The organism is Butyrivibrio sp. INlla14 (assembly GCF_900102515.1).
GTDB lineage: Bacteria > Bacillota > Clostridia > Lachnospirales > Lachnospiraceae > Butyrivibrio.
Map to the genome: position 1 here is coordinate 1 of NZ_FMVS01000030.1, position 49,315 is coordinate 49,315.

Below are 49,315 nucleotides of genomic sequence, written 5' to 3' on the forward strand. Positions count from 1 at the left end.
TCCTGGATTCTCGGAAACGTGACGATGAAAACCTCGTCACAGATTTCTGAAATCCGCTAAAATACTGAATTTATTGCCATTTCTCTCTTGATTTTTGCATCGTCATGTTTTATAATAATTATAGAAAACATGACGAGGTGGGGCGATGGCAATCATTACACAAACTGACAAAAGATCCGGTATTACCTACGCTTACGAGACAACCTATTACTGGGACAAGGAGAAACAGCAGTCGAGGTCCAAGCGTGTCTGCATTGGAAAGGTTGACCCAGTCTCTGGGGAGATAATCCCTACCAGAGGACGCGCAAAGAAAGGCGAGTCCAAGACTCCTAAAGCTTTGCCTGCCAGAACAGGCCCGGTCACATATACTGAGACAAAGCACCTTTATTTTGGCGCCACATATCTTCTGGAGCAGTTTGCTGATCAGATAGGACTTACAGCTGATCTTAAGCAGTGCTTTCCGGATATGTACAAAAAGCTTTTGTCAGTAGCTTTTTACCTTGTACTTGAGGATAACAATCCTCTATACAGGTTTGAAAAATGGAATCTTACCCATAAGCATCCTTATGGACAAGATATAGCTTCACCCAGAAGCAGTGAGATGTTCGCATCCATCACTGATGATCAGATAGCCAAGTTCTTGCGGTTACAGGCCAAGAGACGTGTCGAGGATGAGTACTGGGCTTATGACAGCTCCAGCTTCTCAAGCTACTCAGAAACTCTTAAGCAGGCTCAGTGGGGCAAGAACAAGGAAAACGACAGGCTTCCTCAGATAAATCTCCTTCTTGTGTTCGGAGAGAAATCCGGTCTTCCGTTCTATTACCGCAAGCTTGCCGGCAACATCCCTGATTCAAAGACGGTCAAGCACCTTCTTGAGGATCTGGATATCCTGGGCTTTGGCAAGACCAAGTTTGTCATGGACAGAGGCTTTTACTCTGAGGACAACATCAATGGTCTGTACAGGGAGCACGTGAAATTCCTTGTAGGAGTCAAACTCTCCCTGAAGCTCATCAAGAAGAATCTTGATGAGGTTTATGATGATATCCGTATGTTCAACAACTTCGACGAAGGCCTTAATACATATGGGCTTACAGTCAGTGCTGAGTGGAATTATACTCAGGACAGGCCATATAAGGGCGATACTATCGAAGAGAAACGCCGGATCTACATCCACTATTTCTACAGCATCGAAAGAGGTGCTGATGAAGAGCAGGCTTTTGACAAGCGTATCATGGACTACTGCAATGAGCTTCTTTCCGGCAAACCGGTTGAGGACCACAAGAAAGCTTACGCCCGCTTCTTTGAAGTAAAGGATACTCCTGTCCGTGGAAGACAGGTCTACTACAAAGAAGATGAAATCAAAGCTGCTCGTAAGTACATAGGATACTTTGCCATTATCACTAACGAGAAGATGGATGCCTTTACCGCTCTTCATCTATACAGGATGAAGGATGTTGTAGAGAAAGCATTTGGCAATCTCAAGGAGAGGCTCAACATGAGAAGGCTTCTCACTAAGTCAGAGAAGAATCTCGATGGCAAAATATTCAACGAGTTTATAGCACTAATTCTGATTTCTCACCTTGATCACAAGATGAAGGAAACAGATTTATATAAAACTTACACAATGCAACAGCTGCTTGATAAGCTTGATGTCCTTGAGTGTTACGAGGACGAAAAGCGTGCGCTCAGGATTGGTGAGCTTTTGGACAAGCAGGCTGATATATACACGACTCTCGGAGTGGCATTACCAACCTCGTCATGTTAATCTGAGAATCCAGGTTTGCTGGAAAAAGCGCCGGCGATGGTATGGGAAATGCTGATGAGGATGTCAAATGCTGATATTTGTAATACTTGAAAAAATCTTTTGGATTTTTTTTGGATAACAATTGTATCTTACAGTTAGTTCGTGGAGGAAGGTATGAAAAATGAAAAGAAAAAGCGGGAGATTTCCCGAGGGAGGGCCATAAATAACAATATATATGCGACAAAGCTGCTGGTAAAGCTTTGCCCCTCAATGGTGGTGCACGGGGCCATAAGCAGGTTCCTGGGTTACTTTGAGTGGCTGTTTTATAGTGCGTTCTTTATGCGCTTTGTTATAAATTCACTTCAGTCAGGAGACAGCTTTGGACGAATAATGATATTCGTTGCCATTGTAACAGTTGTTGCCTGCGCAATGAGCTTTTACGACAAGTTTCTTGTTGGCTATCGTTTTCCAATCAATAACGTAATCGTCAACAAAGAGCTGTATAAGCTTCTGTTCAAAAAATCAAGAAACGTAGAGCTGGAGTGCTTTGAGAACAGCGAGTTCTACGATAAGTACACTCTTGCCATGGAGAAGGCTGACACTCGTCTTGTTGAGACGGTGCATGCTGTTTTTAACACTATTTTTGGAGCCATAGCAGGCGTATGCGCCTTTGTCTTTATGTTCCAGGTGGACAAGATTTCTGTCTTGTTCCTTATTTTCCCTGCCATCGGAAATTTCGTATTTAACAGGATGATCAGTCATATCGACTATGACAGAAACAAGGATATGAATCCTCATAACCGCCGGATAGCTTATATCAACCGAGTTATGTACCTTCCTGAATATGCAAAAGAGATGAGGCTTACGGATGTCTTTTCTCTTATGAGACGTCAGTATAAAGAGGCAATCACAGGCCTTGCTGATGTTACAAAGAAATACACCAAAAAGGCCATGGTTCTTCATTGGTTATATGTAATGTTCACCTTTACCTTTATCTTTGAGGGACTTCTTATTTACGGAGCTTTCTGCACTTTAGTGAGGGGGAGCATGTCCCTTGCGCAGCTTTCAGTTATTACCAGCATGATGGTATCTACCACCTGGATTCTCATTGGATTTACCGAGTCTTTGACAAGTCTTTTCAAGAACGGACTCTTTATCGAATATCTGAGAACCTTTCTTGAGTACAAGGAAAAGATTTCTGAGAATTATGAAGGAATCGATCCTGGAACAGAGATAAAGACCCTAGAATTTAGAGATGTTTCTTTTTCCTATAAGGACAAAAAAGTATTGTCACACTTAAACATGGAGTTCAGAGGCGGAAAGACCTATGCCCTTGTGGGCCATAACGGCGCAGGAAAGACCACGCTTATTAAGCTGCTTCTCAGGTTATATGATCCCACAGAAGGAGAGATTCTGCTAAACGGAAGGAACATTAAAGAGTACGACCTTAAGAAGTACCGAGCTCTTTTCGCAACAGCATTTCAGGACAACAGGATGTTTTCTATGTCCGTAACGGATAACGTTGTCATGGGAGAGAATATTCCTGAGGCAAAAAAGATAGAGCGAGTGGAAGAAGCTCTTAAGCTTTCCGGAGCTTATGACAAGGTAATGAGCCTTAAGCATGGAATGGGAACAACTCTGACCAACGAGTTTGATGATGAAGGAGCTGTGCTCTCTGGCGGTGAGAGCCAAAAGGTCGTTGTGGCAAGAGCCTTTGTAAAGCAGTGTCCGTTCAAAGTATTTGATGAGCCTTCAAGCGCCCTTGATCCAATCGCTGAGGCAACACTTTTTGACAATATCTATGAGACTTGTAAGGACAATACGCTTGTCTTTATTTCCCATAGGCTTTCTTCCGTGCAGAATGCGGACTGGGTATATCTTCTTTCTGACAAGACCGTTAAGGAAGAGGGAACTCACCGTATGCTTATGGAAAAACATGGTCTCTACGCGGATATGTATACCAAACAGGCTAAGAACTATTTAGCCATATCCGGAGGTGCCTGCTGATGAAACGAGTATTACAAAACCAGCTATTTTTATGGAGGCTGTGTTTTAAAACCTGCCCTGGATATATGATATATTTCCTTTACGACGGCTTCAGATATCAGGGAATCATTTTCCTTGAGCATGTTCTTGGAATAAGATATGTGCTTCACTGCGCGGAATTTCATGAACCTTTTTGGAAGGCTTTACTGTTTATCGGAGTGATACTTCTGATAAATATGATTCAGATAGTTCCTGACGGTTACTTTATTCATGGCTGGTCCTACAGGGCAAAGCCAAAGCTTTACAAGGCTCTCAAAGAGCAAATGTACCAAAAGGCCGCGGACATTGACCTGTCGTGCTACGATGATCCAAAGTACTATAACGACTTTGTACTTGCTGTGGCGGAGGCAGAAAGCTCCATCGACAGGTTCCTTACCATGTGCAACCTCATTGTTCAGGCAATTACGGTTATCGTAACCACTGGTGCGTTCTACATTGCAACGGATGCCATGGGTATCATGTTTGTACTTGCTTCTTTTGTTCTTAGATTCCTTATTTCAAGGGTGATCAACAAGCTGAACTACGAGGTTCGCCTTAAGGTTAATCCTTTGGAGAGGAAAAGAAATTATGTCAGCAGAGTCTTTTACCTTAATGACTATGCAAAAGAGCTCCGTCTTCACCCTGTGGTAGGAGAGGAACTGGAAAAAGAATTTGAAGAAGCCAATGATGCGATTATTGAAGAACAGAAAGCTGTGGGCATAAAGAGAATGTGGCTGAATTTCTTGAACAGCTACGTGGTGGGAGACTTTATCATGGATGGCCTCTACATCACATATCTTGTGTTTCAGGCTGCGGTTCTTCATACGGTGGCCTACAGTGATGCGGTAGTTCTTTTCAACAGAACTGGAAGCCTGCGCCGCGGATTCCAGAACATGGCTGACGTCTTCCCTATGGCTCAGGAAAACAGCCTCTATATAGAAAAGATCAGGGCATTCCTTGATTATGAGCCAAAGATGGATGTGACGAAAGGGGAGTCCGTACCAGAAGGCAATGCGGATTTAAGCCTTGAAAATATTAGTTTTGCATATAAAGAAGATGCCGGGGAAACCCTAAAGAACATCAGCTTAAAGGTTAAGCCTGGGGAGAAGGTGGCAATCGTTGGCTACAACGGAGCAGGAAAGACAACCCTTATCAAGCTCCTGATGCGCCTTTACGATCCAACGGAAGGAAAGATTCTTTATCATGGCCAGAACATAAAAGAGTTTAAGCCCTATGATTACAGAAGAAGGATTGGGGTAGTATTCCAGGATTATCAGATGTATGGCGCCAATCTTGAAGAGAATGTAATCATGGCAGATCCTGCTTTTGCAGCCGGTCAGTTAGAGAACATGGTACAGAGTGAGGATGGTGATGTAGATGCATCATTCTTCGAGAAGCTAAAGCTTGGGGCTGTCTGCGCTCTTGAAAGAGCAGGCTTTGGGGAAAGATACAAGAGCCTTGATAAGGGTCTGGATACCCAGGTTACAGCGGAGTTCGATAAAGAAGGCGTCAATTTCTCTGGTGGCGAAAGCCAGAAGATTGCCATATCAAGAGCTTTTTATAAGGATGCGGACATCCTGATCATGGATGAGCCTTCAAGCGCCCTTGATCCTATCGCGGAGTATGAGCTTAACAAGGCTATGGAGTCAGCGGCAAAGGGAAAGACTGTATTCTATATTTCCCACAGACTATCTACTACAAGAGATGCTGACAGAATTATCCTTCTTGAAAATGGACGAATCGCTGAGGAAGGAACCCATGAAAGCCTTCTTGCCATGAACGGTAAATATGCTGAGATGTGGCGGGTTCAGGCAGGACGCTATGAAACTGCGTGATTAAGAGGATACAAGAAAAAGAAAAACTTGGGAGGACGCTTAATGAAGAACAGGAAAGTAACAGCGCTCTATCTGGTTATAACGTTGGCGCTGACCTGGATATGTCAGTTTTTACCTATTTTGATGGGGCTGGATGTTGAAAATACATCAATATCATCTTTTGATTATGCTTCAGTATTTTTTGGAATTGGCGGCGTAATGCCAACTTTGATAGGTGTTATTTTTGTTTTTATATTCTATACAAAGGATGGCATAAGGGATTTTCTTAAAAGATGTTTCGTGCCAAATATGGAATGTGTCGCAGCAATTTTTATCTCGCTTGGTTTGGTTTGTCTCGAAGTAACTGTCACACAACTGATTTCGAGAGGGCTTGGGGCAGCTCCTTTGGGATTTGAAGGCCTGAAACTTATAGTTAAAAATCCTTTGTATTTGTTCTATTTTCTGTTCTGGGGAATTATATCAGGACCATTTTCTGAAGAGTTCGGATGGAGAGGATTCCTTACAGACCGCTTGTTTAACAAAGAAAAGCTTCTTCAGGTTTCCTTGTTCATAGGCTTTATTTGGGGCGTTTGGCATCTGCCACTATATTTTTATCCTGCTCAGATCCAGCACGACTGGTTTATGATCAATCCGATTTTGGGATTATCCTTTATTGTAAGCTGCATGAGCGCAGCCCTTGTGTATACTACAATTTACGTCATTGCCAAGAGAAAAGTTTTTCCAATCTTCTTTTTACATATGTTCAAAAACATTATTCTTACCGGAGCTATGATTTACCCATTCAGTGATACTTATAGCATCGTTGTAGTTCCTGTAGAGATTGTTATGGATATACTGTTTTATCTTGTTTTCATCCGGACAAGTTATTATAAAAGGGCATTAGAACAGGCATCTTAAGCCCTAGGGACGGAGTTAGTGGTTCATTTTGGAAAGGGGAGTGTGGTATGAAAAGAGTAATTTGTTGTTTGACAATAGTGATGCTTATGGCAGCTATGCTTGTAGGATGTAGCAATAATGCTACCTTCAGCGGCAGCAAAACTGGAGATGCTGATCATTTTGATATTGAGTTTGAAGTGCTAAATAGCTCTTTTACTCATTACCTTGAACTTAAAGAGGGCGAGAGTCTTGAGGTGACAGCAACAAAAGAGTCCGGAAAAATCTCGCTTCGCATTCAATGCGGAGAGTCAGAGCCTGTCTATCAGGGCGACAATTTGGAATCCACTAATTTCAAAGTGAATATAAATGAAAGCGGTACATACACCATCACTGTTTCAGGCCAGAAGGCAAAAGGACATGTGGTTGTGGAGCGAGTAATGCAGTAAATATATACATAATGGACCCAGATGGTCGTTAGTGGTTTATGCATAGCCGAATACTATTGGAGAACAGGAGATTTTTTATGAGATTAAAACAAGTTATCGTCAGTAGCCTGCTTGTAGGCACAATTGCCATATCCGGCTGCGGAGCTGATTCAGTTAAGGAAGAAAAAGAAATTAAATCTACCGGTAATGTAAATGAAGTTGATTGGGCTGATGCCTTTGATTACGAAGAACTTGGCGTCGAACCCTATACTTATGCACCTTCCTTTGATGTTTTTGAATTATCGGATGTTCAAAAAGATGCGATAGTCACACTTTATGAATACTCCCTGAATTGGAATCCATCGATGGCTGAAAATGATGACTGGCAAGAATACTATATCTCCAATTTCGTCAGAATGTATCGCGGGGGTGATTATTTGAAGGCCCTCTATGATAGGGATGGCAAAGCGTCAAAAGAAGAGGCTGAGTACATGCAATATTCATTAACCGGTCAAAAGATCTCTTTTAATCTGGATGATGGCGCTCTAATAGATATTGAAGATTATTCCGGCTTTTCACCAGAAAACACAATTCAGGATTATACCTATGAAGGCAATTCGGAAACAATCCTGGTTCACGCAACAATATATCATGAGCATGTGTCAGGGGAAGTTATAGCATCGGATGAATACAAGGTTGACGTTTGTTTAAAGAGAAATCCATTTAGCTGCTATGACGGATATTATATCTACTCAATAAAAGATGTGACTACATAATCTCCTTGTGAGCCATGGTGACGTGGTTCTTAGAAATGCCGATATTACTGATGCTGAGAACCTGAAGGAGGTTACGCTGACGCCTGGTGGATGATGAAGAAAATGTGAGGAGAACAACATGGGGAAGTATGAATACATCTTTTTTGACTTGGACGGAACTTTGAATGATTCAGGCCCTGGAATCCTGAACAGCTTTACCTACGCCATAGAGCAGATGGGCGGCAAGGTGGAGGATAGGTCCCAATTAAAGAAATTTGTGGGGCCACCACTTAGGACTTCTTTTGAGGAGTCTCTTGGCTACTCACCTGAGGATGCTGACAAGGCCATTGGGTTTTACAGAGAGTATTATCATGGCAAGGGCGGACGCTTTGAATGCGAGATATATCCTGGAATCAGGGAACTTCTTGCAAAGCTCAAAAATGAAGGCAAAAAGTTAATTGTAGTAACCTCCAAGAATGAGTATGGTGCAAAAGTCGTTCTGGAGCACTTTGAACTAGACCAGTATTTTGATTTTATCGCTGCCGCCAACGATGCTGACAGGCAGCACAAGACCGAAGTTCTTGCATACGCGGTTGAACAGGCTGGCGTAAAAGAACTATCTAAGGCGATAATGGTCGGTGATAGAGAAAACGACATCACAGCAGCCAGAGTTGTTGGAATGGATTCCATCGGTGTTCTCTTTGGTTACGGTGATGAGGAAGAGCTGACCACAGCTGGCGCAACTTTTCTTGCAAGGTCTGCTGAGTGTATTGGAAGACTCATAGATGGTAACGCAGGCGTACCTTCTTTGGAGGAGGCGAAAGCTCTTTTAACAGAGGGAGCTCAGATGAATCCAGGTCCCTGGGAGGCCCACAGCTACAATGTAGCCAAGGCGGCCAAGTTGATTGCATCAGAATGTGACGGCATGGATGCAGACAAGGCGTACGTGTTAGGTCTTTTGCATGATATTGGACGAAGGAACGGAGTAAGCTTCCTGGCTCATGTATACGATGGTTATCATTTTCTGAAAAGGCTTGGATATGAGGAAGCTGCAAGGATTGCCCTGACTCATTCCTTTAATACAGGTCATTTGGAGGACTACGTTGGTAAGTTTGATATAGACGAGGAGAAGCAGCAGGAGCTCCGGCAGCTTCTAAGCGCTACAGAGCAGAACGGCTACGACTATCTTATTCAGCTTTGCGATGCAGTTGCTATGCCAGAGGGTATCGTCTCTATCGAAAAGAGAATGACTGACGTCAAGACAAGACACGGTTATTACCCACAGGAGAAGTGGGATAGAAATATCTTTTTGAAGGAATACTTCGAGAAGAAAATGGGCAGGAATCTGGAAGAACTGCAGTAACCCTGAGGATTTTCAGGAATGTGGAAATATGACAATTTAGGAGGACAGCATGGGAAATTTCAACGTAAGAGACTATCAGAATTTAGACGAGGTAAAAGAGCTATTTAAGGAGTATTCTCAGATCAAAGGAGCGGAGGGCTGCTTTGTCTCTTTTGACAAGGAACTGGCTGATCTTGAGAATTTCTATAGTGGCGGTGCAATCTTAGTGGGGTATGATGCCGAAAAGCCAGTTGCCTGCATCGCTATCAAAAAGAAAGATGATGAAAACTGCGAAGCTAAGCGTCTTTTTATAAAGCCTGAGAGCCGCGGTAATGGATACGGAAGAGTAATGATGAATGCAATGCTTGGAAAGGCCAGGGAACTGGGATTTAGCGAAGTTTCTTTTACCACCAAGCCAGCTGTAATGCAGGTGGGATATGGCTTGTACCAGCGAATGGGCTTTGAAGAAGCGGCTGAAAATGACGGAATTGTGAGCATGAGGATGAAAATATGAGCTTAGACGAACTTAGAGTAGACATCGCAAAGAAACAAAAGAAGGGATTGCCTTTCATCGGGGCATCAGCAGTTATCTGGCTTTTGATATTGATAACCTGTTCCCTGAAACTTCCAATCAGACTGCAGAACATGATAGTTTTTTGCTGTTCATGCCCGCTGATGCCACTGGCCATGCTGATTGGCAAGATCATCAACGTGGATATATTCGATAAGAGCAACGAACTTGGCAACGTGGGATTTCTTTTTACCTTGAACTAGTTCCTGTACCTGCTGATTGTTATGTGGGCTTTCAGCGCAGTTCCGGCGAAAATGGTAATGGTATACGCCATGGTGTTCGGCGCCCACTTGCTGCCATATTCCTGGCTCTACAAGTCAGTTGGTTACAGGGCTTTCGCAATCATCATCCCTATAGCGGCGCTGGTGGTGGGATGCCTTTATCCCGCGCAGATTGTGGCTATTATGATGCTGATCTTTGAGGTGGTGTTTGTGGTAGTTCTAAACCTTGAAAACAAAGCCCTGAGCAGGGAGGCAAAGTGATGGCGGATATTATACAGATTGATGAGAATACCTGGAGATTTGAGGACGGCTTTGTCAGGTTTTTCCTGCTGGCTGGGGAAGATAAGGCTGTCATGATAGATAGCGGCGTGAACTGCCCTAATGCTGCGGATTTGGCAAAAGAGCTTACGGATAAGCCATTGTTTTTGCTTAATACCCACGGTGATGGAGATCATACCTCAGGAACCAGTTGCTTTTCTGAGATTTATCTTCATCCTGCAGATTTTACTGGCTGTGAAGTGAATACAAGATATCCAGGCGTAAGGCTCGTGGAGCTTTCTGATGGTGAGGTTTTGGACCTTGGAAACAGGCCTCTTAAGATAATCCATATTCCAGGTCACACAAGTGGAAGTGTTTGCGGGCAAGTATACTCTTTTGACATCTAAAGAGTATGGGGATGATCAGCTATGAAGAGATACCGACTTTGCTTCTACGGTCGAGTCCAAGGCGTGGGGTTTCGTTATACCGCATCCCACGCTGCAAATATGTACAGGCTCACCGGCTATGTCAAAAATGAATACGACGGTTCAGTAACCTGCGAAGTTCAGGGCAGAGAAGAGGACATCGAGCAATTCATCGCTACTTTCTACCGCGGCAGATTCATTGAAGTTGACCGCATAGATAAGACGCCTCTTGCTATCATCGAAGATGAACGCAGCTTTGATGTGAGATATTGAGATTAAGGATAGTTCATGGTAATAAGTCTGCTGAAATCCTAGAAAATGAGATTTCAGCAGGCTTATTTTAATGGTCTAGTCTGCCTAAATTTCAAAAATCGAGATTCCAGCAGGTAAAATTTGAGGTGTTCGTCTGCTGAAATTTCAGAAATCAGAATTCCAGCAGACGAAACAGACAGAAATAGTCTGCTGAAATTGCAGAAATCAGAATTCCAGCAGATAAAACAGGCAGAAATAGCCTGCTGAAATTTCAGAAATCAGAATTCCAGCAGATAAAACAGGCAGAAATAGCCTGCTGAAATTGCAAAAATCAGAATTCCAGCAGACGAAACAGACAGAAATAGTCTGCTGAAATTGCAGAAATCTGAATTCCAGCAGACGAAACAGGCAGAAATAGTCTGCCGAAATTGAAAAAACTAGAATTCCAGCAGACAAAACAAGCAGAAACATCCAACACCCTGCAAAAATCCCCAAGAGCAAGCAAGAGCAAGCAAAAAGGCCGCCTCCCAACCGGGAAGCGGCCTTAACTTTCGTCTATATTTCTACGAACCCAGTACCTAAGCGCCTAGCACTCAAGCACCTAAGCGCCTAAAACCAAGCGCCCATCAAGCCTTCTTGAGCTTACTTTCTCTATAGATGATATCTGTTCTGGCAGGGCCGTTACTTACCATAGTGATAGGATAGCCGATCTGTTCTTCGATGAACTCGATATAGTTGCGGCAGTTCTCTGGAAGATCTTCGTACTTCTTGATGCCGCGGATCTCGCACTTCCAGCCTGGAAGTGTCTTATAAACAGGCTTTGCCTTGTCAAGAAGGTGAGTTACAGGGAATTCTGTAGTAACCTCGCCATCAATATCGTAACCTACACAAACTGGAATCTCATCAAGGTAGCCCAGAACGTCAAGAACTGTGAAAGCTACATCTGTTGTGCCCTGGAGTCTGCAGCCGTACTTACTTGCTACGCAGTCATACCAGCCTACACGTCTTGGTCTTCCTGTTGTTGCGCCGTACTCACCACCGTCTCCGCCGCGTCTTCTAAGTTCCTCAGCCTCGTCTCCAAAGAGCTCAGAAACAAAAGCACCTGCGCCTACTGCAGAAGAATATGCCTTGGAAACAGTAACAATCTGCTTGATCTCATAAGGAGGAATACCAGCTCCAATTGCGCCATAAGCTGCAAGAGGAGATGAAGATGTAACCATAGGATAAATACCGTGGTCAGGATCCTTCATGGTTCCAAGCTGACCCTCAAGAAGAATTGTCTTTCCTTCCTTGATTGCCTTTTCAAGGTAAAGAGCTACATTACCAATGTAAGGTTTAACCTGCTCTCTCCAAGCTATGATCTGGTTGAAAAGAGCTTCCTGATCGATAGGATCTGCATGATATAGATTAACAAGGATTACGTCCTTGATCTCAGCAACTCTGGCAATCTTTTCTTTGATAGCCTCATCATCCTGGAAGAACTCGTTGATCTGCCAGCCAATCTTGGAATACTTGTCTGAATAGAAAGGAGCGATACCAGACTTGGTAGAACCAAAGCTCTTACCAGCAAGTCTAGCCTCTTCAAGAGTATCAAAGAGTACGTGATAAGGCATCATAACCTGTACTCTGTCAGAAATCATGATCTGTGGAGTAGGAACTCCCTTGGATGTGATCTCATCAAGCTCCTTCATGAACTTTGTAATATCGAAAGCTACTCCATTGCCGATGATATTCATGATGTTCTGGTGGAACACACCAGATGGCATTGTGTGGAGTGCAAATTTACCATAATCATTTACAATTGTGTGACCTGCATTGGCACCACCCTGAAAGCGGATAACAACGTCTGCCTGATCTGACAGAGTGTCTGTGATCTTACCCTTACCTTCGTCTCCCCAGTTAGCACCTACTACTGCTTTTACCATTATAATTCCCTCTCTTCATACTCTACTTGTGGATAGTTTTGCAAAAGAAATTTCTTTCTCTTGAAACCTATTCCATAATATCAATATTAAAAACATAAGTAAAATCAATATTTTTTATGCTAGCCATAAGCACAACTTATTTCTCGAAAATTTATATAAATTTATATATTTTTTCGACATTATCACAAATAATTACATAAAATATATAGTATAAGCTGACGATATTACATTTGCGAATGAACCATATTATTGTTTATTAAGAAGTATTGAGTAGGAGGTCGTTATGGCAGAAAAGGCTCAGAAGAAGGATTCTTTTAGTCAAAATGCTTTCAAAAAACTATCTGTAGGCGATAAATTTAAGAAAGTTTTCAACAGCTTCAGAAACAACCTTATAGCAATCTTTGTAGTTATCGTTTTGATTGACGTAGTAGCTCTTTTCAATTTGAATAATATCTACAATGTTTACTATGAGCAGAATACCCAGCAGGGAGAGGTGCGTATTACAATCCAGGCCCTTGCCAAGTATTATCTGTGGGCGCTGTCAGCTCAGGATGCTGATGACAGAAACGAGCAGATTTCAGGCGCTCAGGAGAAAATCCAGGAGCTAAATGACGGTCTAGATACGCTCAAGAAAGTGTATAAGGGAGATCTTTCTACTGCATATCAGCATATCGCAGACATAGATACTGCTGATGACAAGCTTATTGAGATGTTTAATAACGGTACTTCTAATGCGGAAATTTATGAATACTATGTCGGAACAGTTAATGAGGCTATCAAGGTTGTAGTTAAGGACTTTAAGCAGATTGGTATCTCTGCAAAAGAGCAGGCTCAGGCCGCATATATTATGGCCATTGTAATGGTCATTATAATGACAGCAGTATCTCTTGTAGTTGTTGTTTACGCAATCTTGTACCTTACAAAGGCAAGAAGAGCACTTACAAACAGCATTCTTGGACCAATCAATGCAATTTCAGAAGCAGCAGATGAAATGTCAAAAGGTAAGCTGGAACTTAGGATCGAAGCTGATTCTGAGGATGAGCTTGGTAAGTTGGCAAAAGACCTTACTTATTCAACAGATGTTATAGAAGATATTGTAAAAGATATAAATGAGACACTTAAGAGAATGTCCGGCGGAGATTTCTCTTCTGGAACCCAGAATCCAAATCTGTATATTGGAGATTATGTAGCAATTCGTGATGCATTAAATGATATTTCCGGTAACCTTAGCAGTACGCTTTTGGAAGTCAGAAATTCTTCTCAGCAGGTATCACAGGGCGCAATAAATATGTCACAGGGTGCCAATGACTTGGCAGAAGGCTCAACAGACCAGGCAGCAGCTGTTGAGGAGCTTACAGCTTCAGTTAATTCAGTTACTGAGCAGACCAGACAGCTTGCTGATGTTGCTGAAAAGAGTAAGGCAATGGCTACGGAAGTTAGAGATAATGCAGAAACAAGTGCCAGAAAGATGCATCTTGTTACAGACGCCATGACAAGGATCACAGAAGCTTCTGCAGAGATTGAGCAGGTAACAAATACTATAGAAGCAATAGCCAAGCAGACATCACTCCTTGCACTTAATGCTTCTATCGAGGCAGCAAGAGCAGGTGAAACAGGTAAAGGCTTTGCGGTTGTTGCAGATCAGATTGGTAAGCTTGCAGATCAGAGTACCGAAGCTGCCAAGAATACACATCAGCTCATTGCAGATACAATGGACGAGATCAACAATGGTAACTCCGTTGTTGCAGAAACCACAGAAGCTCTCGATGCTATGCAGCACAGTGTTGAGGAGATCACTTCGATGATCATCCAGACTGGAGATCTTGCAGAGCAGCAGGCCCAGAGCATGGATGAGATTGACAAGGGAATCGATATGATTTCCAACGTAGTTCAGAACAACTCCGCAACAGCTGAAGAATCCAGTGCTGTATCCCAGGAGCTTTCAGAACAGTCCGAGAGCCTTAACAACCTCATCGGCCAGTTCACAATAAGCGAATAACTGCCATCACTACATAGATGTGAAGCCCCTTTCGTAGGCATGCTCCTGCGGGAGGGGCTTCTGTATGCGCACTTGTCATCATCCCCATCATAGTCACATACGCCATCCCACCAAAAGAAAGCCGCTAGCGATATTCATGGAAGTTTTTTTCGTCTGTGTATAGGAGGGAAAATTCATGAAGCTCCTGACACTACATAAGAATTCTGCTTCGGTTCAACATGTTCGAGCGCCAAGGGGCAGCTTTTTACTCACGCCAGTTCCCGTAGTGCTCGTCACTGACAAATGCAGATTTTCTTAGATGTTTCCGCAGTTTTTCTTCTAATGCGCATGCTGCAGCGTAAACTTGCAGGACGGAAAAGAACATTACAATAGAAAATGCCATAGCCCGCAGAGCGGGCGTTACAAGAAATGGGGAATCAATCCTCTCAAGCTAGCTTGGAGAAGTTGATTTCCCATTTCTTTATGGCGCAAGCGCCAAATGGCATTTTCTTATTAAGATAACTAGCCCCGTCCTGCTTCAGACAACGCTTCGCACGCGCGGGAAAAACTGCTGTGGAAACATTAGAAAATCGCATTTGCCATCTAAGACTCGCATAGGAAACTGGACGCCTCGCAAGCGCTGCCTAGGCGCGAGTTTTGAACCGTAGAATTCTTATGTATCTGTCAGGAGCTCATGAATTCCCGAACTGGAGCCGACGAAAAAAACTTTCTGAATGAGCGAGGGTAGGCTTTCTTTTTGGTGGGGCGCAGGTGTAGTGAAGGGGGATGATAACAAGTTTCTTTTTATTTAATAATTTAGTGGACAAATATAACGTATAATTAATCTGTAATTATTTTTGCCAGGACCAGATCATATTCGTATAAATAGATATCTTAGATGTGCAAGGAACATCGGATATTGGAGGAAAAGAAAATGTTGAAACACTTAAATGACGATGAACTTATGAATGTTGCAGGCGGCAAGAACATGACTGGAAATGAATTGCAGGGCTTTACTACTAGAAAGGCCGAATTTGAGAATGCCTGGGATGCGCTTAAAATGGAGCAGAAGGGCTACACAGGAAATATGAGGGCAGAACTTTTTGATGAGTGGGAAGCTGCCGGATATACGCCAGATGCGGTAGCTTTTCTTGGCAGATTGAAGTAAATACTTCTGATCACTAAAAGCCCATGAAAGCGAGGTATTATCTATGATGAATATGGAAAATGCCATTAACGACAATGAACTTTTAAATGTGAATGGCGGAAGAAGCACCAGTCCATCAAAAGACAGTGCAGGGGAGAATAAAGTAAAAGTATTTTGTCCTGAGTGCAAGGAAACAACTACGTTTATTGTGTACTCTGGTGCGAGAGGTAAATGCACAAAATGTGGTCATCAGATGACCGTATAAATATAATCTTGGAATTAAGGCATAAAGGGAAGTTAGTGAAAAAAAGTGGCGTAAAAAAATCTATATCTATGAGTAGACGAGCGGTATCCATAACCACCATCTCCTCACTCATAATGACACTTGCATGTCTTTTAGTTGCAAGTGTCTTCTTCGAGCGGATTTCAATCGGAATATATGAGCAGATGGAAACCTCCATCACAGGTTCTGCGCTGCAAAATGCAGATCATGCCCTTCTTGAGAAGATCATCCTTGAAACAGAGGAAGCTCTTGATCAGATAGAAAATCCCGCAGCAGAATATAGTAGCCATGAGCAGGAATACCTTCTAAATTTTGCAAAGATCCAGGACAGCCAGGACTATAAAACACTCTGGAATTACTTTAACACTACCAGAAAGAGTACAGAGAGTACCTGCTTTGTCCTTGTAATGCTGCGCCCCAGGGAGAACTACTGGGTCTATGTAATGGATGCAAGTGACTACAACGTAATTCCCTGTGGAACTCTTTTGCTTGATGATTTCTCACAGTATGATGGCCATCCTGGAAAAGAGTTTGAGGGTTTTGTGACAATTTCACCAACCTATGGAAGAGTGAGAACGGACGGAGTACCGGCTTATATTGATGAGGAGAAAGATATATACGCCTACCTCCTTGCTGATATTCCAATTAGTGAAGTAAGGCAGAAGGGATATCTTTTTATCCTTAATACTGCTCTGCTTGCCATTATAATCACTGCACTTTCCTGTATCTTTGTGTATCTGGCAGTTAAAAAGACTGCTGTTGAGCCAATTAACAATATTGCTGAAAAGGCTGAAGACTTTGTGGACAGCTATGAAAAGAGATACGGGGAGCACCTGGAAACTCATATCTTTGAGGAACTCTATAATGGAGATGTAAGCGAACTTCAGAATCTTTCAAGGTCACTTTCCAGTATGGAGCTTGAGACCAACAGCTACATCAAGGATATAGACAGACTTGCAGGTGAGAAGGCAAGAACAAATACAGAACTTGAGATAGCCACAAGGATCCAGGCGGCTTCTATTCCTAGAAACTTTGATGATTATAAGCACATAAATGAGCTGGAACTATATGGCGATATGAAGCCGGCCAAGGCAGTTGGTGGCGACTTCTATGATTTCTTTTTACTTGATGATACCCATCTGTGCCTTGTTATGGCGGATGTATCCGGGAAGGGAATACCAGGAGCACTGTATATGATGGTTTCTATGGTAGCCATCAGGACTAGGGCAGAGCAGGGTGGAAATCCATCTGAAATACTAAGGTATGTAAATGAAAAGCTGTCAGCCAACAATTCTGTGGATATGTTTGTCACAGTGTGGCTTGGAATACTTGATATAAATACAGGACATGTAATAGCAGCAAACGCAGGCCATGAGTATCCTGCGGTAGCTGATGAAAATGGAACTTATACTCTTATGAAGGACAAACATGGATTTGTCTGCGGAGGTATGGAAGGAGTCAGATACAAGGACTACGAATTTGATATTCCAAGGAATGGAAGGCTCTTTATATATACAGATGGAGTGCCAGAGTCAGCTAATAACAATAATGAATTCTTTGGCACAGACAGGATGATAAGCGCGCTTAATCAGTGCTCAGACAAAAATCCAAAGCAGACAATCGAATACGTTCAGGAGGAAATCGAGAAGTTTACGGAAGGTGCAGAAAGATTTGATGATACTACACTTTTGTGCCTTTGGTATAAGGGATAAATTATGAGGGACTAATAATGGAAAGATTAGAAGTTCAGGCAACTAAAGAAAATCTCCTTGAAGTATCTGCCTTTGTTGAGGGCTATCTTGAAAAGCTTGATTGCCCTATGAAGACTATGATGCAGATAAGTGTTGCAGTTGAGGAAATCTATATCAACATTGCAAGCTATGCTTATGGAGATAGCATAGGAATGGCTGAGATCCTGATCGACCATGATCAGGCACTAAATTCGGTCAGCATAACCTTTAAGGATAGCGGAGTTTTTTATGATCCGCTTGCCAAGGAGGATCCAGACATCACTCTTTCTGCAGAGGAAAGAGCAATTGGTGGTCTTGGAATATTTATGGTTAAAAAGAGCATGGATGACATGAAATATAAATACGAAGATGGTAAAAACGTGCTTACCATAGTCAAGAAACTGTAGAAACGGATAACTTGAGGTTTAGTCCTATGAAAGTATCCTTTGACCTTGATGAAGTTTTGTTCGTAAATCCGGATGGATTTGAAACAGAGCCAGAACTTCGATTTCCCTTTAACAGAATGTTTCCTGAAAGACTTCGGAAAGGAACGGTTTACCTGATAAAAGAGCTTCAGAAAAGAGGCTTTGAAGTCTGGGTGTATACCTCCTCCTTTCGCACAGATGTCTATATCAAAGCGCTATTTAGACACTATAATATCCACTTTGACGATATAGTAAACGGATACAGGCACAAAACTGAGGTTCAGGGAGACAGAGCCATAACGCTTCCTCAGAAAATGCCAAGTCATTACAGAATATCCCTTCATATCGATGATGAGGATGCCATTATACAAAATGGTAAAAAATATGGTTTCAGAGTCATGAGAGTATGTGAACCGGATGATGAGTGGGCAGAAAAAATCCTTGCAGAAGCTGAGAGAATACGAAATCTTGAAGAAGCGCAGCAAGGTGGGAGATAGCTATGGATGAGAATGAGAACAAACTTGATATTGCAGAGAAACTATTCGAAAAATACGGAGCAAAGCCTCTGGAAATAAATAAAAAGAACCGCGAGAAATTTGGTGAGAGAAGGATTTTCTTTTACCAAGACAATTACTACAGAGTAGGAAAGCTATTGTCTGAGGAAGATGCAGAAAAGTACATGGTTGTAAGCTGTATCGATGACGAGAAGTATGCTGAAATCGGCATGTTGGAGGATATAGAAGCAATACCATTTTCAGCTGGTGAAGCTGAAATTGAGAAACAGATTCGCCTGATACTTGGGATTGACCAATATCCAGAAAATTTTTATCGGTGAACAAAACGTTTTCTGGGAAATAAAACTTGACAATATTAAGAAATAAACGGTTTTCAGAATAATGAAATTCGTTTATTATATATTAATAAGGCATAAATGCTATAGGAGGGAAAGCATATGTTAAACATTAACAAAACTTTGGCAGGAAATGATCTAAACATTAGTCTGGAGGGAAGACTTGATACTATGACAGCACCTGATCTTGAGGCGCTTCTTACAGCAAGCCTTGGTGGTGTAGAGAACCTTGTTTTTGATTTTGCCAAGCTTGAGTACATTTCATCAGCAGGACTTCGTGTTCTTTTATCTGCACAGAAGACTATGAACAAGCAGGGAACAATGGTTGTAAGAAACGCTACAGAGGAAGTTAAGGAGATTTTTGAAGTTACAGGCTTCTCAGACATTCTTACTATTGAATAAATAATTTTTGACGGGGAGATAATGATATGGAATCTGAAAAGATGCTTATAACTAACAAGAATTTCAAGATCTATGATGCACTTTCAAAGATAGACAACTATCTTGAAGATATGGAGCTTGGAAAGAAGGATACTCTTCACATGAGACTTCTCATGGAGGAAACCCTTGGTATGCTGGGAGCCATGACCGGGGATTATCAAGCACTTATATGGGTTGAAAAAGAAAACAATCAGTGCCAGGTTAAGTTGGTTGCCAAGACTGAAATGGACGTTGATAAGAAAAAAGAACTTCTGTCAGTTTCAAAGTCTGGTGAGAATACCCTTCACAAGGGATTCATGGGCAAGATTGGTGAGATCATCGAAAATGGTATCTTAAATTATGAAAATGTAATGAAGCTGCAGCAGGTTTATGGCGGAGGCTATGTTGATTATGCTGCACTTGGTGGTAATCCGTCAGACTCAATGTTTGTGTGGAGTCTTGACCAGTATAGAGGTGCTCTTGATGAAGTAAGAGGAAGCGATAATGCGGCCGGCTATGCTTGGGATGAGCTTGAGAAGTCAATTGTGGCAAGTCTTGCCAAGGATGTGACTGTTGGTGTAAAGATGGATCAGGTTGAATTAACTATTACAGCTGATCTGACCGGTAAATAATAAGATGAATGATAATATTTTTAGGGAAAAGAGCGTTAAAAGAATCTCTTCACCTGAGAATCTTTCTGAATATCTGCGAGTAACTACACCTGCCATGTGGATAATACTGACAGGTGTGGCTATTGTGCTTTTGGGGCTCTTTGTCTGGAGCAATTTCGTTGTCATAAATAGTTATGCATATGGCAAAGGTGTCGTCAAGGACGGCATTCTTACTGTAACCTACGAGGATCAGCGTGTAGCCAGGAACATTACTGGTGATATGCTGGTTTCAATTGGTGATGTCTACATGGAGATAGATACTGTGGGCAGAGACAAGAATGGCCATGTGGTAACAGTATCAGATACTAATTTCCCGGATGGAGATTATGAGGCCAAGGCCTGTTACAGGCAGACCAAGGTCATAAGTATGCTTTTTAATTAAGGGAAAAAGAGGTGGCGTGTATGAACGCCAGAAAAACTGTTGGGAAGCCTTCCAAAGGCAAAAAGGTAAGAGTCCCTGTTGTTATGCAGATGGAAGCCCTTGAATGCGGCGCTGCATGCCTTACTATGATTCTTGCTTACTATGGAAAGTGGATACCACTTGAACAGGTCAGATTTGACTGCGGGGTTTCCAGGGACGGCTCTAATGCAAAAAACATATTGTTAGCTGCAAGGAGTTATGGCCTTGAAGCAAAGGGATACCGCTTTGAACCAGAAGCACTAGTTAAAAGCGGTTTTTTTCCATGCATAATTCACTGGGAGTTTAACCACTTTGTGGTACTCAACGGCTTTAAGGGTGGATACGCCTATATTAACGACCCAGCCAGAGGAACAGTCAGACTATCAATGGATGAATTTGATGAGGGCTTTACCGGAATATGTCTCATGTTCAGCCCTACTGATAAATTTGAGACCGGGGGCAAGAAAAAGAGTACGCTGGAATTTGCAGCATCCCGCCTTAGCGGTGCATCTGCCGCAGTTGTCTTTGTTATCTTTTCTACTATTCTTGCATATATTTTTAATGCAGTAAATCCAGGCTTTACCAGGTTTTTTATTGACAGACTTCTATCTGGAGAAAATAAGGAACTGCTGGTGCCTTTTATCGTATTGCTCGCCCTTGTAGGCGGACTAAATATCATCACTTCTGCTATTTCTGATATCTATTCCCTTAAGATCGATGGAAAAATGGCTGTGCTGGGAAACAGTAACTACGTATGGAAAGTGCTACATCTTCCGATGAATTTTTTCAGTCAGAGACTATCAGGGGATATACTTCAAAGAAAAAGTGCAAATGCCACAGTTGCTGGTACCCTGGTAAACACATTTGCACCTCTTTTGCTGAATTTTGCCATGATGATCTTTTATCTCACTTTCATGCTAAGGTATAGCCCAGTCCTTACTCTTATAGGTCTTTTCTCCATTGCCTTTAATGGAATCCTTGCTAGGGTGATCTCTAATAAGAGGATAAATATAACAAGAAGGAGCCTCAGGGACACTGCTAAACTTCAGTCTGCAACTCTCTCCGGAGTCATGATGATAGAGACCATAAAAAGTAGTGGCGCTGAGATTGGCTTTTTCAAGAAATGGGCTGGCTATCAGGCAGCAGTCAACAGGGAAAAAATAGAGTATTCCCATATAAATATCTGGCTTGGCAGTATCCCTGCCGTTATAAACGACATTGCAAGTTTTCTGGTCCTGATAATAGGCGTAATGCTTGTTATGGACGGTAACTTCACAATTGGTATGGTATTGGGCTTCCAAATGTATTTAGCATTATTTACAACTCCTGCAATGAGCATAATTGGGGCATCACAGGAACTTCAGGAGATGCGCTCTAACATGGAGAGACTTGATGATGTTATGGAGTATCCCGATGATGAAATTTTTAGCAGCCCTCAGATCAAGGAGGGAGAGGAATACAAGAAGCTTACAGGAGATATTCATATAAAAAATGTTACCTTTGGCTATTCAAGACTGGCAGAGCCTGTTATCTCAGATTTTAGCCTTGATATAAGGCAGGGCAGCAAGGTTGCGATTGTAGGTGCGTCAGGCTGTGGAAAAAGTACACTTTCCAAACTGATTTCGGGGCTATATAAGCCATGGAGCGGAGAAATCCTTTTTGGAGATAAGAGTGCTTTTGAAATAGACAGAAATATTTTTACCGGCTCTGTTGCAGTTGTAGACCAGGACATAACCCTTTTTGAAGATCCGATAGATCAGAACATCAAGCTCTGGGATAACAGCATTGAAGACTTTGAAGTTATTCTTGCAGCCAGGGATGCAGGGATTCACGATGAGATCATGGAAAGACCTGAAGGCTACAAGTCCAGCGTTGGAGAAAATGGTAAAAATTTCTCAGGAGGCCAGAAACAGCGTCTTGAGATAGCAAGAGTACTTGCACAGGATCCTTCTATAATCATTCTGGATGAAGCCACCAGCGCTCTTGATGCTGTGACTGAAATGAAGGTAATTAATGCCATTAAAATGCGAGGGATCACCTGCATTGTGATCGCACACAGACTTTCAACTATAAGAGACTGCGATGAGATCGTTGTACTTGATAAAGGCAGGATCGTGGAGAGTGGAAGTCATGATTATCTGATGGAAAATGGCAAGTATTATAAAGAACTAGTAACTAACGAGTAAGAGGGGACTTAAGTGGGCTGGTTTGATGAACAGATCAGGCAGAGAATAAAAAGTGACCAGGATATATTTGAGGATTCCATATTTAATATGGCCTCCTCTGTCATCGGAAGAAAAGCTGCCAAGCAGATCAGTGATGACAGAATAGTCACAAAGGCTGCCTTGGATGAGATAATTAAATATTTTGGCTTCAAACCAAAAAACGACGTCTTTAATGATCTGCAGGAAGAAATTGACATGCAGAACATTCTAAGGCCTTATGGCATTGTGTATAGGGATGTGGAGCTGGATGATGAATGGATGAATGAAGGCTATGGTCCTGTAATAGGAAAGCTTGTCAGCAGAGACCTTGTGATAGCTCTTTTACCAGCCCCGTTTAAAGGCTACTACTACATTGACTATGAGAAGGGGAAAAAAGTTAAAGTCACCAAAAAGGTAATGGAAGACATAGACAAAGAAGCGGTGTGTTTCTACAAGCCACTTCCGGGTAAAGAACTTGGCATTAAGGATCTGATCCTTTATATGCAGAGCTGCCTAAACTTATCGGATATTGCCTTTTACGCGAGCCTTATGCTGATTTATACGCTTGCTGCCTATCTGGCTGCTCCACTTGTAGAGTTTATTACTAGTTTTGTACTTGATAGCGGCAACTATTCTATTTTAGCGGTAACAGGACTGTTTTTGATTTCTGTCAGTCTCTCTAAACTACTTATTAAAAGTAGCGCAGATATGGTTTTGGAGAGAATAGAGATAAAAACCGGAATCAGCGTAGAAGCGGCGGTTATGAACAGAGTATTGGGGCTTCCTGCCAGGTTTTTCAGAAATTATACCGCTGGTGAACTTTCATCAAGGATTAACTCAGTTACCAACTTGTGTGACCTTATAAGCACAAACCTTATATCTATGCCGACAACTCTTATTTTTTCATTTGTCTATCTGGCGCAGATAAAAAACTTTGCTCCTGAGCTTGTTCTTCCTGCAATTGTGATAACTTTTGTTTCGCTCTTGTTTTCTATTGTTTCTATAGTGATCCAGGCGGGAATAACAAGAAAGATCCTCCAGTACGATGCCCACGAGGATGGTATTACTTATGCTTTTATAAATGGCATTCAGAAGATAAGACTTGCAGGGGCAGAAAAAAGAGCTTTCGCAAAATGGGCCAATGACTATAATGACAGCGCCAATTTAAATTATAGTCCTCCAACTATCATAAAGCTCAATAAGACAATAAATATTGCAATTGGTTTTATAGGAACTATGGTCTTATATAATGTTGCGGCACGCAGCAATATTTCAGCTTCGGAGTACATGGCCTTTAACACTTCTTTTGGTCTTTTGACAGGTGCTATGGCTTCCATTTCAGGAGTGGCCCTTTCAACTGCCAATATCAAGCCTATTCTCACTCTGGCAGAACCTATACTCCATGCAGTTCCTGAAGTTACAGAGGGCAAAAGACAAATTGAGAGCCTGAGTGGAAGTATTGAAATAGCAAACGTTCATTTTAGATATGATGATGAAAGCCCTGAAGTGCTAAAGGGGATAAGCTTCAAGATAAAAGCCGGCGAGTACGTTGCTATTGTAGGTAAGACAGGCTGTGGAAAGAGTACTCTTATGAGACTTTTACTTGGCTTTGAAACTCCTGATAAAGGCGCGATTTATTATGATGGAAAAGAAACTTCGAAACTTGACATGACTTCTCTTCGCAGAAAGATTGGTTCTGTAACTCAGAATGGAAGCCTTTTCCAGGGTGATATTTATTCAAATATAGTTATCACGAACCCTCTTTTAACAGTTAATGATGCCTGGGAGGCAGCAGAAATAGCCGGGATTGCTGATGATATCAGAGAAATGCCAATGGGCATGAACACTATCATTGCTGAGGGGCAGGGAGGAATCTCCGGAGGGCAAAAGCAAAGGCTTATGATTGCAAGGGCTGTGGCACCAAAGCCCAGGATCCTGATGCTTGATGAAGCCACTAGTGCCCTGGATAATATCACTCAGAAGAAAGTCTCAAATGCTCTTGATGGGCTAAAATGCACCAGGATAGTGATTGCCCACAGACTATCCACAATCAGAAACTGCGACAGGATTCTTGTGATGGATGACGGCAAGATAGTTGAAGAGGGTAGTTACGATACGCTTATTGCAAAAGATGGCTTTTTTGCTGAACTTGTTAAGAGGCAGCAGCTGTAGAAGTTTATAATTACTTAATTTGTGTGAGTGCAAGGAGTTTTGGTAAAATACTAGTTGTGTAATTGTGAAAGCAGCGAAGTTATGTAGCAATTCGCAGGAATCACATAGACGGAGAGAAGAAGATGGGGAAGAGACTTACAAACGAAGAAATTTATCAGCAGTATCATGACAAGGTTTTTGCATATATCAGAAATCATGTAAATCAGATAGAGGATGCAGAGGATTTGTGCGAGGATGTCTTTGTGAAGATCTACAGCAAGATAGACACCTTTGATGAGAAGAAGGCCAGCATATCAACTTGGATTTATGCAATGACCAGTAATACTGTGATTGACTTCTACAGGACTAATCATATTCACTCTGAGATTCCAGAGGATCTTGCTGAAGATAAGAGCCTTATTGAGGACGAGATCCTGAACATGGAATCGCTTGATAACCTCGCAAAGGCCTTAAAGAGCCTGCCACAGGAGCAGATGGACATCATCGTACTCAGATACTACCGTGGACTTACACTTCAGGAAGTTTCACAGCAGGTAGGCCTCTCCTACGGCATCACTAAGCTCCGCCACAGAGAAGCCCTCGGCCGATTAAAAGATATACTAGGGGAGTAATATTTACAATAGAAAATGCCATAGCCTGCGATGCGGGCTATGGCATTTTCCTATATCAAAAAAGCGCATCCATATCTTATACCAAGAACAGATTGTGCCTCTTGGCGAAATTGGATTGCTAGTGTATGATACATGAAGCTAGATAAATACAGTGCACTATATTATTTGATCGAAGAAGAGGAAAGATTTCATGAACAATAATGAGAAGACACCAACATATAAAAGAGTTCTTGCCATGATCGGACTTATACTGATCGCTGGACTTGTCATAGCATTTCTGTGTGTGGCTTTATTTGGAGGTCCTGGTTCCAAGGATTTATTTATGGGACTTGCTGGAGCAATCGTTGCTGTTCCTATCATGCTCTGGCTCCTTCTGTGGGGGCTTAGCGCTATTACAGGAAGACATAATATTGCTTCCCTTGATGCAGGCTCATCCAACAAGCAGCATGACAAATTCGGCAATGTGATCCCTGATGGAGAAATTGATACTGTAGTATTTGATATAGGAAATGTTCTTACAGATTTTGCATGGGAAGGTTTCCTTAAGGCTAAGGGCTATGACGATGAGATGATAAAGCGCATAGCAAGAGCTACCGTTGAAAGTGATGACTGGGTTGAGTATGACAAGGGAAATCTCACTAATGATGAGATTGTTGAAAGATTTGTGGAAAACGATCCGGAAATCGGGGATGAATTAAAGAATGCATTTCAGAATATTGACGGCATTATCTTAAAGAGAGAAAAGACAATTCCCTGGATCAGGGCTCTTAAGGCAGCAGGCTACAAGGTTTTATACCTTTCTAACTTCTCAAAGCAGGCTCTTGAGGGATGCCCGGATGCCATGGCATTTCTTGAGGAAACAGATGGCGGTATCTTAAGCTATAGAGACCACGTGGTAAAGCCAGATCCAGCAATCTATCACCTTTTGGAGGAAAGATATGACCTTACTCCGGCAAAGACTGTGTTTATTGACGACACACCCGTTAATATAGAAACAGCAAGAAATCTTGGCTGGAAGGGAATCATTTACAAAGATTATAAGCAGACAGTAGAAGAACTTTCAGAAATGGGTGTACAGCTATAAGTAGCGTCAATGTCCACAATTTACAGATAATAGTAGAAAGAGGTTTCTGACAATGATCCAGAATCTTGAGTACTACAAAGTTTTTTACTATGTCGGAAAATTAAACAGTATTACTTCTGCAGCCAAAGAGCTGTCTATATCGCAGCCTGCTGTCAGCCAGTCCATTCACCAGCTGGAGAAAACTCTGGACTGTGCTCTTTTTCAGCGAACCTCAAGAGGCATGCGATTTACTTCAGAGGGCGAACTTTTATACAGGTATGTGGAAAGAGGATACGAGCAGATAGAACTGGGAGAACAGAGACTGCGCCAGATTCAGCATCTTGATGCAGGAGAAGTCAGGATTGGAGCCAGCGATATGACGCTTAGATTTTTTCTTTTGCCATACCTTGAGAAGTTCCATGAGCTCTATCCAGGGATCAAGGTTACTGTAACCAATGGCCCCACCCCTGAGACCCTTCAGTATCTCAACGAGGACAGGATTGACTTTGGCGTTATTTCTACGCCCTTCGAGGAAAAGGAGGGCTATAGCTATTTCCCTGTTTCAACTATAGAAGATACCTTTGTGGCAGGAAGACGCTTTATCCAGTACAAGAATAGAATGCTGGACTTTAGTGACCTTCAAAAGATTCCCCTTATTCTTCTTGAGGGCAACTCCAGCACCAGAAACTATATAGACACTTTTTTAAGTGACCATGGCGTGGACATCCAGCCGGAATTCGAACTCTCAACCAGTGATATGATAGTTCAATTTGCCCTTAGAAATCTGGGCGTGGGCTGTGTGGTTAAGGATTTTGCAGAGGAATACCTTGAAAGTGGAGTCCTCTTCGAACTTCGTTTTAACTCCGTAATCCCTAAGAGAAAGATCTGCGTGATCACAGATGAGTCAAGGCCGCTGTCTATTGCGGCGTCGAGGTTGATTGAACTGATAAAGAACTGAAAAAAATAAAAAAGAAATATTGAAGACTAAATACTTTCATGCTATTATTTATCAAGAACTGAAAAAGATAAGTGACACGCGAGTTTGAAAACGGCTACAAGCCAGAATAGGAGCGGCTTTCAATGAGTTTTGAAAATGACAATAATGTCAATGAGAACAGTGTTGAGGATATCGTTTCAAGATACAGACCCGAAGTTTCCAAGTTAGTTCCATATTTAAGATGGCTCAAGGATAATGCCAAATCAGAGGTGGCTCAGAGTTACAACTCTAGTGACCTCAAGTCAATGCCGTTTCCGGTATATGATTCTAATCTACTTGCCTTTGTTAAGGCAGCACAGTCTACTAATTTATTAGATCGCAATTATGTTTATGTTTATTCCAGGAATCGTTTGAATAGTGCCAAGGATGAGCTCTTGTTCATTGCTGATGCAGACATCAGGAACATGGAGGATCTGGCAGGAATTTTGTCCAAGTATATTTTGTCAGGTATGACAAAGGGTACAGTCTGGGCAGAGGGAGTTGCCAACGGTGTGCTCTACAATACGGTTTGGAAGATGGATGAGCTCTGCAGAGTCTGGGGACATGAGAGCGACAAGCCAATAGCGTAAGAGAACCTGATAGTTTGAATGCCTTACGCAAATCGATGAGAGAACGGAAGGCATTAGTGAAAATAATAAGGGAATGGGAGAAGTAAATGGGAGAGAAGTCCGCACAGAAGAAAAAGCATATTCTGGATAAGGCCAGAGTTGTTTTTTCCGAAAAAGGCTACAAAAACGTAACTATGAAGGACATTGTTGATGTCTGCGACATTAGTCGTGGGGGTCTTTATCTTTATTTTTCCAGTACAGAAGAACTGTTTCTGGCAGTTCTTGATAATGAATTTGATGAGGATGATGAAGAGGCAGTTGCAGCAGCACTGTCTGGCGAAGCATCTGCTGGTGATATGCTGGCTCTTTTCCTTAAGGAACAGAAAAAAAGCATTCTCAGAAAAAAGAACAACATCACTATCGCTACCTACGAATATTTTTTTAATCATAAAGTTTCTTCAAAAGATAATCCACTTAAAAAACAATTTAATACAGCTGTAACCATTGTCGAAAAGCTCGTAGAAAACGGAATTGAAAATGGTGAATTCTATTGCGAAAATCCACTTGGATTTGCCCGCAATTTAATGTACGTGGTGGAAGGTCTCAAGATCATGTCCAAGACTTGTTCTATTTCAGAGGAAGCTATCGATAATGAATTAATGTATATTTTAGAGGGATTAGTCCCGGAAGAGTAAAGTGCTTAATATTTTATTAAGCACTTTTTGTATGATATAGGCGTCATAAGTCACAATTGCGTACATGCTTGCATGTTAAGCGATTCGTATATCATACAAAAATTTACACCTACAAAACAGTATGTTTCTGGAGTAATATCCAGTTCATAGATATATAAGAAGGAAGAGGAGAAATTATGAGCAGTGTAAGACGAATCTACGTAGAAAAAAAGGAACCATTTGCTGGCAAGGCCAGAGAGCTTCGCCATGAAATCAAGGGCTACCTTGGCATTAATAGCGTCGAGAATGTAAGGATCTTTATCCGTTATGACGTTCAGAACGTTTCGGATGAAGTTTTTGAAAAGGCCTGCACAACAGTCTTTTCTGAGCCACCAGTAGATATTCTTTATAGAGAAAATATAGATATTCCTGAAAATGCAAGAGTATTCAGCATTGAGGCACTTCCAGGACAGTTTGATCAGAGAGCAGATTCTGCGGAGCAGTGCGTACGCTTTATTAAGGGCGACGAAGAACCTGTTATCAAAACAGCAGTAACTTACATGCTCATTGGAAATATATCAGATGCAGAACTTGAGAAAATCAAGGACTACACAATGAACCCTGTTGACTCAAGGATTGCAGATGGCAAAAAACCTGAGACACTTGTGGAAAACTATGAGGATCCTGAGGATGTAAAGATCCTCGACGGCTTTAAGGATATGGCTGAGACTGACCTGAAAGCTCTCTATGAGTCACTAGGTCTTGCTATGACCTTCAATGATTTCAAGTGGATCCAGCAGTATTTTAATGACGATGAGAAGCGTGATCCATCAATGACTGAGATAAGAGTTCTTGACACCTACTGGTCTGATCACTGCCGCCATACAACCTTTGGAACTGAGCTTAAAGATATCTCTTTTGAAGAGGGCTTCTATGCTGAGCCAATCAAGGCTTCATATGAAGACTACCTTGCAGCAAGGGATGCGCTTTATACAACAGATGACAAGAAAAAAGAGAAATTCATCTCCCTTATGGACATCGCTCTTATGGGCATGAAGAAACTTAAAAAAGATGGCAAGCTCACAGACATGGAAGAGTCTGAGGAGAACAATGCCTGCACAGTAGTTGTTCCAGTTGAGGTTGACTATGGAAATGGTCCTGTAGTTGAGAACTGGCTTGTGTTCTTTAAGAATGAAACTCACAACCACCCTACAGAGATTGAGCCATTTGGTGGAGCTGCTACATGTCTTGGTGGCGCTATAAGAGACCCGCTTTCAGGAAGAGGTTATGTATACCAGGCTATGCGTGTAACTGGCGCTGCAGATCCTACAGTTCCGGTAGCTGAGACCATGAAGGGCAAGCTTTCACAGAAAAAGCTGGTAAGAGGCGCAGCAAGTGGCTATTCATCCTATGGTAATCAGATCGGTCTTGCAACTGGTTATGTAAAAGAGGTATATCACCCAGGCTATGTAGCTAAGAGAATGGAGATTGGTGCTGTAATGGGCGCTGCTCCTCAGGAACACGTAATAAGAGAAAGTGCTGATCCAGGAGATATCATCATCCTTCTTGGTGGCAGAACAGGTAGAGATGGCTGCGGCGGAGCTACAGGCTCATCCAAGGCTCACGATTCCAAGTCACTTACAAGCTGCGGAGCAGAGGTTCAGAAGGGTAATGCGCCTACAGAGCGTAAACTCCAGAGACTCTTTAGAAGACCAGAAGTAAGCGAACTTATTAAAAAATGTAACGACTTTGGTGCCGGCGGTGTTTCTGTTGCAATCGGAGAACTTGCACCAGGTCTTGATATCAATCTTGACCTTGTTCCTAAAAAGTATGCAGGTCTTGATGGAACAGAACTTGCAATCTCAGAATCTCAGGAGAGAATGGCTGTTGTAGTTGCGCCAAAGGATGCAGACAAGTTCCTTGATTTTGCAGCACAGGAGAACCTTGAAGCCGTTAAGGTTGCAGTAGTAACAGAGGAACCAAGACTTGTTCTTAACTGGAGAGGCAAAAGAATCGTTGACATAAAGAGATCCTTCCTTGATACAAATGGAGCACACCAGGAAACTACAGTTAAAGTAGAAGCTCCTGTTCAGGCAGATAACTATTTTAACAAGATTGCAAGTAAGGATGTTGAGGCTGCTCTTACAAAGGGCGATGTTAAGGCAGCACTTGAGGCTGAGCTTTCGGACCTTAATGTATGCTCACAGAAAGGCCTTGTAGAAATGTTCGACTCCTCTATCGGAGCTGGTTCAGTTCTCATGCCTTATGGTGGTAAGTATCAGCTTACAGAGACACAGGCTATGGTAGCTAAGCTCCCTGTTCTTGGAGGCAAGACAGATACAGTAACCATGATGAGCTACGGCTTTGATCCATTCCTTTCAAGCTGGAGCCCATATCACGGTGCTGCTTATGCTGTAACTGAGTCTGTAGCAAGGATTGTGGCAAATGGTGGTGACTATAGAAACCTCCACTTCACATTCCAGGAGTATTTTAAGAGAATGACACAGGATCCACAGCGTTGGAGCCAGCCATTTACAGCGCTTCTTGGTGCCTTCGATGCCCAGATGAAGTTTGGCATTGCCTCAATCGGTGGTAAGGACTCAATGTCCGGATCCTTCAATGAGATAAACGTTCCTCCTACATTTGTTTCTTTTGCCGTAGATGTGGCAAATGGCAAGGATATCGTTACACCTGAGCTCAAGGCAGCAGGAAATAAGCTTGTTCAGTTCAAGATTGCCAAGGATAAGTATGACCTTCCTGATTATGAAAAGGTTATGAAGCTCTATGGAGAGATTACAGGCCTTATGAGAAAGGGCATCATCGTTTCAGCTTATGCTGAGGACTGCTACGGACTTGCAGCAGCTCTTTGCAAGATGGCATTTGGTAACGGTCTGGGCGTTAAGATTTCTGATGGTGTTGAGGCAAAAGAACTGTTTGCTAACGAGATAGCTGATATTGTTGCAGAGGTTTCAGCAAAAGATCTTGCAGAGGCACTTAAGGTAGACGGTGCTAGAGAAATCGGTGAAGTTACTGAAACAGCAGAGTTTGCGGCTTGCGGTGTAAAGGTTTCAATGGCTGAAGCACTAGATGCTTGGAAGAGTAAGCTTGAGAAGGTATTCCACTCAACTGTTAACGAAGAAAAGACACCTGTAGAGTCACCTCTTTACAAGGCAGAGAACATCCACATCTGCAAAAACAATGTGGCAAAGCCTACAGTATTTATCCCGGTATTCCCAGGAACAAACTGCGAATACGACAGTGCTCAGGCCTTTGAGAGAGCTGGCGCTGATGTTAATATAAAGATTTTCAGAAACAGAAATGCACAGGATATTGAGGAGTCCGTAAAAGAGTTTAAGAAGGCTATAGAGAATGCCCAGATCATCATGTTCCCAGGCGGCTTCTCAGCTGGTGATGAGCCAGACGGAAGTGCTAAGTTCTTTGCAACAGCCTTCCAGAATGAGGAGATTAAGGCAGCAGTAGAAGATCTTCTTCAGAACAGAGACGGACTTGCACTTGGTATCTGTAACGGTTTCCAGGCTATGATCAAGCTTGGACTTGTGCCTTATGGCAAGATCACAGGTCAGAATGCTGATTCACCTACACTGACCTTTAACACAATAGGAAGACACATTTCCAAGATGGCTACGATCAAGGTTGTATCCAATAATTCACCATGGCTGTCACAGGCTGAGCTTGGCGGAGTATACACAAACCCAGCTTCTCACGGAGAGGGACGTTTTGTAGCTCCAGAAGCTGTTCTTGATGAGCTTTTTGCTAACGGCCAGATTGCAACTCAGTACTGCGATCTTGATGGAAATGTGACTATGGATGATGAGTGGAACATCAATGGTTCTTACAGAGCTGTTGAGGGTATCCTTTCACCAGATGGACGCTGCCTTGGTAAGATGGCTCACTCAGAGCGTCGCGGTGACGGTGTTGCCATCAACATCTACGGCGAGCAGGACCTTCGCATCTTCGAAAGCGGTGTAGCTTACTTCAAATAATGGCTACGCGGGAGTTTACGGCGAACAGGACGGGAGTGCGGGCACATGACTTTGCTTCAGCAGGGCACACATTTTTTGCTCCTGTTGAACTAAGCGCTCCGATGAGCCCTGAACATCAATACCTGCGTGCAAAGGCACTTGGCATTGATAGGTCTCATCTCCGCAGTTCAAAAAGTCGCAAAATAATGTGCACTCCTGCCTTAGCAGAAGTCATGTGCCTCGCACTCCGCTGTGCTACGGCAGTGAACTTCGCCCGCTTTTGAAAAGGGCGTTTTGTGAGAAAGAGTGCTTATTACATGAAACAACTGCTCTTGTTAGAAATAATGAGTTGCAATGAATTACACAAATAGTAGTGGTATAGATACACAGCCAGTTTTTTCGAGAATATGTACATAGTCAGATCGATTTTAGTTCTGTGGAGATGAGACCTATCAATATCGAGTGCCTATGCACGATGATATTGATGTTTAGGGCTCATCGGAACGTTTAGAACTATGAGAGCTGACATGTACATATTTCGAAAAACCTGGCGTCAGGATAGAACTAGGAGGAAGAATGAAAGCAAGACTGATACTTGAAGACGGGACAGTCTTTACAGGTAAACATATAGGTGCAGACAAGGATGTGATAAGTGAGATTGTGTTCAACACATCAATGGCTGGCTACACAGAAGTTTTTACTGATCCCTCATATGCGGGACAGGCTGTGTGCATGACCTATCCCCTTATAGGCAATTACGGAGTTTGCCTGGATGACATGGAGTCAGAAAAGCCCTGGGTTGATGCCATCATAGTAAGGGAATTGTCGCATGTGGCATCAAACTTTAGATGTGATATGACAGTACAGGAATTTATGGACAAGTTCCAAATTCCTGGAATTGAAGGCATAGATACAAGAGCCCTTGTAAGGCTTCTTAGAGATAAAGGAACTATGAACGGCCTCATCACAACCAATGAGAGCCTTACCTATGATCAGGTAAAAGAAAAGCTTCATGCCTACACAACCGGAGATGTTGTCAGCAAGGTTTCCTGCAAGGAAAAGAAATTCCTAAAAGGCGTAGAGAGCCTTTCAGAGAATGGCCCATTGTCTGGAAGTGCATCTTTTAACAAGGAAGATTATGAGGCTTCTCTTAAGGGAGACCTGTCAAAGAGAGAGAAAAGACCTGCAATTGTCAAGGAACTGAATGGAAGAAAAACAAGACCACTTAAGATTGCACTTCTTGACCTTGGAGCCAAAAAGAACATAGCAGATTCCCTTGCTGCAAGAGGATGTGATGTGACAATCTATCCTTTTGACACCAGTGCAGAGGAAATCCTTAGGGATAAGCCTGATGGAATCATGCTGTCAAATGGCCCTGGAGATCCCAAGGATTGCCGCGGAGTTATAGAGGAGATCAAAAAGCTCTATGCTTCTGATGTGCCAATCTTTGCAATATGCCTTGGACATCAGCTTATGGCCCTTGCCACAGGAGCTGACACCTTCAAGCTTAAGTATGGTCACAGAGGTGGAAATCACCCGGTAAAAGACCTTACTAACGGCAGAGTGTACATTTCATCCCAGAACCATGGCTATGTAGTTGATATGGATAAACTTGATAGGAATGTTGCTGAGCCAGCATTTATAAATGTAAATGATGGAACCAATGAGGGCCTTAAATATGTGGGCAAGAACATTTTTACGGTTCAGTTCCACCCGGAGGCATGTCCTGGACCTCAGGATTCAAGCTACCTATTTGATAGATTTATAAACATGTGCGAGGAATGATAAGTTATGCCAAAGAATAAAGATGTAAAAAAGGTTCTGGTAATTGGTTCAGGACCTATAGTAATAGGACAGGCTGCTGAGTTTGACTACGCTGGAACACAGGCCTGCAGATCTCTTAAAGAAGAAGGAATTGAAGTTGTCCTTGTAAACTCAAATCCTGCTACCATCATGACAGATAAGGATATTGCTGATGAGGTTTATATCGAACCTCTTACAGTCAAAGTCCTTGAGCAGATCATAGAAAAAGAAAAGCCTGATTCAATTCTTCCAACCCTTGGAGGACAGGCTGGACTTAACCTTGGAATGGAGCTTGACGAGTCAGGATTTCTTGCTTCTCACAATGTAAAACTTCTTGGTACTACAGCAGAGACTATCAGAAAGGCTGAGGATAGACAGGAATTTAAGGACACCATGGAAAAGCTGGGCCAGCCTGTTGCAGCTTCTTTGGTTGTACATAACGTGGAAGACGGTATTTCTTTTGCTAGTAAGATCGGATACCCCGTAGTTCTGCGTCCTGCCTATACTCTTGGAGGATCAGGCGGCGGTATTGCCTACAACCAGGCCCAGTGCGAAGAAATCCTGGAGAACGGCCTCAGGCTTTCAAGAGCCAATGAAGTATTAGTTGAAAGATGTATTGCTGGATGGAAGGAAATTGAGTACGAGGTAATGCGTGACAGCCTTGGAAACTGCATTACAGTCTGCAACATGGAAAACATTGACCCTGTAGGCGTTCACACAGGTGACTCAATCGTTGTTGCTCCTTCTCAGACCCTTTCTGACAAAGAATATCAGATGCTCAGAAGTGCAGCTCTTTCTATTATTGACGAACTTAAGATTACTGGAGGATGTAACGTTCAGTTCGCCCTGCACCCTACAAGCTTTGAGTACTGCGTAATTGAGGTTAACCCAAGAGTTAGCCGTTCATCAGCCCTTGCAAGTAAGGCAACCGGATATCCTATCGCCAAGGTTGCTGCCAAGATTGCCCTTGGTTACACCCTTGATGAGATCAAAAATGCCATCACAGGCAAGACCTATGCAAGCTTTGAGCCTACCCTTGACTACTGCGTAGTTAAGTTTCCAAGGCTTCCATTTGATAAATTCATTACTGCCAAGAGAACCCTCACAACTCAGATGAAGGCTACAGGCGAAGTTATGAGCATCTGCACAAACTTTGAAGGTGCTATGATGAAGGCCATCAGAAGTTTGGAGCAGCACGTAGACTGCCTTACAAGCTATGACTTCTCAGACCTTGATGATGATGAGCTTTTAGAGAGATTAAAAATAGTTGATGACCAGAGAATCTGGGTTATAGCTGAGGCTTTGAGACGCGGAATAAGCCACGATCAGATTCACGACATAACCATGATCGACCTTTGGTTTATAGATAAGCTTCATACCCTGGTCAAGATGGAACTAAAGCTCCTTAGATGCGGAGAAAAAAATACTGCAGGTAAAACAGGCACTTTAGAAGATGCCAAGAAAGTAATAAGCTTTGAGACACTTTTGGAAGCAAAGCGCCTTGAGTATCCTGACACAGTTATTTCAAGACTTACAAGATTCCCTGTGGATGTGTTAAAAGAGCTTCGTGATTTCTACAATATTCATGCTACCTACAAGATTGTAGATACCTGCGCAGCTGAGTTTGCGGCAGAGACACCTTACTACTATTCAGTTTATAACGGCCCTGATTCAGAAAACGAAGCTGGAGACCTGGAAAATTCAGCTGATGTAGAAAATGCTGAGCGCAAGAAAAAGATTCTTGTTCTTGGTTCTGGTCCTATCAGGATTGGACAGGGTATTGAGTTTGACTACTGTTCAGTTCATGCCACATGGGCCTTCAAAAAAGAGGGTTACGAAACAATCATAATCAACAACAACCCGGAGACAGTAAGTACCGACTTTGATATTGCTGACAAGCTCTACTTTGAGCCTCTTACAGCTGAGGATGTTGAGAATATCGTTCGCCTTGAAAAGCCAGACGGAGCAGTGGTTCAGTTTGGTGGACAGACAGCAATCAAGCTTACAGCTGACCTTATGAAGATGGGCGTCAAGATCTACGGTACAGATGCCAAGGATGTTGATGCTGCAGAAGATAGAGAAATCTTTGATGAAATCCTTGAACAGACACAGATAAAGCGTGCTCAGGGAGCAACAGTTTACACTGCCGAGGAAGCCAAGGAAGTTGCAAACCGCCTTGGATACCCTGTTCTTGTAAGACCTTCCTACGTTCTTGGAGGTCAGGGCATGCAGATTGCTCTTTCCGATGAAGAGATCGAGGAATTCATGAACATTATCAACAGATATGCTCAGGATCATCCAATTCTTGTGGATAAGTACCTTCAGGGTGTGGAAACAGAAGTGGATGCTGTATGTGATGGAGAAGACATTGTAATCCCAGGTATCATGGAGCACATCGAGAGATCAGGTATCCACTCTGGCGACTCAATATCTGTTTATCCAGCCCAGTCTCTTTCAGATAAGGTAAAAGAGACTATTGCTGAATACACAAAGAGACTTGCCAAGGCACTTCACGTAATTGGTCTTATCAATGTTCAGTTTATTGCAGTGGGAGATGAGGTTTACATCATTGAGGCAAACCCAAGGTCATCTCGTACTGTTCCTTATATCAGCAAGGTTACAGGTATTCCTATCGTAGATCTTGCAGCTCAGGTAATGATGGGCAAAAAGCTAAAGGATCTTGGCTATACACCAGGCCTTCAGCCAGAAGCTGACTACGTAGCTATCAAGATGCCAGTATTCTCTTTTGAAAAGATAAGAGGAGCTGAGATCAGCCTTGGACCTGAGATGAAGAGTACAGGTGAATGCCTTGGAATCAGCAAGAGCTTTGATGAAGCGCTTTATAAGGCCTTCCTTGGCGCAGGAATCAACCTTCCTAAGTACAAGCAGATGATCATTACTGTAAAAGATGCAGATAAGGGCGAAGTAATTGATATAGCAAGGCGCTACAAGAAGCTTTGCTATATCATTTACGCCACAAGATCTACTGCAGATACCTTAAACGAAAACGGTGTATCTGCAAGAAAGATCAACCGCCTTAGCCAGGAGTCACCTACGGTCATCGACCTTATCCTGGGCCACAAGATCGACCTTGTTATTGATACACCTACCCAGGGCCGCGACAAGACCCGTGACGGCTTTATAATCCGCCGCACCGCCATTGAGACTGGTGTCAACGTAATCACCGCCCTCGACACAGCCCGCGCCCTCGTAACCAGCCTTGAGAGCGCAAGCTCAGAGGAAGCTCTAACCCTCGTCGACATAGCAAGGATTTAACCGCGCCCGCCGCCCAGGCATGACGCGAGCGATATTCATGGAAGTTTTTTTCGTCTGTGTAAGAAGGATGTAGTCATGAGGCTTCTGGAAGGTCATAAGAATTCTGCTTCGGTTCAACATGTCCGAGCACCAGAAGGCAGCTTTTTACTCGCGCCAGTTCCCGTAGTGCTCGTCACTGACAAATGCAGATTTTCTTAGATGTTTCCGCAGTTTTTCTTCTAATGCGCATACTGCAGCGTAAACTTGCAGGACGGGGAATACATGTATATATGAAAATGCCATTTGACGCATTGCGTCATAAAGAAAAGAGGAATCAATCTTTCAAGCTAGCTTGAAGAATTTGATTCCTCTTTTCTTGTAACGCCCGCATCGCGGGCTATGGCATTTTCTATCGTAAATTATTTTTCCCGTCCTGCTTCAGACAACGCTTCGCATGCGCGGGAAAAACTGCTATGGAAACATTAGAAAATCGCATTTGCCATCTAAGACTCGCATAGGAAACTAGCCGACTCGCAAGCGCTGCCCTGGTGCGAGTTTTGAACCGTAGAATTCTTATGCGCCTTCCAGAAGCCCATGAATACCCGTGCTGAAGCCGTGTGATCAAGAGTCATTTATGACTCTTGGCGCTGGTGCACGCAAGCTTTAGCTTGCAATCTTCATCTGTGCACCAGTCGCATCCTTAGCGGAGCGTTTTTGTGTCATATGACACAAAAAACTTTCTGAATGAGCGGGAGTCATGCCCAGGCGGCGGGGCGGTTCAGAGCGCATTGCTTCGGCGGGCACTACTCTGGTGGGAAGAACTCTGGCGGTGCGGTTGTGGTGCGCGGGTTTAGGTGCGGGCGGCGTTGTGGCAGGCGACGAGGTGGCCGCCTCCGATGTCGATGAGGGAGGGGACGGAGTGCTGGCAGGTGGCTGCCTTTGAGGGGCAGCGTCTGCAGAAGCTGCACTCGGCGCCAAGGTTTATGGGACTTAGGACCTCACCCTCGAGAGTTATCTGGCTTTGACGTCTCTTTTCCTCGGCTAGAGGGTCTGGGATTGGAATAGCTGATAAAAGAGACTTGGTGTAGGGATGGATAGGATTCTCAAAGAGTTCATTTGTTTCTGCCATCTCTACTATTTTTCCCATGTACATTACGGCAACTTTGGTAGAAATATGACGCACCATGGCCATGTCATGCGCTATAAAAAGATAGGTAAGCCCCATTTCTTTCTGAAGATTCATAAGCATATTTACCACCTGGGCCTGAATACTCACATCAAGAGCAGATATTGGCTCGTCCAGGACCAGAAATTCAGGTTGGACTGCAAGAGCTCTTGCTATGCCAATCCTCTGACGCTGGCCGCCGGAAAACTCGTGGACAAACCTGCCTGCGTGCTCACTGGTAAGGTCAACCAGCTTAAGTAGTTCGTAGACCTTGCTCATGCGTTCAGCTTTGTTTTTGTAGAGCTTGTGAACATCAAGCCCCTCGGCCACAATGTCAGCTACTGTCATTCTCGGATCGAGGCTTGCGTAAGGATCCTGGAATATCATCTGAACCTTCTTTTTGTACTCTTTAAGCTGCTGGTGCTTGAAGGTGGATATGTCCTGTCCCTTGAACAGTATCTCACCGGAAGTCTTCTCGTAGATACCAATTCCAGTTCTTCCGCAGGTTGTCTTCCCACAGCCAGACTCTCCAACAAGCCCCAGAGTTTCACCTTTTCTTATGGCAAAAGAAACATCGTCAACAGCCTTAAGGACTTGTCCCCTTTCCAACTTAAAATGCTTCTTTAAATGTCTAACTTCAAAAATCACTTCATTTTCCATTATTTAAACTCACTTTCATCCAGTGCATGTAACCAGCAACTAGCCTCGTGCCCCTTGTCAAAACTGTAGGAAGGCGGCATCTCTTTTGTACAGATATTCATGCAGTGCTTGCACCTGGAACTAAAAGGACAGCCTGGATTTGGATTTATAAGATCTGGCGGTGAACCTGCAATAGAGACAAGAGTGTCAGAGCGTTTATTATCTACCCTCGGAACTGCCTCGTGAAGCGCCTTGGTATAAGGGTGCTTGGGGTTATAGAAAATATCTTTTGCACTTCCATGTTCTACGATAACACCTGCATACATGACAGCTACCTCGTCTGCAATGCCTGCAACTACGCCTAGATCGTGGGTGATCAGTATGATTGATGAACCATACTCATTTTTTAAACTTCTTAAAAGTTCCATGATCTGGGACTGTATAGTCACATCAAGAGCAGTTGTTGGCTCATCTGCAATCAGAAGCTTTGGATTGTTGGCAAAGGCAATTGCAATCATGACTCTCTGCCTCATGCCGCCTGACAGCTCGTGTGGATACTGTTTGTAGCGACGCTCAGGATCTGTGATGCCGACCAAGGACAAAAGCTCAACAGCTCTTTTCTTGGCATCCGTTTTTTTCATTTTGTTGTGATGAAGGATGTTTTCAACAATCTGCTTGCCTACAGTCATTGTAGGGTTAAGGGAAGCCATAGCATCCTGAAAGATTATAGAAACATCGCCTCCCCTGTAGCTTTGCAGCTCTTTTGCGGAAAAAGAATTAACATCTTTTCCCTCAAATAAGATTTTGCTGCTCTTATCAATCTGGCCGGGCTCGTGAATGAGCTTTAGTATCGATCTTGCAGTAACTGACTTGCCGCATCCCGACTCACCAACTATAGCCAGAGTCTTTCCCTTTTCAAGAGAAAAGGATACCCCTCTTACAGCCTGTACAATGCCGGCATAGGTGTGATAATCAACTTTAAGGTCTTCAACCTTTAATAATTCATTAGCCAAAGTAAACCTCCATTTAACGGATATTTCTGGGATCAAGAGCATCCCTCAGCCCATCTCCAATGAGATTGAAGGCCAAAACTGCGATGACCAGAATCACTGCAGGAAAGAACATCTGCCAGGGATAGAACTGCATCTTGGTCTTGCCATCAGAAATAAGAACGCCAAGAGATATGATGTCGCCTCCAAGCCCCATTCCAAGAAAGCTAAGCGAAGCTTCCGTAAAGATATAGTCAGGGATTGACGAACATAGATCCAGGATCAGCAGCGAAATAGTATTTGGCAGAAGGTGCTTTAATATGATCCTGAAAGGGCTGCTTCCAAGCATCTGCGAGGCCTGAACATATTCGGATTCCCTAAGCTGCATGATCTGGCCTCTTACGATCCTTGCGGTTCCAACCCAGGAGGTTATGCACATGGCAACGAGAAGTCCAGCCACGTTTTTACCAACAACCATCATGATCAGCAGTGTCACAAGAAGTGACGGAAAAGATGTAACGATTTCAATTATTCTCATCATGACAGAGTCAACCTTGCCTCCAAAGTAAGCCATTATTCCGCCGTAGGCACAGCCTACAAGGAGCTGTATCATAGAGCACACAAGAGCAATGATAAGGCTGAGTCTTGCTCCAATCCATATGCGGGAAAAGAGATCTCTTCCCAGCTGGTCACTTCCAAACCAGTTCACTGAATTGGGAGATATATTTCTATTTGCAGCATCTATTTCCGTGTAATTTGTGTTACTAATAACCGGACCAAAGATAATGAAAAATATAAGAAGTATCAGGGAATATAGTGCAAAGATAGCTATCTTATTTTTCTTAAATCTTATCCAGGCGCCGCGCCAGTAGGAGATAACAGGCCTTGTTATAACATCGGCATTATTGCTGATTCCTACGTGGGCTTTTTCTTCTAAAGTTAGTATCCTATTCATCGCTTACCTCCGCTGATACGTATCCTTGGATCAATCACTGTATACAGAATATCTGTGATAAAGATCACAAAAATGTAGATGGCTGATAGGATTACGGTTTCGCCCATTACAATGGTCACATCCTGTGCGGCAACTGCATTTACGTAGTATAGGCCAAGGCCAGGAATAGAAAAGACACTTTCAATAAAGAACGATCCTGTGATACACATGGCAACAGACATGGGAAGTCTTGTCATGACAGGTATCAGGGAGTTTCTTAGAACGTGGCGGGTTATGACTTCTCTTCTTGAAAGACCCTTGGATTCTGCTGTCAGGATATAGTCCTGATTCATGGTATCAAGCATAGACACCTTAAGGAGTCTTGCGTAGGAAGCAATATAGCCAAAGCATCCGGCAAAGGTAGGAAGGATAGTGTATTTCCAGCCTCCAAACCACTGGTTTGAAGAAGGCCATCCGATAACCGGAAACCAGCCAAGCTTACCTGCAAAGAAGGCTTGCAATAAAAGGGCAAATAAAAGAGTCGGGACTGATATGAGAAGTATTGATAAAACTACCACCAGATAGTCCCAGATAGAGCCTTTTTTGACAGCCGCCAAAACTCCCAGAAGAAGGCCAAGAGTAACTCCAAGTAGCATCTGCTGAATGCCAAGCCTTGCGCTTACTGGGCCTTTTTCTGCAATTATCTGCTGGACAGTTTCTCCTTCGTAGATTACAGACTCTCCAAAGTCTCCTTTTAAAAGACCTTTCATGGTGATGAAATATCTTTCCATTATGGGCTTATCAAGGCCGTACTTGGCATAGAGCCTTTGAGTGACTACATCCGGTAGCTTTTCAACTCTTTTTGACAGAGCATCACCTGGAGTAAGTGCCAGTAGGAAAAAGGTTGCACTTGCTATCACAAAAAGTGTAGCAAGTGCAATGATCAACTTTTTAAATATGTATCTTAAGATATTCATAAAGTCATCCTTAGTGTTTTACAATATAGGCTCTTGAGAACTCGAAGTCTGCTCCGAAGAGTGGGTAGCTTACATTCTTAACATATGACTGGGCGTAGATCTGGGCATTGTCAAAATAGAGAGGGTCAACACCGCCTTCTTCAAGAAGAAGGTTTTCTGCCTTTGTAAATAACTCAAGGCGCTCGTTCTCATCAAGACTTGCGTTAGCCTTGTTGTAGAGCTCGTCGTACTCAGGATTTGAGTAGCCACCCATGAATCTTGCATATCCGTTATCTGTTACAAACAGTCCCAGGAAGTTTGCTGGGTCGTCATAATCTCCGAACCATCCCATTGTGTAGAAGTCATACTGATAGCTGTCGCGGGCTTCCTTCCAGCCTGTAACATCAGGGAAGGTCTCAACCTGTACTGTTACGCCAAGCTTGGACTCAAGCTGCTGTACGTACCACTCATAGATGTTGTTATCAAGTGTGCTAGGTGAGTAGTTTATTGTAGTGAGAGTTACATCCTCAGCAGTTCCTTCTACGCCTGCCTCTGCCATACCTTCTTCAAAAAGAGCCTTAAGTGCTGCTGGATCGCTTGCAAGGGCAGCGTTCTCTGAGTTATTCAAGATGTCGCCTGCTTCAGAACGGTATTCTTTGCCGCCTACTGTGATTCCGTAAGGTACAAGTCCATAAGCAGTTGTTGAAAGGCCGTTTCTAAACAGAAGATTGTATTCTTCTCTATCAAGGGCAAGTGTTATAGCCTTACGAACCTTGGCATTAAGCATAAGGCCTGAAGGGCCTCCGTTTCCTGCTGGGTGCTGGTCAAAAGAGATATATGTAACAGAAGGTGATGTTGAGATGATCCTTACAAGAGTTCCATCATCAACAAGTGACTGCCACTTATCCACATACTCAAGGTCAGAGAGCTTTAAGATATCGACCTGCTGTGACTCAACAAGTTGAGCCTGTGTTGAGAACTCATCTACAACCCGGAGGTTAACCTGTGTAAGATGAACATTCTCAGCATCCCAGTACTGATCATTCTTTTTTAGAGTCATTGAATTTTCAAGCACTCTGTCAGAGATAACAAAGGGTCCGTTAAACACATGGAGAGTGTAGTCGTTACCCCAGTTTTCTCCAGCACTTTCTGCTGCATCAATAAGGTCTTTTCTAATTGGGAAAAGAGGAAGCATTCCAGCCTTCTTTAAGAAGGAAGGATTTGCTGAGTTTAAGGTTACTTCAAAGGTGTAGTCATCAATGAGCTTAATAGCCACATCCTCTTTTGAACCTGTTCCGTCGTAGTAATCCTGAGCTCCCTTGATATCATCTGCTGCAAGGAAGGCATAGGAGAAGGCTTTTTCAGGATCTATAAGTCTGAACCAGGAATCAACATAGTTCTGTGCTGTTACCTTTTCTCCATCGCTCCATTTTGCATCATCTCTAAGGCTGAAAGTGTAGGTAAGACCGTCGTCTGAAACAGTATAGCCTGTAGCTCCAGCAAGCTCTGTGTGGTCAATGCCATTTTCGTCTGTGAAGGTTCTAAAGAGTCCCTCCTGAACCTGTGACAGAACCTGGAACTCATTGGAGTTTCTTACATCATTTACGTCCAGAATAGCAAGATCTGAATAGGTAAGATTCAGTACCTGCTCATCTGCAAGTTCAAGCTCTCCTGAATCTGCAGAAGCTCCTGAATTTGAATTTGCAGCTTCAGTTGTTGCAGCTGCCGCTGTACTTGTAGTAGTGCTGCCTGAAGTAGTAGTTGAATCATTCTGTGCTGATGTATTATTTCCACAACCGGCAAGGATTCCTGTTATAGTTGTTACTAAAGTTAGTGCTAGTGCCAGTGATTTCTTTTTCATAATCGTCTCCTTTTCAAGTATTTATCATGTGTTTGCACGTTTGAATTGCGTAAAACTAATTTATCTCACAGCCATGGGAATGTAAATTAAGAGGATATTATAGCCACTGATAAATTTCGGTTTTCACTAGGTTTGTCCGCAAGATACAAAATTACTGATGAAAATTGCTAGAAATGAGGACAACTGGCCAATCTTTGATTATAAAAATGTGATACACTAATGTTAAAACTAACGAGGGGACTATTATGAAAAAAAGATTAGTGGTGATGTGCCTTGGCGCATCTTTGATCATGTGCTGCGCTTTTTGCGTGGGTTGCAGCTATACCGGGATTCCGATTGTGGATAACTACATAGATGAGAAGGCAGATGACCTTGCAAGTGCCGGGATATCATATGTTGTGAAAAATGCAGATGACTATGCCAGTATGGGAATGTCCTACATCAGAGATAATGCAGACGACTATGCCAGTATGGGAATGTCCTATATCAGAGATAATGCAGGTGATTACGCCAGTATGGGGAAATCCTTTGTGGAAGAGAAGTCTAGTGAACTATTATCAGGGGATGGAGAGGAATCCTCAGCTCTTTTTACTTCTGCTTCTGATGTGAATCTTAGCAATCCTTCAGGTGATGGCAAGAATTATGTTTTTTCCTATGGAGATGAGGAGTTTTCAGTAGTTCGCTGGGATGAGCACTGGAAGATTATTGATTCCTATAAGATAGAGAATACAACTGACATGGTCTTTATCTGCCAGGCTCTTATTAATGTGTATCCTATCCACGGGGCTGATATGGAGAGCTTTAGAACAGCAGAGGATATGGCCTATGAGTGGGTACAGCACAATATTGCCTATCAGTATCTTCCGGAGGACAACGAGTGGAGGGTAAAATCCAAGGATGTGGACTTTAACCCGGAAGATCAGGGCAAATCATTTATCCAGATTTATGAGGAGAGAACAGGCAAGGAGTTCAAATTATCAGATTTCATGGGAAAATAGGGGGGTATATATGTCTAAGATAATCTACGAAAATCCGCTGGATTCACAGGAATGCATAGGGGACTTTATTTTGGAGGGGAAGGCCGAGATTTCTTTTCCCGAGGGAGCAATGCGCCTTAAAAACGCACTTAGTCCTGAGGAGGGACAGAAGGCCAATTTCGTGTTGTGGTGTCCTGTATCATTCCCTTCAGATGTAAGGATTGACTGGGAGTTTAGGCCCCTTGAGGAGCCTGGGCTTGCCATGATGTTCTTTGCAGCCAAGGGAAGGAGCGGAGTCTCTATATTTGATGAAACTCTTAGTAAGAGAACAGGCGAATACAAGCAGTATCATAGCGGCGATATCAACGCCTTCCACGTTTCCTATTTTAGAAGAAAAGAGCCTGATGAGAGGGCTTTCCATACCTGTAATCTTAGAAAGAGCTACGGCTTTCACCTAGTAACACAGGGAGCGGACCCAATCCCTGATGCCAGCCCTGATTCACAATGGTATGAGATATCAGTAGTTAAGAAATCCGGCAAGGTTACCTTTTTTGTAGGGGGCCTTCAGATATTTGAATTTGATGACGACGGAGTCACCTACGGAGATATCCTGACAGGCGGCTGCATTGGCTTCAGACAGCTTGCGCCTATGGTTGCAGAGTACAGGAACTTGCGAGTCACCTGGTTATGAGGGAGGAACAATCATGACGAAGTCATGATCTGGAATGACAAAAAATTACGTGAACAACAAGAAAAAAGCGTAGGAGTTCACGTAAGATATAAAACATGAGTGCTGACAAATATTCGGAATGTAAAGGATGTAGAGATAATGAAGATTTTGGTGATAAATGGCCCTAATTTAAATTTTCTGGGTATAAGAGAAAAAGCAGTCTACGGCAATCAGGACTTTAACTACCTGTGCGATATGATCCGCAAAAAGGCAGCTGATGATGGCTATGAGGTAGATCTTTTCCAGTCTAATCATGAGGGAGCCATAATAGACAGAATCCAGGAAGCTTACAGCGATGGCACAGACGGAATCGTCATAAATCCTGGGGCTTACACACACTATAGCTACGCTATTCACGATGCTCTAAAGAGCCTTGAAGATGTTATCAAGGTAGAAGTCCACATTTCAGACATACAGTCCAGAGAGGAATTCAGAAAGGTTTCAGTAACTGCCCCTGCCTGCCACAAGCAAATCTACGGACATGGACTTCCCGGATACTTGGAAGCTATGGACTTCATCGCAGATGCGCTGCACGACCGCTCATAACTAATCATGGCTGCTATAATTTGAATCTACTGCGTAGTCATCAGCTGTCGAAGGCTACGGATGGCTAGGGGCCATTATAGTGTACTGACTCATTCATAATTAACCAAATTGCTTGTATCTGAATTCATCTACTTTGTCACAAAATCTCGACAATGCCCGCATTGTCATCGATTTTATTTCCTTGTAGATAAACCCATATACTGCGCAATTTGATTAAAGATGAACAAGTCAGCACACTAGTGCTGAATTTACAGCGTTTTACAGCTTTTTTCATGTTTTATAAAAATGGGATACGTTAAAAAATTATCAATACATCTGGAATTCTTTTTCTTGCGAAAAGGTTGTAACAAGTAATTGAAATATTTGTTTCTTCACTTGTTAGCCCTACTGCTCTTACATCTTTTTCTTCAAAAGAGTAGGAATAGTAGTATTTTAAAGTGAAGAAGTTTGGACAAAGGGCAAGAATTGCCAACAATGCTACAGCTTTTTTTAGAAAAGAATAATAAAAGATGTAAGGCAAAAATTTGCTCGTGTCTTTTTTTATGAAAATAGTATTTTGGATGTAAATATAGATTATTGATGTTCCTCAGAAAATCAATAATTGTTCTGGAAATGATAAAAATCATCAATAGCAGCTGTTGACAGCAGCATTGTCCTAAAATAGAATAAAATGTGTTAGCAAAAGCTAACATAATGAGCGAATCATGTGAGTTCCTCTTTATCATAACGGCACCTATGACCGGTTATGAAAAGAGGAATTCTGTGTTTAAGAGGAAAGGAGCAGTGCAAATGGAATATTTGGAAATTGAGAAAGTAGTTGGAAGAGAAATACTGGATTCGAGAGGAAATCCTACAGTTGAGGCAGAGATTACCCTAGTTGACGGGACTGTGGCTTTGGGGACAGCTCCAAGCGGTGCATCAACAGGTGAGTTCGAGGCTCTTGAGCTCAGAGACGGAGATAAGTCAAGATACCTCGGAAAAGGAGTTACAAAGGCAGTTGAGAATATCAATACTGTTATTAGCAAAGCAATCGTAGGTATGGATGCCTCAGATACGTACGCAATTGATGCAGCAATGATCAAAGCTGATGGAACAAAAGATAAGTCTAATCTTGGAGCAAATGCAATTCTTGCTGTTTCTATTGCTACAGCAAGGGCAGCAGCTAAGGCCCTTGATATCCCCTTATACAGATTCCTGGGCGGTGTATCAGGAAACAGACTTCCCGTTCCAATGATGAACATTTTAAATGGCGGAGCACACGCAGATAGCGCTGTCGACACACAGGAATTTATGATCATGCCTGTTGGTGCACCTTCATTTAAGGAAGCGCTTCGCTGGTGCGCAGAAGTTTTCCATAATCTGAAAAAGCTTATCAAGGATATGGGAGATGTAACAGCTGTCGGAGATGAGGGTGGTTTTGCGCCTAACCAGCTAAGGAGCGATGAAGAGGCAATTGAGAAGATTCTGGAAGCTATAAAGGTAGCAGGTTATGAGCCTGGAAAAGATTTCATGATCGCAATGGATGCAGCAGCATCAGAGTGGAAGAGCGAGAAAGGAAAAGGCTTCTACAAGCAGCCTAAGTCAGGAAAAGAGTTTACATCTGATGAACTTATCGCACATTGGGAGAGTCTTGTAGATAAGTATCCGATCATTTCTATCGAAGATGGACTTGATGAAGAAGACTGGGAAGGCTGGCAGAGAATGACAGCCAAGATTGGAAACAAGGTACAACTTGTAGGTGATGATCTTTTTGTTACTAATACTGAGCGTCTTAGCAAGGGAATATCTCTTGGTGCAGGTAATTCTATCCTGATCAAGCTTAATCAGATTGGCTCAGTATCAGAGACTCTTGAAGCAATCAAGATGGCGCATAATGCAGGTTACACAGCAATTTCATCCCATCGCTCAGGAGAAACAGCTGATACTACAATCGCAGATCTTGCAGTAGCCCTTAATACCTGTCAGATCAAAACTGGTGCTCCAAGCCGTTCAGAACGTGTCGCTAAATACAATCAGCTTCTTCGCATCGAGGAGCAGCTCGGCGACAGTGCTGTTTATCCTGGAATGGCAGCGTTCCATATCAAAAAATAAGAAAAAAAATTACTGTATCCGGGATACTGTGTCATTTCACATGTTGATGAGACTATTTCAAACCTGTATACTGTTATCTGATGAGAACTGTGACTTCTTGCGGGCAAAAGCAGAAATAGCCCGCAAGAATCCAGCAGATTAAAGAGGAAAAGCATGGTATGAAAGAATCTATTAAAAAGAACTTGGGAAAGATATTGATATGGGGAACAGTAGCTTTTTTTACAATCCTTTATTTCAGTAAAAGTTTCCCAATCTGCCGGACTATAGATTTCCGGCAGAAGGGTTAGCTTCCTTTCTTGGGCGACCACGTGGCCGCTTGGGTTTTATTTCAACTTGATCCTTTGGCTTCGGCTTTCGCCCGCGTTTCTTAGGCTCAGGCTTTGGAGCCGGCTTTGAAAGCCCAAGAGCTTCGAGCTCTTCCATTGCGGTTTGTATTGTGTGCACCCAAAACCCGTCAGCGGATGATGGCTCTGCAGGTGCATCCGCCCTACGCCATGCTGATGAAAGATCATCCATGAGTTCACCATAGGACATCTGTTTCAGAAGTCCAGCATTTTCG

General features: G+C 42.9%; 41 protein-coding genes and 2 pseudogenes. 35 read left to right on the plus strand and 8 right to left on the minus strand.

The annotated features are described in order from the left end of the window. Positions 1-145 precede the first annotated feature (145 nt). The 11 genes and pseudogenes from BLO53_RS15925 to BLO53_RS15975 all read left to right on the plus strand — a co-directional run bounded on the left by BLO53_RS15925 (position 146) and on the right by BLO53_RS15975 (position 10,750). The gene (locus BLO53_RS15925; protein WP_092063818.1) at positions 146-1,765 is read left to right on the plus strand and encodes an IS1634 family transposase; all 1,620 of its coding nucleotides are present in this window, start codon (positions 146-148) and stop codon (positions 1,763-1,765) included. 153 nt (positions 1,766-1,918) lie between these two features. Further along, the gene (locus tag BLO53_RS15930) at positions 1,919-3,751 is read left to right on the plus strand and encodes an ABC transporter ATP-binding protein (RefSeq protein ID WP_092063821.1); all 1,833 of its coding nucleotides are present in this window, start codon (positions 1,919-1,921) and stop codon (positions 3,749-3,751) included. Then, the gene (locus BLO53_RS15935) at positions 3,751-5,604 is read left to right on the plus strand and encodes an ABC transporter ATP-binding protein (protein ID WP_092063824.1); all 1,854 of its coding nucleotides are present in this window, start codon (positions 3,751-3,753) and stop codon (positions 5,602-5,604) included. Before BLO53_RS15930 ends, BLO53_RS15935 begins: the two co-directional genes overlap by 1 nt. A 42-nt stretch (positions 5,605-5,646) precedes the next feature. Further along, complete coding sequence (locus BLO53_RS15940) at positions 5,647-6,501, plus strand: CPBP family intramembrane glutamic endopeptidase (RefSeq protein WP_092063827.1); 855 nt, start codon at positions 5,647-5,649, stop codon at positions 6,499-6,501. Between the two features lie 47 nt (positions 6,502-6,548). Next, the gene (locus BLO53_RS15945) at positions 6,549-6,926 is read left to right on the plus strand and encodes a PPC domain-containing protein (protein WP_092063830.1); all 378 of its coding nucleotides are present in this window, start codon (positions 6,549-6,551) and stop codon (positions 6,924-6,926) included. A 77-nt stretch (positions 6,927-7,003) separates the two neighbouring features. Continuing rightward, on the plus strand, positions 7,004-7,681 hold the full coding sequence (locus BLO53_RS15950) for a hypothetical protein (RefSeq protein ID WP_092063833.1): 678 nt from the start codon (positions 7,004-7,006) through the stop codon (positions 7,679-7,681). 118 nt (positions 7,682-7,799) lie between these two features. Then, on the plus strand, positions 7,800-9,023 hold the full coding sequence (locus BLO53_RS19705; protein ID WP_092063838.1) for an HAD-IA family hydrolase: 1,224 nt from the start codon (positions 7,800-7,802) through the stop codon (positions 9,021-9,023). 49 nt (positions 9,024-9,072) lie between these two features. Beyond that, the gene (locus BLO53_RS15960) at positions 9,073-9,516 is read left to right on the plus strand and encodes a GNAT family N-acetyltransferase (RefSeq protein ID WP_092063841.1); all 444 of its coding nucleotides are present in this window, start codon (positions 9,073-9,075) and stop codon (positions 9,514-9,516) included. Beyond that, positions 9,513-10,055: pseudogene (locus BLO53_RS20020) on the plus strand (DUF7010 family protein). The gene BLO53_RS15960 and the pseudogene BLO53_RS20020 overlap by 4 nt, the downstream one beginning before the upstream one ends. Then, positions 10,055-10,459, plus strand: coding sequence for an MBL fold metallo-hydrolase (locus BLO53_RS15970; protein ID WP_092063844.1), 405 nt, complete (start codon positions 10,055-10,057; stop codon positions 10,457-10,459). Before BLO53_RS20020 ends, BLO53_RS15970 begins: the two are co-directional and overlap by 1 nt. Before the next feature lie 21 nt (positions 10,460-10,480). Next, the gene (locus BLO53_RS15975; RefSeq protein WP_026489309.1) at positions 10,481-10,750 is read left to right on the plus strand and encodes an acylphosphatase; all 270 of its coding nucleotides are present in this window, start codon (positions 10,481-10,483) and stop codon (positions 10,748-10,750) included. 605 nt (positions 10,751-11,355) lie between these two features. On the opposite strand, the gene BLO53_RS15985 is transcribed toward BLO53_RS15975, so the two are convergent. Continuing rightward, the gene (locus BLO53_RS15985) at positions 11,356-12,654 is read right to left on the minus strand and encodes an adenylosuccinate synthase (RefSeq protein ID WP_092063850.1); all 1,299 of its coding nucleotides are present in this window, start codon (positions 12,652-12,654) and stop codon (positions 11,356-11,358) included. A gap of 283 nt (positions 12,655-12,937) precedes the next feature. On the opposite strand from BLO53_RS15985, the gene BLO53_RS15990 reads away from it, so the two are divergent. From BLO53_RS15990 to carB, 20 genes are all read left to right on the plus strand, one after another. Further along, entirely contained in the window at positions 12,938-14,653 is a 1,716-nt protein-coding gene (locus tag BLO53_RS15990) for a methyl-accepting chemotaxis protein (RefSeq protein ID WP_092063853.1), read from the plus strand. A 913-nt stretch (positions 14,654-15,566) separates the two neighbouring features. After that, positions 15,567-15,800 (plus strand): hypothetical protein, encoded by a 234-nt coding sequence (locus BLO53_RS15995; RefSeq protein ID WP_092063856.1) that lies wholly within the window; start codon positions 15,567-15,569, stop codon positions 15,798-15,800. 43 nt (positions 15,801-15,843) lie between these two features. After that, positions 15,844-16,044, plus strand: coding sequence for a hypothetical protein (locus BLO53_RS16000; protein ID WP_092063859.1), 201 nt, complete (start codon positions 15,844-15,846; stop codon positions 16,042-16,044). A gap of 68 nt (positions 16,045-16,112) precedes the next feature. Beyond that, the gene (locus BLO53_RS16005) at positions 16,113-17,774 is read left to right on the plus strand and encodes a PP2C family protein-serine/threonine phosphatase (RefSeq protein ID WP_176757327.1); all 1,662 of its coding nucleotides are present in this window, start codon (positions 16,113-16,115) and stop codon (positions 17,772-17,774) included. Between the two features lie 17 nt (positions 17,775-17,791). Further along, positions 17,792-18,199 (plus strand): ATP-binding protein, encoded by a 408-nt coding sequence (locus BLO53_RS16010; protein ID WP_092063865.1) that lies wholly within the window; start codon positions 17,792-17,794, stop codon positions 18,197-18,199. Between the two features lie 26 nt (positions 18,200-18,225). Then, positions 18,226-18,714, plus strand: coding sequence for an HAD family hydrolase (locus BLO53_RS16015; RefSeq protein WP_092063868.1), 489 nt, complete (start codon positions 18,226-18,228; stop codon positions 18,712-18,714). Positions 18,715-18,716: 2 nt separating this feature from the next. After that, complete coding sequence (locus tag BLO53_RS16020; protein ID WP_092063871.1) at positions 18,717-19,052, plus strand: hypothetical protein; 336 nt, start codon at positions 18,717-18,719, stop codon at positions 19,050-19,052. Between the two features lie 117 nt (positions 19,053-19,169). After that, positions 19,170-19,469, plus strand: coding sequence for an STAS domain-containing protein (locus tag BLO53_RS16025; protein WP_092063873.1), 300 nt, complete (start codon positions 19,170-19,172; stop codon positions 19,467-19,469). Between the two features lie 26 nt (positions 19,470-19,495). Continuing rightward, on the plus strand, positions 19,496-20,119 hold the full coding sequence (locus BLO53_RS16030; protein WP_092063876.1) for a hypothetical protein: 624 nt from the start codon (positions 19,496-19,498) through the stop codon (positions 20,117-20,119). A 4-nt stretch (positions 20,120-20,123) separates the two neighbouring features. Beyond that, on the plus strand, positions 20,124-20,540 hold the full coding sequence (locus BLO53_RS16035; protein WP_092063879.1) for a hypothetical protein: 417 nt from the start codon (positions 20,124-20,126) through the stop codon (positions 20,538-20,540). A 20-nt stretch (positions 20,541-20,560) separates the two neighbouring features. Beyond that, positions 20,561-22,744: an NHLP family bacteriocin export ABC transporter peptidase/permease/ATPase subunit gene (locus BLO53_RS16040; RefSeq protein ID WP_092063881.1), complete on the plus strand. Its 2,184-nt coding sequence runs from the start codon at positions 20,561-20,563 to the stop codon at positions 22,742-22,744. A 12-nt stretch (positions 22,745-22,756) separates the two neighbouring features. Then, positions 22,757-24,934, plus strand: coding sequence for an ATP-binding cassette domain-containing protein (locus BLO53_RS16045; protein ID WP_092063885.1), 2,178 nt, complete (start codon positions 22,757-22,759; stop codon positions 24,932-24,934). A gap of 122 nt (positions 24,935-25,056) precedes the next feature. Then, positions 25,057-25,545 carry an RNA polymerase sigma factor gene (locus BLO53_RS16050; RefSeq protein ID WP_092063888.1) on the plus strand — a complete coding sequence of 163 codons (489 nt, stop codon included), beginning with the start codon at positions 25,057-25,059 and terminating at the stop codon, positions 25,543-25,545. 190 nt (positions 25,546-25,735) lie between these two features. Continuing rightward, the gene (locus BLO53_RS16055) at positions 25,736-26,629 is read left to right on the plus strand and encodes an HAD family hydrolase (RefSeq protein ID WP_092063891.1); all 894 of its coding nucleotides are present in this window, start codon (positions 25,736-25,738) and stop codon (positions 26,627-26,629) included. Positions 26,630-26,681: 52 nt separating this feature from the next. Then, the gene (locus BLO53_RS16060; protein ID WP_092063894.1) at positions 26,682-27,566 is read left to right on the plus strand and encodes a LysR family transcriptional regulator; all 885 of its coding nucleotides are present in this window, start codon (positions 26,682-26,684) and stop codon (positions 27,564-27,566) included. A gap of 122 nt (positions 27,567-27,688) precedes the next feature. Then, positions 27,689-28,174, plus strand: a complete 486-nt coding sequence (locus BLO53_RS16065; protein WP_051196766.1) for a hypothetical protein — start codon at positions 27,689-27,691, stop codon at positions 28,172-28,174. A gap of 86 nt (positions 28,175-28,260) precedes the next feature. After that, positions 28,261-28,848, plus strand: coding sequence for a TetR/AcrR family transcriptional regulator (locus BLO53_RS16070; protein ID WP_092063897.1), 588 nt, complete (start codon positions 28,261-28,263; stop codon positions 28,846-28,848). Positions 28,849-29,024: 176 nt separating this feature from the next. Further along, positions 29,025-32,831: a phosphoribosylformylglycinamidine synthase gene (locus BLO53_RS16075; protein WP_092063900.1), complete on the plus strand. Its 3,807-nt coding sequence runs from the start codon at positions 29,025-29,027 to the stop codon at positions 32,829-32,831. 555 nt (positions 32,832-33,386) lie between these two features. Next, on the plus strand, positions 33,387-34,595 hold the full coding sequence (locus BLO53_RS16080) for a carbamoyl phosphate synthase small subunit (protein ID WP_092063904.1): 1,209 nt from the start codon (positions 33,387-33,389) through the stop codon (positions 34,593-34,595). A gap of 6 nt (positions 34,596-34,601) precedes the next feature. Further along, complete coding sequence (gene carB / locus BLO53_RS16085; protein WP_092063907.1) at positions 34,602-37,889, plus strand: carbamoyl-phosphate synthase large subunit; 3,288 nt, start codon at positions 34,602-34,604, stop codon at positions 37,887-37,889. Positions 37,890-38,718: 829 nt separating this feature from the next. On the opposite strand, the gene BLO53_RS16090 is transcribed toward carB, so the two are convergent. From BLO53_RS16090 to BLO53_RS16110, 5 genes are read right to left on the minus strand one after another with little or no spacing between them, the layout of a single operon-like run. Continuing rightward, a complete protein-coding gene (locus BLO53_RS16090; protein ID WP_092063909.1) occupies positions 38,719-39,693 on the minus strand; it encodes an ABC transporter ATP-binding protein in 975 nt (324 codons plus the stop codon). Further along, the gene (locus BLO53_RS16095; protein WP_242875395.1) at positions 39,693-40,685 is read right to left on the minus strand and encodes an ABC transporter ATP-binding protein; all 993 of its coding nucleotides are present in this window, start codon (positions 40,683-40,685) and stop codon (positions 39,693-39,695) included. Before BLO53_RS16095 ends, BLO53_RS16090 begins: the two co-directional genes overlap by 1 nt. 13 nt (positions 40,686-40,698) lie before the next feature. Further along, positions 40,699-41,616 (minus strand): ABC transporter permease, encoded by a 918-nt coding sequence (locus BLO53_RS16100; protein ID WP_092063915.1) that lies wholly within the window; start codon positions 41,614-41,616, stop codon positions 40,699-40,701. Further along, the gene (locus BLO53_RS16105) at positions 41,613-42,572 is read right to left on the minus strand and encodes an ABC transporter permease (RefSeq protein WP_330365632.1); all 960 of its coding nucleotides are present in this window, start codon (positions 42,570-42,572) and stop codon (positions 41,613-41,615) included. The genes BLO53_RS16100 and BLO53_RS16105 overlap by 4 nt, the downstream gene beginning before the upstream one ends. Positions 42,573-42,582: 10 nt before the next feature. Next, positions 42,583-44,412, minus strand: coding sequence for a peptide ABC transporter substrate-binding protein (locus tag BLO53_RS16110; protein ID WP_092063918.1), 1,830 nt, complete (start codon positions 44,410-44,412; stop codon positions 42,583-42,585). 245 nt (positions 44,413-44,657) lie between these two features. Here BLO53_RS16110 and BLO53_RS16115 point away from each other — a divergent pair, with 245 nt between their 5' ends. From BLO53_RS16115 to BLO53_RS16125, 3 genes are all read left to right on the plus strand, one after another. Next, complete coding sequence (locus tag BLO53_RS16115) at positions 44,658-45,410, plus strand: hypothetical protein (RefSeq protein WP_092063921.1); 753 nt, start codon at positions 44,658-44,660, stop codon at positions 45,408-45,410. A gap of 10 nt (positions 45,411-45,420) precedes the next feature. Continuing rightward, positions 45,421-46,080, plus strand: coding sequence for a DUF1961 family protein (locus BLO53_RS16120; protein WP_092063924.1), 660 nt, complete (start codon positions 45,421-45,423; stop codon positions 46,078-46,080). Between the two features lie 138 nt (positions 46,081-46,218). Continuing rightward, positions 46,219-46,665: a type II 3-dehydroquinate dehydratase gene (locus BLO53_RS16125; protein ID WP_092063927.1), complete on the plus strand. Its 447-nt coding sequence runs from the start codon at positions 46,219-46,221 to the stop codon at positions 46,663-46,665. A gap of 295 nt (positions 46,666-46,960) precedes the next feature. On the opposite strand, the gene BLO53_RS16130 is transcribed toward BLO53_RS16125, so the two are convergent. Beyond that, positions 46,961-47,185: a hypothetical protein gene (locus BLO53_RS16130; RefSeq protein ID WP_092063930.1), complete on the minus strand. Its 225-nt coding sequence runs from the start codon at positions 47,183-47,185 to the stop codon at positions 46,961-46,963. 269 nt (positions 47,186-47,454) lie between these two features. Between BLO53_RS16130 and eno the strand changes: the two genes are divergently transcribed. Then, entirely contained in the window at positions 47,455-48,756 is a 1,302-nt protein-coding gene (gene eno / locus BLO53_RS16135) for a phosphopyruvate hydratase (protein ID WP_092063933.1), read from the plus strand. Between the two features lie 261 nt (positions 48,757-49,017). Here the strand turns inward: eno and BLO53_RS19500 are convergent. Beyond that, positions 49,018-49,315, minus strand: a pseudogene (locus BLO53_RS19500) (hypothetical protein); the annotation flags it as partial.

Excerpts from the sequence above, each read along its gene's own strand:
- BLO53_RS15940 (WP_092063827.1), top strand. The coding sequence starts at position 5,647 with ATGAAGAACAGGAAAGTAACAGCGCTCTATCTGGTTATAACGTTGGCG.
- BLO53_RS15960 (WP_092063841.1), top strand. The coding sequence starts at position 9,073 with ATGGGAAATTTCAACGTAAGAGACTATCAGAATTTAGACGAGGTAAAA.
- BLO53_RS16015 (WP_092063868.1), top strand. The coding sequence starts at position 18,226 with ATGAAAGTATCCTTTGACCTTGATGAAGTTTTGTTCGTAAATCCGGAT.
- BLO53_RS16065 (WP_051196766.1), top strand. The coding sequence starts at position 27,689 with ATGAGTTTTGAAAATGACAATAATGTCAATGAGAACAGTGTTGAGGAT.
- BLO53_RS16070 (WP_092063897.1), top strand. The coding sequence starts at position 28,261 with ATGGGAGAGAAGTCCGCACAGAAGAAAAAGCATATTCTGGATAAGGCC.
- BLO53_RS16010 (WP_092063865.1), top strand. The coding sequence starts at position 17,792 with ATGGAAAGATTAGAAGTTCAGGCAACTAAAGAAAATCTCCTTGAAGTA.
- BLO53_RS15925 (WP_092063818.1), top strand. The coding sequence starts at position 146 with ATGGCAATCATTACACAAACTGACAAAAGATCCGGTATTACCTACGCT.
- BLO53_RS16120 (WP_092063924.1), top strand. The coding sequence starts at position 45,421 with ATGTCTAAGATAATCTACGAAAATCCGCTGGATTCACAGGAATGCATA.
- BLO53_RS16020 (WP_092063871.1), top strand. The coding sequence starts at position 18,717 with ATGGATGAGAATGAGAACAAACTTGATATTGCAGAGAAACTATTCGAA.
- BLO53_RS16060 (WP_092063894.1), top strand. The coding sequence starts at position 26,682 with ATGATCCAGAATCTTGAGTACTACAAAGTTTTTTACTATGTCGGAAAA.
- BLO53_RS15945 (WP_092063830.1), top strand. The coding sequence starts at position 6,549 with ATGAAAAGAGTAATTTGTTGTTTGACAATAGTGATGCTTATGGCAGCT.
- BLO53_RS16025 (WP_092063873.1), top strand. The coding sequence starts at position 19,170 with ATGTTAAACATTAACAAAACTTTGGCAGGAAATGATCTAAACATTAGT.
- BLO53_RS16005 (WP_176757327.1), top strand. The coding sequence starts at position 16,113 with ATGAGTAGACGAGCGGTATCCATAACCACCATCTCCTCACTCATAATG.
- BLO53_RS15995 (WP_092063856.1), top strand. The coding sequence starts at position 15,567 with ATGTTGAAACACTTAAATGACGATGAACTTATGAATGTTGCAGGCGGC.
- BLO53_RS15930 (WP_092063821.1), top strand. The coding sequence starts at position 1,919 with ATGAAAAATGAAAAGAAAAAGCGGGAGATTTCCCGAGGGAGGGCCATA.
- BLO53_RS16090 (WP_092063909.1), bottom strand. The coding sequence starts at position 39,693 with ATGGAAAATGAAGTGATTTTTGAAGTTAGACATTTAAAGAAGCATTTT.
- BLO53_RS16110 (WP_092063918.1), bottom strand. The coding sequence starts at position 44,412 with ATGAAAAAGAAATCACTGGCACTAGCACTAACTTTAGTAACAACTATA.
- BLO53_RS16115 (WP_092063921.1), top strand. The coding sequence starts at position 44,658 with ATGAAAAAAAGATTAGTGGTGATGTGCCTTGGCGCATCTTTGATCATG.
- BLO53_RS19705 (WP_092063838.1), top strand. The coding sequence starts at position 7,800 with ATGGGGAAGTATGAATACATCTTTTTTGACTTGGACGGAACTTTGAAT.
- BLO53_RS16125 (WP_092063927.1), top strand. The coding sequence starts at position 46,219 with ATGAAGATTTTGGTGATAAATGGCCCTAATTTAAATTTTCTGGGTATA.
- eno (WP_092063933.1), top strand. The coding sequence starts at position 47,455 with ATGGAATATTTGGAAATTGAGAAAGTAGTTGGAAGAGAAATACTGGAT.
- BLO53_RS16000 (WP_092063859.1), top strand. The coding sequence starts at position 15,844 with ATGATGAATATGGAAAATGCCATTAACGACAATGAACTTTTAAATGTG.
- BLO53_RS15935 (WP_092063824.1), top strand. The coding sequence starts at position 3,751 with ATGAAACGAGTATTACAAAACCAGCTATTTTTATGGAGGCTGTGTTTT.
- BLO53_RS15950 (WP_092063833.1), top strand. The coding sequence starts at position 7,004 with ATGAGATTAAAACAAGTTATCGTCAGTAGCCTGCTTGTAGGCACAATT.
- BLO53_RS16075 (WP_092063900.1), top strand. The coding sequence starts at position 29,025 with ATGAGCAGTGTAAGACGAATCTACGTAGAAAAAAAGGAACCATTTGCT.
- BLO53_RS16040 (WP_092063881.1), top strand. The coding sequence starts at position 20,561 with ATGAACGCCAGAAAAACTGTTGGGAAGCCTTCCAAAGGCAAAAAGGTA.
- BLO53_RS16100 (WP_092063915.1), bottom strand. The coding sequence starts at position 41,616 with ATGAATAGGATACTAACTTTAGAAGAAAAAGCCCACGTAGGAATCAGC.
- BLO53_RS16050 (WP_092063888.1), top strand. The coding sequence starts at position 25,057 with ATGGGGAAGAGACTTACAAACGAAGAAATTTATCAGCAGTATCATGAC.
- BLO53_RS15975 (WP_026489309.1), top strand. The coding sequence starts at position 10,481 with ATGAAGAGATACCGACTTTGCTTCTACGGTCGAGTCCAAGGCGTGGGG.
- BLO53_RS16080 (WP_092063904.1), top strand. The coding sequence starts at position 33,387 with ATGAAAGCAAGACTGATACTTGAAGACGGGACAGTCTTTACAGGTAAA.
- BLO53_RS15970 (WP_092063844.1), top strand. The coding sequence starts at position 10,055 with ATGGCGGATATTATACAGATTGATGAGAATACCTGGAGATTTGAGGAC.
- BLO53_RS16030 (WP_092063876.1), top strand. The coding sequence starts at position 19,496 with ATGGAATCTGAAAAGATGCTTATAACTAACAAGAATTTCAAGATCTAT.
- BLO53_RS16035 (WP_092063879.1), top strand. The coding sequence starts at position 20,124 with ATGAATGATAATATTTTTAGGGAAAAGAGCGTTAAAAGAATCTCTTCA.
- BLO53_RS16055 (WP_092063891.1), top strand. The coding sequence starts at position 25,736 with ATGAACAATAATGAGAAGACACCAACATATAAAAGAGTTCTTGCCATG.
- carB (WP_092063907.1), top strand. The coding sequence starts at position 34,602 with ATGCCAAAGAATAAAGATGTAAAAAAGGTTCTGGTAATTGGTTCAGGA.
- BLO53_RS16105 (WP_330365632.1), bottom strand. The coding sequence starts at position 42,572 with ATGAATATCTTAAGATACATATTTAAAAAGTTGATCATTGCACTTGCT.
- BLO53_RS15985 (WP_092063850.1), bottom strand. The coding sequence starts at position 12,654 with ATGGTAAAAGCAGTAGTAGGTGCTAACTGGGGAGACGAAGGTAAGGGT.
- BLO53_RS15990 (WP_092063853.1), top strand. The coding sequence starts at position 12,938 with ATGGCAGAAAAGGCTCAGAAGAAGGATTCTTTTAGTCAAAATGCTTTC.